This window comes from Kribbella orskensis (assembly GCF_004342085.1).
GTDB classification, from domain to species: domain Bacteria; phylum Actinomycetota; class Actinomycetes; order Propionibacteriales; family Kribbellaceae; genus Kribbella; species Kribbella orskensis.
On sequence record NZ_SLWM01000006.1, the window covers coordinates 395,590 to 451,169 of the forward strand.

The window sequence follows — 55,580 nt, forward strand, 5'->3', positions numbered from 1 at the left end:
TACAGATGCTGACCTGCGTGCCGTGATCGGATGGTGCCCGCATGACATCCGTCAGGGGCAGATCGGTACGGACGGCACCGTCGCGCAGGCGTTGCTCCCCGACGCTGGGAGGAGACATCCGGAGGAGAGGGAGCATGAAGCAGAAGCGGCGGTACTGGCCGGCGGCCGGGTTGTTCTTCCTGGCGCCGTTGGTGGCGGAGTTCCTGCTCGGGAACCTCCCGGTCACCAAGTTGTTCGCGCTCTTCGCCCTGGCGCCCCTGTACGGCGGTGGGGCGGTCGTGATCCGTGAGGTGGCCCGCCGGCGCGGCTGGGGTTACCCGAGCATCATGCTGCTGGCGCTCGCGTTCGGCGTGCTGGAGGAAGGGGTGACCACCCAGTCGCTGTTCAACCCGAACTACGCGGATCTGCGACTGCTGGATCCGGGACACATCTCCGCGCTCGGCATGGGTGCTCCGTGGACCGTCTTCGTGCTGTCGATCCACACGCTCTGGAGCATCACGGTGCCGATCGTGCTGGTGGAGTCGGTGTCACGCCGGCCTCGAGAGCCCTGGCTGGGCACGAAGGGGTTCGTCGTCATCTGCGTGCTGTTCGCTTTCGGCATCTTCGCGACCACCGCGTTCCAATTGCAGAGCGACTCCTTCCTCGCATCCGCCGGGCAGTTCATCGGGGTGGGCATCGCGCTGGTGGTGCTGATCGCGCTCGCGGTTTGGGTAGGGCGCCGGGAACCAGTCCACGAGCACGGCTCGGCCTTGTCGGTCTGGCTGGTCGGTGCTGCCGGGCTGGCCGGCGCCTCGCTCTATATGGTTGTGGACGATCTTGACCTGAACGGCTGGCTCCAGGCCGTGCTTCTGCTGGCCCTGATCGCGGTCGCGATCCTGGTCGTACTCCGCTGGTCCCGCCGCGACGGCTGGACCCGGCTGCACACGCTGGCGCCGGCCGGGGGAGCCCTACTGACCTATGCGTGGCACGCGTTCCCGGAGAAGTCGCTGGGTGGCGGGTCGAAGGCGGTCGACCTGGCGGGGAACGCGGCGTTCGCGGTACTGGCGGTGGCACTGCTCGTGATCGCCTGGCGGCGGACTGCGGTGGCAGTCGTCACACCCGCGGCTGAGACGACCGTCGGTGACGTAATGGCTGATGTGACAATCAGGCGTGACAAGTTCGATGACTCCTGACAACAACCCGACTTCCCGGCACATCGGCCTGGCTCTGCTGGCGCTGGCGACCGGCGGGTTCGCGATCGGGACCACCGAGTTCGTCACGATGGGCCTGCTGCCGCAGATCGCGGAGGGCGTCGACATCTCGATCCCGACCGCCGGGCACATCGTCTCGGCGTACGCGATCGGCGTCGTCGTCGGCGCTCCGGTGATCGCGGCGCTGGGCGCCCGGACCGGACGCAAGCGGCTGCTGCTCGGCCTGATGGCGGTGTTCGTGGTCGGCAACGTGCTCTCGGCCGTTGCCAACAGCTACGAACTGCTGATGGGGGCGCGGTTCCTGACCGGCCTGCCGCACGGCGCGTTCTTCGGCATCGGCGCCGTCGTCGGCGCTTCGATGGTGCCGGTGAACCGGCGCGCCTGGGCCGTCTCGATGATGATGGTCGGGCTGCCGGTGGCGAACATCATCGGCGTCCCGCTGACCACGTTGCTCGGGCAGTGGCTGGGCTGGCAGTTCCCGTTTCTGGCGGTCGGGGTGCTCGGGCTGCTGACTTTGGTGGCGGTCTGGTTCTGGGTCGCGCCCCAGCCGGTCGGGAACGACGTGAACATCCGGAGCGAGCTGAGCGCGCTGGCCAAGCCGCAGGTCTGGATGGCCTTGCTGATCGGCATGGTCGGCTTCGGCGGCATGTTCGCGACCTACTCGTACATCGCGCCGACGATGACCGAACTGGCCGGCTTCAGCGCAGCCGCGGTGACGATCGTGCTGGCTGTCTATGGCGTGGGGATGACCGGCGGGACGCTCGTCGGCGGACGGCTGGCCGACCGCGCGCTGATGCCCAGCCTGTACGGCGGGTTGGTGGCGGTGACGGTCGTTCTCGGGACCTTCGGGTGGTTGGCGCAGAGCAAGGCGGGGGCGCTCGTCGGGGTGTTCGCGATGGGGTTCAGTGCGAGCATCCTGATTCCGGCGCTGCAGACCCGGCTGATGGATGTGGCGCACGAGGGGCAGTCGCTGGCGGCGTCCTTGAACCACTCGACCTTGAACGTGGCGAACGCGCTGGGCGCGTGGCTCGGGAGCGTCGTACTGGCTGCTGGGTACGGGTACGAGTGGCCGAGCCGGGTGGGTGCTGCGCTGGCTGTGGCGGGGCTCGGGTTGGCGCTGGTGTCCGGGTTGATGGACCGGCGCTCGGTCAGGATTCCTGAGCGGGTCACTGTCTGAGCGGATCACGGCCTGAGCGGCTACTGCCTGAGCTTGCGGACGATGAGGCGGAGTTGCTCCTCGTAGTTCGCCGGCGGTGTGCCGCCGGAGTACAGCAGGGGAGCGGACACCATGCCGGTGATCGCGAGCATCACGGCCTGTGGATCGAGGTCCTCGGCCAACTCCCCGGCTTGCTGCGTGGTCTTCAGAACCTCTGGATCTTGTCCGGGCTTCACCTCGTCGTCATCGGCCTTCGTGGTGCCGCCGTCGAGCATGGTGCGGGCGGCGAGCTTGGCCCAGCGCGGATCGTCCAGCGCTTCGCGGAGGTAGCGGACCGCCAGGTCTTCCAGTGACTCCGCCTCCTCGCGGAAACCCTGCTCGCGGTGTTCCCAGAGCCGGAAGATCGCGTCGTACAGGCCTTGCTTGCCGCCGAAGTGGTAGCTGATCAGCTGCTTGTTCACCCCGGCGCGGCTCGCGATGTCCGCCACCCGTGCGCCAGCCAGGCCCCGCTCCGCGAACTCCGTCAGCGCCGCGTCCAGCAAGGCTGCCTTGGTGCGCCCGGCGTTCACCGTGCGTCCGTCGGTGGGAGGGCTTCCAGTCGTCACGGCGGCGAGGTTATCAGCCGAATGGTTGAAAAGGCGCCGGTGGCGTGGGCCGTCGCGATCACCAGCTACTTGGTTAGATCGGGGTATGGCGACATTGACGTTGAGTGGGCCCGATCTGGCCCGGCGGCGGGGACTGCGGCAGATGCGCCTGGTCGCGCTGTCGCTGCTGGTGCTGGCGGCGATCGTGTACGTCGTGACGCTGCACCGCGACGGTGGCTGGGGCTACGTGAACGCCGCCTCCGAGGCCGCGATGGTCGGCGCGCTGGCAGACTGGTTCGCGGTCACCGCGTTGTTCCGGCGGCCGCTCGGACTGCCGATCCCACACACCGCGATCGTGCCGACCCGCAAGGACAGCCTGGCCGAGAGCCTGGAGCAGTTCGTCACCGAGAACTTCCTCTCCGAAGAGGTGGTCGCGGAGAAGATGCGCACCGCCGAGGTCAGCCGCCGGGCCGGCGAATGGCTTGCCGCGGGCAACCATGCCGAGCGGATCGTGGAGGAGGGCGCCCGGACGATCGGCGCCGCGCTGCCCAAGCTCGCCGACGAGGACGTGACCGCCTTCGTCCGGGGCTCCTTGCTGCCGCGGTTCGCCGAGGAGCCGTTGAGCCCGATCGCCGGGCATTTCCTGCAGTCGGTGGTCGAAGACGGCGCCCACCACGCGCTTTTCGACCTGCTGGTGGTCGAGGCGTACGACTGGCTCCGCGACAACCGCGACACCTTGACCGAGGTGGTCGGTCCCCGGGCGCCGCGCTGGTCTCCCCGGTGGGTCGACACGCTGGTGATCGACCGGATCCACAAGGAGGCGCTGACCTGGCTGGCCGGAGTACGGGACGACCCCCAGCACGCGGCCCGCAAGGCGATCGACCGCCTGCTCGGCCAACTCGCGGACGACCTGCAGAACGACCCCGACATGATGGACCGCTTCGAGGCGTTCAAGCGCCGCATGCTGAGCCACCCCGACATGGGCACCAGCCTCACCGCCGTCTGGGACGCAGTACGCACGGCCCTCATCGGCGCCATCAACGACCCCGAAGGCCCATTCCGTTCCCGCGTCGCTCAAGCGATCAAGGACCTCGGCAAACGCCTCCAAACCGACGAGGCACTCCGTGCTCGCGTGGACACCCGCGCCGCCGAGGCAGTCGGCTACGTAGTACGCACCTACGGCACAGAGATCGTCTCGGTAATCTCCGACACCATCGAACGCTGGGACGGCCAAGAAGCCTCAGCCCGGATAGAACTCCACGTAGGCCGAGACCTCCAATTCATCCGAATCAACGGCACCGTAGTCGGCGCCCTGGTCGGCCTGGTCATCCACACCATCAGCCAGTTGTTGTAACCCATCCGGCTCCTCCGTCGCCGCTCCTACCGTTTCTGTCGGTTGGGCTGCTTAGGGTGCTGTTTGTCCTTCGTAGCAAGGGAGATTCGGGTGTTCAGTGGGGCGATCATCGTCGAGAGCCTTCGGGTCGGTAGCTCGTTGGGAGACGTGCCGCTGCACGTTCGGAAGGTGGCCAGGGTCGAGGTCACCGGAGCTACCGCGGATCAACCGGCAGTGTGGACGATTCTGGAGTTCGAGGTGGAGGACCGCTACGCCGAGCCGCTGGCCGAGAACCTGCAGGCGGTGCTGGACCGGCCCGGCTGGTACGCCGATTTCCACGACGAGCGGGAGGTCTTCGTCGTGTTCCCGGGCAGGTGCTTCCGCTATCCCCGCGGCGATGAGCACGGCCGCGCGGAAGCGCAGGCCCACGGCCGGGAGCTGGGCATTCCCGAACCGCAACTGGACTGGACGGACTGAGAAGACCGCGCCGGGTGGAGCAGCTGGCCAGGCAAAACGCTCGACCGGGCAGTCCATTCGCAACTTTTGGCGTTCGGCGCGCATCATCTCAGTAGGTGCCTTTCCGGCGATGGTGGGTGGGGGAACGGTTATGAAGCTTCAGTTGCGGTGTTTTGGCGCGCCGATGGTCAGCGGGGGGCGGAAGGTGGTGACGGCTCTTCTGGTTGTGCCTCTACTGATCGCCGGCGCTGTGGTCACCCTTCCCCCGGCGGACGCTGCCGAGACCGCGGTGGTGATTCCGGCGGGTTTCACGCCGGTGCCGATCGCGACCGGGCAGCCGGCCGCGAACCTGACGAACTTCGAGTTCCTGCCGGGCGAGCGGGTGCTGACGCTCGGGCGGGACGGCCGCCTGACCGTCGTGTCGGACGATGCGCCGCCGCGGACGCTCCTGACGATTCCGGCCGTCGCGCACACGGGTGATCTCGGTGCGCTCGGTCTCACGCTGGCTCCGAATTACGCCACGACGGGGCAGCTCTACCTGCAGTACGCCCAGACCACCGCGACCGGGAGCCGCGTGATGCGCGTCTCGCGCTGGACGGCTGCGCCGGTCGACAACCCGACCACGCTCGGGGGCGAACAGGTCCTGCTGGAGGCGCCGCTCACCAGCGTCTACCACGGCGGTGGGACGGTTCTGGTCGCGCCGGACGGCAAGCTGCTGATCAGCATCGGCGACAGCGCCGCACCGCTCGCCTCCCCGAACCCCGATGCCTTGCGGGCGCAGAACCTGGACGGCCCCTACGGCAAGATCTTCAGGATCGATCCGGTCACCGGCGCCGGAGTACCTGGCAACCCCTACTACAACGCGGCCTCTGCGTCGTCGTGGCGAAGCAGGGTCTACGCGTACGGCCTACGCAACCCGTTCCGGATGTCGGTGGATCCGCGGAACGGGCAGGTACTCGTCGGCGACGTCGGCTGGACGGCGTACGAGGAGATCAATCGGCTGACCGCTGGTAAGAACTACGGCTGGCCTTGCTACGAGGGACCGGGCCGGCAGCCGGGATACGCCAACACCGCGCAGTGCCAGCAGGTCTACACGCAGTCGGTGCAGGGACCGCTGTGGAACTACGCGTCGCCCAACGTCCAGGCGGCGGTCACCGGCGGTACGTGGTACACGGGCACGTCCTACCCGGCTGCGTACCGGGACGCGTACTTCTTCGCGGACTACGCGCAGCAGAAGATCTGGACCATGATGATCGACGCGCAGGGCAAGATCACCAGGCCCCCCGAGGCCGCGGCCTTCGCCACCGGTATCGGCGGGCCGGTCGCGCTGAAGACCGGTCCGAACGGAGACGTGTACTACGCGGACATCCTCTCGTCCGACCTGGTCCGGCTGCGCTACTCGGCCGGGAACCGGACGCCTGTTCCGCGCGCGGGCACCACCGTGGACCCGGACCTCTTGAAGGTCACCTTCGACGGCTCGGCGTCGTACGACCTGGACGGCGATGATCTGACGTACACCTGGGACTTCGGCGACGGCAGCCAGGGAGCGGGCGCGGTCGTATCTCACACCTACGCGGCCGCGGGGAAGGTCAGCGCGACGCTCACCGTCGAGGATCCTCTCGGTGCCGCGGCGACCATTACCGTCACCGTCGTGCCGGACAACCACTCACCGGAGCTCACGCTGACCGGGCCCGACAAGAAGTACGCCGTCGGGGACACCGTCTCCTTGAGCGCCTCCGCGAATGACATCGAGGATGGCGCACTCCCGGTGTCCTGGCGGACCGACCTGATCCATTGCGACACCGGCGGCGGGTGCCATCTCCATCCCGGCCAGACCAGCACGGGGCCGACCTACTCGGATCTGTTCGACGACCATGGCGACGAGACACGCATGCAGATCACCGCTTCGGTGGTGGACCAGGCCGGCGTGCGGACCGAGAAGGTGTACGCCGCTGAGCCGGATCTGCGCACGCTGACTGTGCTGGCCCCGGCACCGGTGCTCATCAACGGCGCCCAGCGGGTGAGCGTCAAGGTGGCGGTGAACTCGAGCAACGAGGTGTCCGCTCCCAGCGTGGCCGGCAGCAACGTGTTCACGAGTTGGTCCGACAGCGGGCTGCAGACGCACACGCTGACCATGCCCGCGAGCGACCGGACCCTGACGGCGCACTATGCCAAGTTCGTCCCCGGTCGGTATGGCGACTACAACGGTGACGGGCGCACCGATCGGACGGTCTTCCGGCCGTCCACGGCGACCTGGTTCAACCCTGGGTTGTTCAGCACCCAGTACGGCGGTTCCACCGACCTGCCGGTCCCCGCGGACGTCAACTCCGACGGGCGGACCGACGTGGTGAGCTGGCGTCCGTCGGACGGGATGTGGCAGGCGCGCGGACTCTTCGAAATTCGTTGGGGCGGGAACGGGGACGTGCCCGTCCCGGGCGACTACAGCGTCAACGGCCGTACCGACATCGCGATCTGGCGACCCAGTACGGGTATCTGGTACGTGCGTAACGTCCTGCAGATTGAATGGGGTGGGCCAAGCGACGTGCCGGTACCGGGCGACTACAACGGTGACGGCAAGATGGAAGTTGCGATCTGGCGCCCGTCGACCGGCATGTGGTGGATTCGTGGGCGAGCAGCCATCCATTGGGGTCAGGCCGGCGACATCCCGGTCCAGGCCGACTACAACGGCGACGGCCGAACCGACCTGGCCGTCTGGCGGCCCTCGACCGGCGGCTGGTGGATCAACGGCCGCACGAGCCAGAACTGGGGAGTCAACGGCGACATCCCCCTCACCGGCGACTTCAACGGCGACGCCCGAACCGACCTGGCCGTCTGGCGCCCCTCGACCGGCGTCTGGTGGATCAACGGCACCCCCGCATACCGCTGGGGCGAACCCGGCGACCGCCCACTACCCCGCCCCCTAGGCGCCAGGTAACCCCCTCCGCCCCGCCGGAACTGCTTCCGGCGGGGCGTCCCTCTCGCCATCGAACCCGAGCAAACACGTGCCATCGCGTCGGCAAACGGTCGCTGACCGGGGGTGTGGAGGTCGCCGATCCCCTGGGGCCGAGTAGCTGAACCGCCGTACCGACGAACCGCCGTATCTGGGAGTGCCGAGTTGTCAGGGGGCTCAGGCTCTCTCTAGACTGAATCACGATGAGGGGAAGTGATTCAGTTGGTCCACGCGGACACGTCTTCGGGCCGGATCATCGAGGCGCGCGAGGCGGCCAGGCTCACGCAGCGCCAGCTCGCAAGTCGATCCGGCATCGCCCAAGCCACCCTTTCGCGCATCGAGCAAGGCACCCGACCGCCCAAGTTGAACGAGATCCTCGCCCTCGCCTGGGCGCTGGGCTGCACGGTCTCGGAGTTGACCGGGATCTCGGGGGTCAAGACCCGGCTCGAGTGCGTCGCGCGCGCCACTGATCAGTCGAGCATGGAGACGATGCAGCGCGAGCTGAGCCACTACCTGGAGCTGGACGCCTACCTCGAGGACCAAGGGATCCGGTCGCAGCTATGAGCGCAGAGGACCAGGGCCGGGCCCGAGCAGCAAGCTTCCGCGAGCAGCACAACCTCGGGCACGCCCCGCTGCCTGATCTGGTCAGCCTGATCGAGCTGACCCAACGTATCGACGTCGCGGTCATCGAGGCCGAGCAGGACGAGCACGGGATGACGATGCGCGATCCGGTTCGCCAGGTGGTGATGGTGGCTGTCGCGCTCACCCGCCATCCGATGCGCCAGCGCAGCACTCTTGCCCACGAGCTGGGCCATGTCCTGTTCGGCGACTTCGCCGCACCGAAGGCCGGTGGCTGGGACCGCCGAAGTTCTGAAGAGATCCGCGCGGACGCCTTCGCCCGGCATCTTCTCGTACCGATCGCCGGCATCAAGTCGGTCTTGGCGGACCGTGACGCAGGCCGGCCGGAGGATGTTCGGTCTGGCGCTGCGGTCGGCGATGTACGAGCGGTTGGTGCCAAGGGACGGCGTGGACCGGAGAAGGTCTCGCTGCCGGAGTTGTCCATGCTCGTGCAGCGGTTCAAGGCGTCACCGAGCCTGGTGGCGATCCAACTCTTTGCGGCACGTTTGATCAGTACCGCGCAGAAGAACGAGTGGATGACGCTGTCTACCCCGGTACTTGCGTCACGCTTCGGTTGGTCCGATCTGTACCAGGGGTGGCAGCACGAATCCCAGACCAGGCGGGCACCTCAGCGCTTGTTGGCCAGGGCAATCGAGGGCTACATGGCGAACGTCGTGTCACTCCAGGCGGTGGCGCGGCTGCGAGGCCTGCCCGAGGAGCAGATCGCGGCGGAGCTCGAGGAGGCCGGCATCGTCCCGGCCGAAGTGGAGCCTGTTCCGGTACCTACCGCCGTCGAGTGTCGTCCGGACACAGACTTCAGCGAGCTTGATGCTTTGGAAGGGTCGAGCGGGTCCGCGGGTGACATGTCTGCTCCCAAGGCTCGCAGAGGAGCGCACGGCGAATGACCGACCCCGTCATCGTCGACGCCGGACCTGCCCTGAACTTCTTCTCGATCAACAAGGAACGCCTGCTGCTGGATGCCATCGGCAGGATCGCCGCACCCGAAACCGTCGCCGGCGAGATCCGGCGCAAGGCGCTCCGAGACGTTCGATTCAGAGCGGCGGCCGACGTGTGGACGAAGCTCGAGCAGACAGCTTGGCTGGACGTGCTCTCGGACGCCGTCACCCCGGAACTCGCGTCCGCGGTCCAGCGCATCACGAGGATTCCGATGGCCGAGCGACTCAGACAGGGCAAGGACCTCGGTGAGGTCATGGTGCTGGCCCACGCCGCCGTACAAGCGGAAACCGGGCGAGACGTGGTGGTACTGATCGACGATGCAGGCGGTGCCAGGCTGGCCGCGATCGAAGTCGCCCGGCTGCAACGCCTACGTGCTCAAGGCCGCTGTGTGGGAACTCTGGGTCTCATGAACAGCCAGATCGTTCTCGAACGCGGTGCCGGCCGAAGGTACCTGCCCGACCGCAAGGCGATGCGACGGACCTACGCCCAGCTGCGCGAATGCGACGACGGACTGGTCGACATCACCAAGACAGACCTGCTCTCGAAACGCGTGTGGGCCAACGCCTGACACCCGCGGTCACTGAGCCGGGACGGAGGAGCGGCGACCGGGGTGGTGGGAGCGACGACGTAGGAGTTGCGTGGGTTAGTTGACCGTCCAGGTGTCGGAGCCGGTTACCAGGGCCTGGAGGTCGCCGATCCCCTGGGATTCCTTGGAGGTTGCTACCTGTTGGCGGACCATGTCGTCGTAGGCCGGGTGGTCTACCGAGCGGAAGATGCCGATGGGGGCCTGGTGCAGGACTCCTGCGTCGGTCAGGCGGGAGAGGGCGAAGGCGTACGCCGGGTCTTCGGTGTGGGCGTCGTGGATGACCAGGTCGGCCTCGCCGTTCGGCAACGAGTCGATTTCGCGAACCGCGAGGGAGGCGAAGCCGTCGCGGACCACGCCGAGGCGGCCGTCGGTGCCGAAGCGGATCGGTTCGCCGTGGACGAGCGGGATGATCGCGTCGTCGCGGGTCTCCGGGTTCTTGAAGGCGTCGAAGGCGTTGTCGTTGAAGATCGGGCAGTTCTGGTAGATCTCGACGAAGGCCGTACCGCGGTGTTCGGCCGCGGCCCGCAGTACCGAGGTGAGGTGCTTGCGGTCCGAGTCGACCGTCCGGGCCACGAAGGTCGCCTCGGCGCCGAGCGCCAGGGAGACCGGGTTGAACGGGTTGTCCACCGAGCCCATCGGGGTCGACTTGGTCACCTTGCCGGGCTCCGAGGTGGGGGAGTACTGCCCCTTCGTCAGGCCGTAGATCCGGTTGTTGAACAGCAGGATCTTGAGGTTCACGTTGCGCCGCAGCGTGTGGATCAGGTGGTTGCCGCCGATCGACAGCGCGTCGCCGTCACCGGTGACGACCCAGACGCTGAGGTCGGGTCGGGCCACTGCGAGCCCAGTCGCGATCGCCGGCGCGCGGCCGTGGATGGAGTGCATGCCGTACGTCGAGAGGTAGTACGGGAAGCGCGAGGAGCATCCGATCCCGGACACCATCGCCACGTTCTCCCGCTTGATCCCGAGCTCGGGCAGGAACCCCTGGAAAGCCGCCAGTACGGCGTAGTCGCCACAACCGGGGCACCACCGGACCTCCTGGTCCGACACGTACTCCTTGCGGTTCTGCGGCTCGGTCGCGGCCGGTACGCCGCGTAGTCCGCCGGGCAGACTCGGCAGGCCGAGGTCGACGGTGCTCATCGTGCTCCCTCCGGGTGGTGCAGGCCGTTCGGTTCGATGTGCAGCGCCTCGCCGTGGGTCAGGTTGGCGGCGGCCTCACCGAGGTGGCGGGCGTCGTCGTCGATGCCCGCGGTCTCCTCGACCAGGTTGCCGATCACCTCGGCCAGTTCGGCGGCGCCGAGCGGCATCCCCCGGACCTGCGCATAGGAGACGACGTCGACCAGGTACTTCGCCCGGAGCAGCATCGCCATTTGGCCCAGGTTCATCTCGGGCACGAGCACCTTGTCGTACGACTTCAGCACCTCGCCGAGGTTCGGCGGGAACGGGTTCAGGTGCCGCAGGTGGGCCTGCGCGATCTTGCCGCCGACCTTGCGGACCCGGCGGCAACCCGCGCCGATCGGGCCGTAGGTGCTGCCCCAGCCGAGCACGAGCACCTTCGCCGTACCGTCGGGGTCGTCGACCTCGAGCGGCGGGACGGTGATGCCGTCCACCTTGGCCTGACGGGTGCGGATCATCAGGTCGTGGTTGGCCGGGTCGTACGAGATGTTGCCGGTCTTGTCCTCCTTCTCCAGACCGCCGATGCGGTGGTCCAGACCCGCCGTACCGGGGATCGCCCAAGCGCGGGCGAGGGTCTCCGGGTCGCGCAGGTAGGGGAGGTAGACCGGCTCGCCCTTGTCATTGGTCGAGTTCGGCTCCGTGGTGAAGTTCGGGTCGATCTTCGGCAGGGTCTCGATCACCGGGATCTGCCAGGGCTCGGACCCGTTCGCCAGGTAGCCGTCGGACAGCACGATCACCGGAGTGCGATAGGTGACCGCGATCCGGGTCGCCTCAACGGCGATCGCGAAGCAGTCCGCGGGGGACTGGGCGGCGATCACCGGCAGCGGCGCCTCGCCGTTGCGGCCGAACATCACCTGCAGCAGGTCGGCCTGCTCGGTCTTGGTCGGCATACCGGTCGAGGGGCCGGCCCGCTGGATGTCACAGACGACCAGCGGCAGTTCGAGCATCACGCCGAGACCTATCGTCTCGGACTTCAGGCTGATGCCCGGACCGGACGACGTGGTCACGCCGAGGGCGCCCGCGAACGACGCGCCCAGGGCGGCGCCGACACCGGCGATCTCGTCCTCGGCCTGGATCGTCGTCACGTCGAAGCGCTTCAGCTTGGACAGCTCGTGCAGTACGTCGGACGCCGGGGTGATCGGGTACGCGCCGAGCACCAGGGGCAGCCCCGCCCGCTGGGCGCCCGCCACCAGGCCGTACGCCAGCGCGAGGTTGCCGGAGATGTTGCGGTAGGTGCCGGTGGCCATCCTGGCCGGCTTGACCTCGTACCGGACCGAGAACTCCTCGGCCGTCTCGCCGAAGTTGTAGCCGGCCCGGAACGCCGCGATGTTCGCGTCGCGGATCGCGGGCTTGCCGGCGAACTTCGACTGGAGGAAATCGATCGTCGACTCCACCGGCCGCTGGAACAGCCAGGAGACCAGGCCGAGCGCGTACATGTTCTTCGCCCGGGACGCGTCCTTGCGGGTCAGGCCGAACTCCTTGACCGACTCCACCGTCATCCCGGTCAGGTTCAGCGGGACCACGTGGTAGGCGTCGAGCTCACCCGTCTCCAGGGGGTTCTCGTCGTACCCGATCCGCTTGAGGTTCCGGGCGGTGAAGTCGGCGGTGTCCACGATCAGCGTGGCGCCCCGCGGTACGTCGCGCAGGTTGGCCTTGAGCGCGGCCGGGTTCATCGCGATCAGCACATCGGGCGCATCACCCGGCGTGAGGATGTCGTGGTCGGCGAAATGGAGCTGGAACGACGACACTCCCGGCAGGGTTCCGGCTGGTGCCCGGATCTCGGCCGGAAAGTTGGGCAGGGTCGACAGGTCATTGCCGAACGATGCCGTTTCCGCTGTGAACCTGTCCCCCGTGAGCTGCATCCCGTCGCCGGAGTCGCCGGCGAAGCGGATCACCACGCGGTCGAGCTGCTTGACCTCGATGGTCACTGTTCTGTTCATCTCCAAGTCGAAGCTTGGGTCGGTGAACCATGTGCCGGCGCACCGATCCCCCCGTTAGGGCGATACAACCATGTTAGTTCGGCCTTAGTACGTCGGCGTGCACAATCAGGTGTGTTCCACAGCCTGGGATCGACGTCCGGAACCGCGAAATCGTGCTCTGACCAGCCCAGACGGGTGGTCAGCCCCCTGGTCCGCTCCCAGATGCCTCAAAAGGAGAGTGGTCAACCGCACAGTGTCACTCGAAGCAGTCGTTCGCTTGCCGTCCGCAGCCATTACCAGCAGGGTGCCGTCATCGATCTGTGATCTACCCCGGGATCCATCCGGGGGAAGCAGGAGACCGAGATCTGGCTGAGCCGCGACATCCTCGGCGTCAAGCGGCTGCGGTTGCAGATCGCCGACGTGAAATCCGAGTACGGCAGGTCGCGGTGGACGCCTTGCCGCTCTGCACCAACTAAGGTTGGGCAGGTGTCAGAGAGCTACGGGGTCATCGCCGCGATCGTCGTGCTCGGCCTCCTCGGCCTGGTCGGCGCCTTCGCGCTGAACAAGGCGCTGACGATCACCTACCCGACGGCCGACAAGCTCAAGACGTACGAGTCCGGCGTCGACCCGGTCGGCGAGGGCTGGGCCCAGGTCCACATCAGGTACTACCTGTTCGCGTACCTGTACGTGATCTTCGCCGTGGACGCCGTCTACCTCTTCCCCTGGGCGACCATCTTCGCCGAGCTCGGCGTGGCCACGCTGATCGAGATGTTCGTCTTCCTCGCCTTCGTAGCCGTAGGCCTCCTCTACGCCTACCGCAAGGGCATCCTCAGCTGGACCTGACCACCCTCCGGTGAGGTATGTAGGCACGTCCACGCCACGGGACCGTCGGCGAGGCGTGTCCAGGATCAGTCGAGGAGCCCGTCCCGGCGGGCTACGGCGGCGGCTTCGGTGCGGCTGCGGACGCCCAGCTTGGCCAGGATGTTGGAGACGTGGACGCTGACCGTCTTCTCGCTGATGTAGAGCTCGCGTGCCAACTGCCGGTTGGTCCGCCCCTCAGCAAGCAACGCCAGTACTTCGGTCTCGCGCGCCGTCAGTGCCGCGGGCCCAACACCGGCTTCAGCGCCACCAAGCTCATCGAGCAGCGGCTTCGCACCCAACGCCCGCGCGGTCTCAGTAGCCAACTGGGCCTGCTCATTCGCGTCGGCCACTCGTCCAACAGCCCGCATCGCAGCCGACAGATGCACCCGCGACCACGCCTGCTCGAACACATATCCATAGCCGAAGGCGTCGACCGTCCGCTGCCAGGTCGCGACGTGCTCCTCCGGAGTCGGCGGATCCACATTGGCCAGCCAGCGCAGCCGCTCCCACTCAGCCTCGAGCCGAGCCAGCCAAGCGATCCCCTCGACACCGAGCACTCGCCCTGGCGGCATGCCCTTCTCCGCGGTCGCCTGCCCGGACGCGACCAGTTCCGCGCCCCGTGAGACCAGCTCGGCAGCGGCGGTCGGCTCATGCACGACCCGGTGGCTCAGCAGCTGCAGCCCCACCGCGGAGAACCGGATCCGCGCCATGAACCACTCGGTCTGGAACACGTCGGCGCACAGCGCGGACACGTCCGCGATCAGCTTCTCCGCCTCGGCGACCTGGTTGAGCGAGCGATAGGCATCCACCGCCGGCTGCATCGCGATGATCGGCAGCATTATGTCGAGCGTCCACCACTTGCGCAGCCGCTCCATGTCCTCGGCCACCGAGGTATCGCCACGCCCGCCGCGAACCGCCAGCCCGACTCCCCGCAGAGCAGCCTCGGCCGCCGCAGGTGTCATCGGGTCCGTCCGCGTGGTCGCCGCGGCGTCATCCCACTCGCCCAGCACGAACTGCGTCAGCGCGAGCATCCGCCGCGCGTCGAACCCGTACGCCGCCCATTGGCGACCCAACTCGCCCGCCCGCTGCGCGGCGTACATGAGGGCTGTCTTGGCGCTGGTGAGGTCGCCTTGCTCGTAGTGGTTCGAGCCGAGCAGGAAGCGGCTGCGGACCTCGGCCGCGGGATCCCCGGCCAGCTGAGCCCGTACTGCGGCCTCCTCCAGCTGTTTCGCCGCAGCTACAGGGTCTCCGGCGCGGCGGCGGAGCTGGGCCAAGGTGATGCCGGCGTCGCCCGCGGCTGATTCCTGGCCGACCTCTCGCGCGATCTGCAGGGCTTCGTGGGCCCAACGCTCGGCCTCCATCGGGCGGCCGAGCGCATCGGACACCCGCGCATAGAGCGAGGCGATCTGGGCCTTGAACACGCTCGGTGGCTCGTCCGAGGTGAGTCGCAGCGCTTGCGAGATCGCCTCGTGGGCCTCCTGGTCCTGGTCGATCACCAGCGCGATGTCGGCCAACGGCATCAGCAGTTGGGCCCGCTGGAGGCGCGGCGCATCGGCCGGGAGCTCGGCAAGAGCCTTGCGGAGCAGCTTCAGCGCACGGAGTTGCTGCGCGGACAAGGCAGCGGCGGTCGCCGTCTCGACGATCAGCCAGGTCTTGTCGATGCTCGCGTCCGCCGAGGCGTTCGGATAGAGCTCCAGCGCCATTTCGTAGTGCTTCAGCGCCTCCTGCGGCGCGGCCACGGAGATCGCCTCCTGGCCCGCCCGGACCCGCGCCTCGAAGGCGGTCGCCAGGTCATGAGACCTGGTCGCGTGCCCGGCGAGCTCGGCCGCTGTGCCCGCGACCGTCTGATCCTTCAAAGCCTTCGCGTACGCCGCGTGCTGCCGCACCCGCTCGCCCGGGAGCAGGTCGTCGTACACAGCCTCGGCCAGTAGCGCATGGCGGAAGTAGTAGCTCGCGTTGCCCGGGTGCTCGATGATGTGCGCGTCGATCAACTCCCGCAGAGCAGCGTCGAGTTCACGATCGGGCAGTCCGGCGACCGCGGTCAGCAGCGTGTGCGGAACTCGCCGGCCGGCGACGGCGATCACTCGCGCGACCTGGCGGGCGTCGTCCGACAGCGGGTCGAGCCGCACCAGCAGGAGATCCGCCAGATCAGGTGGCACGGCATCCGCGTCGCCCATCGAGGCCGCGGCGACCAGTTCCTCTGTGAAGAAGGCGTTGCCGCCCGCGCGCTCGAGGATCCGGCGCACCTCGGCCTCGGGGAGCGGCTGGGTGAGCAGGGCGGTCAGCAGCTTGCGGGAGTCGTCGGCGTCCAGCGGGAGCAGGCTGACCCGGCGGACTCGCGGGTTCCGGGACCACTCGGCGATCGGCCGGCGCAACGGGTGGCGCCGGTGCAGGTCGTCGCTGCGGTAGGACACCACCAGCGCGAGCCGCTGAGAGGTCAGCCGGGTGAGGAGGAACCCGATCAGGTCGCGGCTTGAGTCATCGGCCCAGTGCGCGTCCTCCACGATCACCAGCAGCGGTTCACTGGTGGACAGGGCGGTCAGCGCGCCCAGCACCGCGTCGAACAGCGCGGCCCGGTCCAGCTGCCCGTCCTGGGGCGCGGGCTGGGCACCGATCAGGCGATGCGTCGGCAGCAACCGGCCGATCGCGGGGAAGTTGGTGAGCACGCTCTCGACCAGGTCGGGGCGCTCCCCGGCCAGCCGGCCGAAGATCTCGGTGAACGGCAGGTACGGCAGTCCGGCGTCGCCGAAGTCGGTGCAGTGCCCGACCAGGACGCCGAAACCGCGCTCGTGCGCGCCGGTGGCGACCTCGTCCAGCATCCGGGTCTTGCCCACGCCGGCGTCGCCCGACAGCAGGATCGCGCCCGCACGACGGGTTTTCGCCTCGTCCACGGCGCTGAGCAGGGCGGCGAGCTCGGTCGAGCGGCCGACGAGAGGTGTCGAGGTCCAGGGCACATCGTCCATCTTCGCCCCTGGCGCCGACACAATTCGACGGCATCCCGTCCGATCGGCCTTTTCGGCCGAAGAAAAGCCGTCCCCGACCGGGAGTAGCTGGTCGGGGACGGCGATTCCGGCGCTCATGCGGCCGGAGTGGGACGGAGAGCCCGGCGCGCGGGCCGGGTCTCAGACTGTGAAGCCCGCTCCCGGCGCTCCCGGCGGGCGGTGGCCCGGCCGAACTCGCGCTTGATCCGCTCCTGCCGGTAGGCGGTCTCCGCCCGGGCTGTGTCGATGTTCATATACATGGTGTGCCTCCCTTCAGACGTTCCGGGTGAACAGGTGGACGAGGTGCCGACGGGTCCCGGACTTGCGGGAGAAGCGGCGGTAGTCGCGGGTGAGGCGCTCCTTGCGGTAGCTCACCTCTGCCTTGACCGAGTCGTTCGTGAACATCTGTGCCTCCTGGCTGGTGGTGCCTCGACTCCTTGTCGATGCCCCTAATCTGCTCGTCTGAGGAGGACCGCCACATCGGCACAAGTCCCTATCCACACCGCCTGGGCAGTCCCTAGTGCCGCCGGTACGCCGTACGCCGGGTCTAGGTAGTCCCGAATCGCCCTAGGTGGTCCGACAAACGGCAGCGCGGCCGGGTTCCGGGAGGAACCTCGGCCGCGCTGGGCGAAAGGGGACGGGCGGTGACCTTGCCTTCACATCGCGTGCCTGGCCAGGACCACCGGGGCGCAGGGCGTCTGCGCCACCGGCTTGGCAGGCTTGCGCTGGAACCACCACGGACGCTGGAAGTCCCGCCTGATCCGCTCATGGCGGTACGCCATCTCTGCCTGAAGCGATTGCGGGGAGTAGAAGTACATCGTGTCCTCCGGGAGCTGGTCGATGCCCACAATCTGCTCGCCTGAGGAGGACCACCGCATCGGCACAACTCCCTACACGCGGCTCAACGGCCCCTTAGGTAGGAATCCAGCTCGTCCCGAGTGGGCGAAGTGGCCGGCCCACGCCGGGTGACGCCAAGGGCCGCCGCCGCATTCGCCCGGCGGGCAGCCTCGGCCGGTTCCTTGCCGTCGGCGATCCCCGCGAGGAACGTCCCCGAGTGCGTGTCACCGGCACCGTTGAGGTCCACCGCCTCGACCGCGAACCCCTCGATGGGCTGGACCTCGGCACCTCGTACTGCGAGGAAGCAGCCGGCCGCTCCCGTCCGGACGAGCACATCGGCACGCCCGGTACGCCGGACCAGGGATCGGGCCGCCTCGACAGGTTCGGCGAGACCCGTCACCGCGGTGGCTTCGCCGGCGTTGCAGCTCCACCAGTGGGCCCGGGCGAACACTGCTTCCAGCGCGGCTTCGGGGATCTCGGCAACCAACGGTCCCGGGTCGAAGAACACCGGCACATCAGGAGAAATCGCGCCAAGCCAAGGGATCAGGGCTGCCCGGTTGGAGTCGTGCAACAGGCTGTACCCGGACAGATACACCAGGTCCCGGCCGACGGCCGGATCGGGCAGATCCTCGCTCGTCAGCGTGGCCTCCGCGCCACGACTGGTGACGAAGGTGCGCTCCCCGGACGCGTCGACCAGTGTCACCACGAACCCGGTGTCCAGGTCCTCTCTTGCCGGGTGCAACAACTCCACCCCGGCCTCTTCCAGCGCCTCCCGCGCCTGGCTGCCGAAGGGCCCGGTGCCATGCGCCCCGGCGTACAGGGTGGGGAGTCCCTGGCGGACGGCCGCGGCCATCACGTTGAAGCCGCCGCCGGCCGCGGTCGTCGTACTGGAGGCGAGCACGTCACCGCCGCGGTCCGGCAGGTCGCCGACGGTGAGCACCAGGTCGATCACGACGTTGCCGAGGTGCAGCAGCCTCATCCGGCCCGAACCTTCAGCAACTCTTCGGCGAGGTCGTCGAGCTCGAGATCGTTGACTCCGGCAACGGTGATCCTGGCCTGCGCGGGGAACCCCTCTTCGCCGTGACAGGCGCCGGCCACGGCCCCCGCGATCGCCGCGATGGTGTCGGTGTCCCCGCCGAGCGAGGCGGCCAGCCGTACTGCGAGCCAGGGGTCGTCCGGGTAGGCGGCGAGCACGGCGAAGGCGGCCGGTACGGATTCCTGGCTCGCCAGGCTGGTGCCGACCAGATCGTACAGGAGTGCAGACACGGCGCCCGGCCTAGGAGGGGTGTCGCCAGGCGCCGTGTCGATCAGGGAGGTGGCCCACTCGATCCGGACGGCGACGTCCGCACCTGCCACCCAGTGGCCGCGCGGGGCGGCCTTGGTCGCGGCTCGGATCGCGAGGTCGGTCGCCTCGGGGACGGTCGCGCCGTCGATCCCGGCACTCACCGCCGCGGCGACGGCGGCTGCGGCAGCCAGCGCCAGGCCGGTGTTGTGGGTCGCGGCACTGGCGGCGACGACCCGGTCGACCAGGAGCTCGAGATCGGTGGACGGCGTGGCGATACCGACCGGGGTGATCCGCATCGCGGCACCGTTGGTGGTGCCGTAGCGGCCGGTCTCGTCGATGTCCTTGCCCTGCAGCAGTTCGTCGATGGCGCGCTTGGTCGACGGGCCGAGGAGGTCGAGCGAGCCCCGGGCACGCATCGAGTCCTCCCACTCCAACAGCTTCTGCGCCAGTTCCCGGCCGTCGACCAAGCCGCCGGAGGAGACGACGAGATGGGCCAGCAAGACGGCCTGTTCGGTGTCGTCGGTGATCGCGCCGGCGGGCATGCCGGCGGCGAGCGGCTGGTCGGGCGGCGCCGGATGGAAGCCGTCGAGCATCTCGCCGTACCGCTCGAGGATGAATGCCCTGGGCAACGATTGCGTCGGCATCCCGAGCGCGTCGCCGATCGCCAGGCCGTAGAGAGCACCGGCGGCGCGGGAGGTAGCTGTCACCGGCCGGCCTCGCTGTAGTTCAGGCTCAGCTCGAAGTGCCGCGGGTCGAGCAGGCTGTCGACCTGCTCGGCGAACCGGTTGTCGGCGGTCCAGCTGGTCCGCTGGGTGTGCAGGAACCAGGTGCCTTCGGGCCGGTCGAGCAGAGCGGCCTCGTCGCGATCGAGCGGGCGCCCGCGCAGCCGCTGCTCGCCGTGGTCCAGGTGTAGTCCAGCCCGGCTCAGCGTGGCGGTGATGGAGTCGTTGTCCAGACCGCGCTCGGGCAGGTCGCGGAGTTCCTCGATGGCCGGCACCCGACTGTGCTCGATCGAGATCGCGTCGCCGCCGAGGATCACCCGCACCCGCTGGATCACGATCACGTCGGGGGAGTCGAGGTCGAGCCGGCCGGCCAGCTCTTCGTCCCGCTCCCGCGCCAGCTTCAACACCCGGACCTGGGTCTCGATGCCCTGCTCGGCCAGCGCGTGGGTCCACCCGAGCCGGTCGTCCAGCGGCCGCCCGTCGAACAGCACGAACGACCCCTTACCCGTGCGAGTGGTGATCAGCCCGTCCTCGTTCAGTACTGCGAGCGCGGAGCGGACGGTGTTCCGGCTGACGGAGAACCGCTTCGCCAGTTCGAGCTCCCCGGGCAACTGGGTGCCGCGCTCCACCCGGCCCGAGCGGATCTCCCGGGCCAGGATGGAGGCGATCCGTTCGTGCTTGAGGTTCACTCCACGGATCACTGGCGCTCCGGGGTGAGCTGGGCACGGATCTCGTCGACCGTCACGACCTCCAGCATCGGCGCGTAGAGCCGCAGGATGTCGAGCGTCTTCTGGTGGCTCGCCTCGTCCACTCCGGCGCAGGCGTCCGCGACGACCCGGACGTGGACACCGGCATCCAGCGCCGCGAGAGCAGTGGTCAACACGCAGCAGTCGGTGGTCACACCGGACAGGACGAGCTCCCCACCCGGTCCGACCGCCTCGGCGAGCTCCGGTCCCCACTTGCCGAAGGTGGGCTTGTCGAGCGTCGGCGAACCGGCGAACTCGTCCACGAGTTGATAGGCGTACGACGTGGGTGGCTGCAGGGCGAACGGCCACTGCTCGTAGTACGGGATCCAGGAGCCGGTGGGCTCGCCGGGCGCGACGAACCGGGTGAAGATCACGTGCGGCGAGAAGAGCCCGATCAGGTCCTGGGTCGGCTTGATGACCCGCTGGAAGTCCGGCGTGGCCCAGCCGCTGTCGGGCTCCGCGAAGATCTTCTGCAGATCGATCAGGACCAGCACCGGGGCCATTCAGACCTCCTGGCTGCTCAGCTGCTCACGCGACGGTCCCTGCTCCTGCAGGCGCACCTGGGAGCGGCCGGCGAAAAGCTGGACCAGGAACGCGACGACCAGGGCGAACAGCACGCCGAGGTTGGCGAACGCCCAGTTGCCTTCCTTGCCGCCGAGGCCGAGCGGCTCGAGCAGGTAGCCCTGCCAGGTCAGCCAGTCCGCGGCGCTGTTGGTGACCAGGCCCCAGCCGATCACGGTGACGACCAGCATGGTTGCTACGGGCAACCACCGGATGTCGCCGTACCGGCCGGTGCGGTCGAAGAGGGCGGCCTCGTCGTAGTCCCGCCGGCGGCTGGCGAGGTCGGCCAGCATGATGCCGCACCAGGCCGCGACCGGGACGCCGAGCGTGATCAGGAAGCCCTGGAACTGACCGAGGAACTCGTCCCCGAAGAACACCACGTAGACGGTTCCGGCGATCATCACGATGCCGTCGATGAAGGCCGCCACGTACCGCGGCACGGGCAACCCGAGCGAGAGCAGGGCGAGGCCGGACGAGTAGATGTCCAGTACGGCGCCGCCGACCAGGCCGAGCACCGCCACGATCACGAACGGCACCAGGAACCAGGTGGGCAGGGCCTCGGCCAGCGCGCCGATCGGGTCGGCCGCGATCGCGGCACTGAGGTCGGTCGAGGAACCCGCCAGCAGCAGGCCGAAGATCAGCAGTACGAGCGGTGCGATCGAGGAGCCGAAGGTGGTCCAGCCGACCACGCCGCGGCTGGAGGCCGAGCGGGGCAGGTAGCGGGAGTAGTCGGCGGCCGCGTTCACCCAGCCGAGGCCGAAGCCGGTCATCAGGAACACCAGCGCCCCGATCACCTCCTGGCTCGAACCGCTCGGCAGCGAGGAGACGGTGCTCCAGTCGACCTGGTCCGCGACGAGCGCGATGTAGACCACGGTGAGCACGCCGGTGACGATCGTGATGATGGTCTGCGCGCGCATGATCAGGTCGAAGCCGAGCACGCCGCAGGCGACGATCAGGGTCCCGACCACGACCAGCGCGATCACCTTGGTGATGTCGCCGCCGCCCCAGCCGAGCCGCTCGAACACGGTCGCGGTGGCCAGCGTCGCGAGGATCGTCAGCACGGTCTCCCAGCCGACGGTGAGCAGCCAGGACACCAGCGAGGGGAGTTTGTTGCCCCGGACCCCGAACGCGGCCCGGCTCAGCACCATCGTCGGCGCCGAGCCGCGCTTGCCGGCCAGCGCGACCAGGCCGCAGAGCAGGAAAGAGAAGACGATTCCGATCACGCCGGCGACCGCCGCCTGCCAGAACGAGATCCCGAAGCTGAGCGCGAAGGCGCCGTAGCTCAGCCCGAGGACGGAAACGTTGGCGCCGAACCAGGGCCAGAACAGCTGGCTCGGCGTGCCCTTGCGGTCGGCGTCATCGATGACGTTGAGACCGTTGCTCTCCACCGCGAACGTTCGCGGCTCGACTGCGTCCGACTGCACTCGATCGGCCATCCGCTCTCCAACCCGAAATGGACCTGTTCAGTCCTGTCCAATCACGCTATTCGCGGATCCGGGCAGGGTCAAGGACGTTGCCGGGGCCGGATCGAGGACGATGATGGGAGCCCCGACGGAGAGGACGAACATGCCGGTCAGTGCTGCTGTGGACGGGTTCTCGTTGACCTATGACAGAGACGGGGAGGGGCCTGCCGTCGTCCTGCTGCACGGCTGGCCCGGGGATCGGACGGACTACCGATTGCTCGCGCCGATGCTGGTCGAGCGTGGGTTCGAGGTGGTGGTGCCCGACCTGCGGGGATTCGGGGAGTCGGACAAGCACGTGGTCGACCCGACCGCGCAGTACGGCGTGGCGGCGCAGGGGCGGAGCGTGGTCGGGCTGGTCGAGGAGCTCGGGCTGGAGCGTCCGGTGCTCGCCGGGTACGACGTCGGCAGCCGCATCGCGCAGGGGATCGCCCGGAGCCGGCCCGACCTGATCGAGGGCCTGGTGGTCGCTCCGCCGTTGCCGGGGATCGGGAAGCGGGTGTTCTCCGAGCACGCGCAGGCGGAGTTCTGGTACCAGGCGTTCCACCGGCTGCCGGTGATCGAGGAACTGATCGACGGGAATCCCGACGCGGTCCGGTCGTACCTGCGGCACTTCTGGACGCACTGGTCGGGGCCTGGGTTCGAGCCGGAGCTGGATCACCTGGTGGACGTCTACTCGAAGCCGGGCGCGTTCACCGCGTCGATCAACTGGTACCGGGCGGGTGCCGGGTCCGTCGCCACCTCGGCCAAGGAGATGTCGCCCGCGTCGTACGACCGGATCGCCGTACCGACGGTGGTGCTGTGGCCGGAGTTCGACCCGCTGTTCCCGCGGGAGTGGTCGGATCACCTCGACGACTTCTTCAGCGACGAGCGGCTGCGGTTCGTCGACGGCGTCGGGCATTACGCGCCGCTGGAGTACCCGGAGATCCTCGCGGAGGAGATTGTCGGACTAGGCTGAGCTCATGCCTGACAGCCCTGTCCACCTGCCGACCCCGACGGTCCGGCCGGCCGTGGGCGCGCTGGCCAAACTTGCGCCCGAGCCGGTGCGGTACCTGCTGAACTGGGGCCGCAAGTACTCGCTGTGGGTGTTCAACTTCGGCCTGGCCTGCTGCGCGATCGAGTTCATCGCGGCGTCGATGGGGCGGCACGACTTCATCCGGCTCGGGGTGATCCCGTTCGCGCCCGGGCCGCGGCAGGCCGACCTGATGGTCGTCTCGGGCACGGTGACGGACAAGATGGCGCCCGCGATCAAGCGGCTCTACGACCAGATGCCGGAGCCGAAGTACGTGATCTCGTTCGGCTCCTGCTCGAACTCGGGCGGGCCCTACTGGGACTCGTACTGCGTGACGAAGGGCGTCGACCAGATCATCCCGGTGGACGTGTACGTGCCGGGCTGCCCGCCGCGGCCGGAGGCGTTGCTGCAGGGCATCCTCAAGCTGCAGGAGAAGATCGCCGGCGAGAACGTCACCAGCCGGTACGAGCCGTCCGCGCAGGCACTGACCCGCGGTCTGGTGTCGCCGCCGGCTCTAGGTACTTCGGCTGTCGCTCCTGATGCTTCGGCTGGTATTTCGGCGACGGTGGAGCCTCGGTGAGCGACGACGCGGTCGGGGCCCTGGTCCAGGCGGGGATTGCCGCGGTCAAGGCCGAGAGCTTCGGCCCGGCGGCGGTCGACGTACCGGCCGAGTCGTGGGTCGCGGCGCACGAAGTACTGCGGGACGAGGTCGGCCTGACCTTCTTCGACTTCCTGACCGCGAGCGACGAACTTAATGACGGGTTCCGGATCGTCACGCACCTCGCGGACTTCTGGGGTGGTGCGCACGTCGACCACCTGCTCGTGCGCACGCTGGTCCCCCGCGCGACGCCGCGACTCGCCTCGCTGAGCGGCCTGTACTCCGGGGCGAACTGGCACGAGCGGGAGACCTTCGAGATGTTCGGGATCACCTTCGACGACCATCCGAACCTGATCCCCTTGTTGCTGCCGGACGGGTTCGAGGGCAACCCGCTGCGCAAGGAGTTCGTCCTCGCCTCCCGCGTCGCCAAGCCCTGGCCGGGCGCGAAGGAGCCAGGCGAGTCCGACCACGCCCCGAAGGCCGGAGCTCCGAGTCGCCGTCGCACGTTGCCGCCGGGCGTCCCCGACCCGGAATCCTGGGGACCCCGCCCGCCAGGCAGCCCCGACCCCGATCCTCTGGCACCCGCGCTCTCCGCCGCCACCCCGGCCCGCCCCCGCCGCGGCGCAGGCGAACGCCGTACCGCAAAGCAGGCTGAGGCAGCGCCTGCCAAGCCGGAGGAGTCGCAGGGTGAGCAGGGCGATTCGTCGTCGTGATTCCGACTCCTCGTGAGCTGGCCGGGTACACGCTCGAGCGCCAGCATCCGTTGTCTCGTGCGTGGGCGGACGACGCGACGCGACTGGACGCTCTGGCCAAGCAGCATGAGGAAGTAGACATCCTGCTTGCCACGGACCGCGACATTGCCGCGGCCCGGGTCGCGAAGACGGCGCCAGGTACTCCGATCGAGAGCATGCTCAACTACTGGGTCCCGGTGTGCGACGACCTGTCGGCGATGGTCAGCATGCGGTTCGAGGGCATGGATCCGACCAAGCCGTTCGTCGACGCCTCACCCATGAGCCGTGCTCTTCGCACCGAAGACCTGCCGGCCCTGGCTGCGGCCGCGACGCAGTACTACGCGATCCACAACCCCACCTACCTGCGCCTGTGGAGCGCCGAGCCCGTCGGCGCGTTCCCCGGCACAGGACCCGACCGCCGCTTCCTCGCTGCCCCGATCGAGCAACTCCTGCCGCGCGACGTCCCACCCGGCCTGGACGTCACCCCGGTCCGCAACGTGGACCACTACGACGACGCCCGCCGCGCCTACGACGCCGTCGACCACGCCCACCCGGCGCACGTAGTACAGGCTCATCTGCAAGATCGCGAGGACCTGGAGGAGTCCGCCGAGGCAGGCCTGCTCCTCGATGTGACAGTCGACGGCGCCTGGGCCGGCTATGTCTCAGCCCTGGCGGACGGCGAGGACACCCTCGGCCTTCCGGCGTACATCGTCCAGGAAATCATCCTGGTCCCGGAGTACCGCGGCCGCGGCCTCGGCACCCACCTCTCCACCCTGATGGCCCAGGCCCTCCCCGACCCCTCCCGCATCCTCATCGGCTGCATCCACGCCGACAACACCGGCGCCATCCAAGCCGCCACCACCGCAGGCCGCCAAGACGTAGGCGGCTGGCTCCAAGTCCCCCTCACGAACTGAAGCAGTCAGGGCAGCGGGCTGAGGAATTCGTCTGCGTGTTCTTCGGACCAGTCTTGGTAGGTGAGGGCTGGGCGGTTGAGGAGGGTTGGGACGGTCGGGGTTACTGGTTCCGGGTTGGTGACGAGGGTGGACCAGTAGGTGATTGAGGAGTCGGCGAGGGTGGGGTCGGCGCCGAGGGCGAGCATCGCTTGGCGGGCCTCGGTGGGGGATAGTGCTTCGATCCGCATCGGTTTGCCGGTGACGGTGCTGAGGGTGGCGATCTGCTCGGCCTGGGTCAGGACCTCTGGGCCGGTCAGGAGGTATTTCTGGCCGATGTGTTGCGGGACCAGGAGAGCCAGTACTGCGACCGCGGCGAGGTCGCGTTCGTGGATCAGGGAGCGGCCGGCGCCTGGGAACGGGATCCGTACGACGTCGCTCGTGCGGAAGGCTTCGGCCCACGCCTGGGTGTTGACGGCGAACCCGCTGGGGCGGAGGAAGGTCCACTCGGAGTCGGCGAGGAGTTCCTCGAGTTCGCCCCAGACGCCGCTGGCGGCGAGGGGTTGGTCGTCGCGGACGTTCAGGGAGGACAGGTAGACGACCCGCGACACGTGCTTCGTCAGCGCCTTCACCGCGGCCTCGGCGCCCTCCGCGCTGAACGACGGCCACAGCAGGAAGACCGCATCGACGCCGACCGCAGCTCCTTCGACCGCGCCCGGATCGTAGAGATCACCCTGCACCACCTCGACCGGCGCGGGCAGTTCGGCGGCCGCCGGATTCCGCACCAGCGCGCGCACGGTCGCCCCGGCTTCCAGCAAGCCCTGTACTACGTGTCGCCCGACGCGCCCGGTGGCTCCGGTGACGAGGATCGTGCTCATCTCGGCTCTCTTTCCCGCGAGGTTTTCCACCACCCTCTGACCTCAACAGCGGTTCAGGTCAAGCCGGACTCGATAGGGTGCGGTCATGCTCGAGTTCGTGGTGCGGGTCCTGGGAGTGCTGGTCGCGTTCCTGGTGACGCCCTTGCTGGTCGGTCAGGCCGAGCACAAGGTGATGGCGCACATGCAGTCCCGGCTCGGCCCGATGTACGCCGGCGGCTTCCACGGCTGGGCGCAGTTGGTCGCGGACGGGGTGAAGTTCATCCAGAAGGAGAGCGTGACCCCGGCGGCCGCGGACAAGCGGGTGTTCGAGTGGGCCCCCATCGTGGCGATCCTGCCGTACATGGCGGCGATGGCGGCGATCCCGCTGGCCCCGGGCATCGTCGGCGCCGACCTCGACTCGGGCCTGTTCTACCTGCTCGCCGTGATGAGTGTCGGCGTGCTCGGCTCGCTGATGGCCGGCTGGGCCAGCGGCAACAAGTACAGCCTGCTCGGCGGTCTGCGGGTGGCCGCGCAGCTGATGAGCTACGAGTTGCCCTTCGTGTTGTCCGCCGCGAGCGTCGCGGTCGCGGCGGGCACCCTGAGCCTGACCGGGATCGTCGAGGCGTGGAACCCGTGGTGGTTGCTGTGGCAGCTGCCCGGGATGGTGGTGTTCTTCATCGCCGGACTGGCCGAGCTCCAACGGCCGCCGTTCGACATGCCGGTCGCCGACTCAGAGGTGATCTTCGGCCCGTACACGGAGTACACCGGTCTCCGCTTCGCGATGTTCCTCCTCGCGGAGTACGCCGGGATCGTCGTCCTGGCCGGCCTCACCACGGTCCTGTACCTCGGTGGCTGGAGCGGGCCGGGTCCGGACAGCATCGGCTGGATCTGGACCGTCCTGAAGATCGCGGTGGTGTCGGTCCTGGTCATCTGGGTCCGAGTGGCCTTCCCCCGGCTGCGCGCCGACCAGCTGCAGAAGCTCGCGTGGCAGGGCCTGGTGCCGGTGGCGCTCCTCCAGCTCGCGCTCACCGGCATCGGCGTCGTCATCTTCTACTGAAGATCGTGAGTCTGGCTGTCGATCGGGGCCGAGGCTGTTCGTGTAGAGGACAAACCGGAGGAGGAGACGATGAAGCAGTACCTGCTCAGCATCTATCAGCCTGACGGGCCCGCGCCCGAGCCCGAGGTCCTCGAGCCGATCCTGCGCGAGCTGGATGCCTTGAACAACGAGATCCGCGCGGCGGGCGCCTGGGTGTTCGCGGCCGGGCTGCAGCCGCCGGAGACCGCGACCGTCCTGCAGGCCAAGGGGGACGACCTGCTGGTCACCGACGGTCCTTTCACCGAGGGCAAGGAACACCTGGGCGGCTTCACCGTGATCCAGGTCGAGACCGAGGACGAGGCCCTCGAGTGGTCCCGCAGGCTGGCTCGCGTCCTCAGCCCGCTGCACGTCGAGGTGCGGCCCTTTGGCTGAGGTCGGACCTGTCGAGATCGCCGCTGTGTTCCGGGCCGAGCACGGGCGGGCGGTGGCCGTGCTGACCCGGGTGTTCGGGGATCTGGACGTCGCCGAGGACGCGGTCCAGGAGGCGTTCGCGGCGGCGACCGAGAAATGGCCGGCCGCCGGGCTGCCGCCGAGTCCGGCCGGGTGGATCATCACCACCGCCCGGAACCGCGCGATCGACCGGCTCCGGCGCGAGGCCTCGCGGGCGGACAAACAAGCCCAGGCGGCCCTGCTGCACGCCCAGGACGAACCGGTGGAGGAGGGTGCTGTGCGCGATGACCGGTTGCGGTTGATCTTCACCTGCTGCCACCCGGCGCTCGCCCTCAACGTGCGGGTCGCCCTCACCCTGCGGCTCCTCGGCGGCCTCACCACCACCGAGATCGCCCGGGCGTTCCTGGTACCCGAGCCGACGATGGCGCAGCGGATCGTCCGGGCGAAGGCGAAGATCCGCGCGGCCGGGATCCCGTACCGGGTGCCGTACGAGGCCGATCTACCCGAGCGGGTCCGCGGTGTGCTGGCCGTCGTCTACCTGATCTTCAACGAGGGGTACGCCGCGTCGTCGGGCGACGAGTTGATCCGGACCGAGCTGTGCCAGGAGGCGATCCGCCTCGGCCGGCTACTGGTGGACCTGATGCCCGACGAGCCCGAGGCGGTCGGTCTGCTCGCGCTGATGCTGCTGCAGGAGTCCCGGCGCCCCGCGCGGACCGCCGCGGATGGCACGCTCGTGCGGCTCCCTGACCAGGACCGTGCCTTGTGGGACCGCGCTTTGATCACGGAAGGCCAGGACCTGGTACGCCGGTGCCTGCGCCGCGGCCAGCCTGGTCCGTATCAGCTCCAGGCGGCGATCAACGCCGTACACAGCGATGCGGCGACCGCGGCGGAGACCGACTGGGGGCAGATCGTCCAGCTCTACGACCACCAGCTCGCCATCGCACCGAGCCCGGTGGTCGCCCTCAACCGCGCAGTCGCCGTGGCCGAGATCTCCGGCCCTGCGGAAGGACTCGCCCTGGTCGACGACCTGGACCTCGGTGGCTATTACCTCTTCCACGCGATCCGTGCCGACTTCCTCAAACGCCTGGACCGTGCCGCGGAAGCGGCCGCCGCCTATGAAGCAGCACTCGCGCTGACCACGAACACCACCGAGCAGACCTTCCTCCAGAACAGCCTCGACGCGCTCTGAACTCCTCAGCGCTCGAGCTCCTCACGACGCTTCCGCAAGGCGAGGCGGATCCTGGCCGCCCCTGCGCCGATGAACGCGCCGACGAGGGCGGCGAGCGGGCTCATGAAGACAGCCGGGTCGGTCCACTCGTAGTGGTCGGGGGCGGTGGCGAACCAGGCGAACGCGACGTTGGCGGCGACCAGTACCGCCGCGCCGATGGCGGCCCAGGCGAGCGGCTGGTAGCTGTCCATCTGGAGACGGTAGCGACAGCCTGTGGACAACGGGAAGGGCTGGAACCCCGCGTCGCTAAGGTCTGCGGGTATGGGCGAGGGATTCGAGCTGGTGTGTGAGGTGGAGCCGCCGACGCGGCCGGATCTGAAGAAGGTGCGGCACCAGATCGGGGTGCTGAGCCCGATCGCGGACGCGTTCCTGATCCCGGACAACCACATCGGCCGGGCCACCGTGTCGAGCGTCGCCGTCGCGAACGAGGTCCAGGCGATGGGCGCGCGCGGGATCGCCTGCCTGAACTCCCGCGACCGGAACCTGCTCGGCTTCCGGCGCGACCTGCTCACCGCCGCGGCGTACGGGGTGGAGCAGTTCCTCTTCGTCCGCGGGGACGAGCCGACCGCGGGTGGGCGGACCAGCGAGCTGACGGTCCGGACGATGATCGAGCAGGCCCGGGCGACGACCTTCCCCGGGATCATGCCGTTCCAGGTGGGCGCCGCGACCGGGCTGCGTGCGGTACCGGGGTGGAAGGCGGAGGCCGATTTCCTCTACGTGCAGGTCAGCTACTCGCTGGAGAACCTGCTCCGGTGGCGCGAGAGCGTCGAGCTGGACATCCCGGTCTACGCGGGCGTGATGGTGCTCGCGAGCGCGAAGATGGCCCATAACCTGACCGCCGCGCTGCCCCAGATCGCCATCCCGGACGACCTGGTCGCGGCCGTCGAGGCGGACCGGGACGCGGGTGTGGACGCCGCCTGCGAGCAGATCCTGGGCATCCGCGACAGCGGCGCGTTCGACGGCGTGCACCTCGTCCCGGTGAGCCGCTACCGCCAGGTCGCCGCCCGGCTGGAGCGTGACCTTTGACCGGTTAACGACGTTGCGGCTTCTGAGCGACTAGTGTCCTGGTGCAGGACACTAGTGTCAGCGTGCACAGCTATCTGACGGAGGAGGAGGAGGAGGCGTGGCCGTACCAGGCAAGGGTCTGATCGAGGGCCTGAAGGTCACCGCGAAGACGCTGTCCCGCCGCTCCGTCACCGAGCAGTATCCCGACGTCCAGCCCGAGTTGCCGCCGCGGAGCCGGGGCGTGATCGCCCTGATGGAGGAGAACTGCACCTCCTGCATGCTCTGCGCCCGGGAGTGCCCGAGCTGGTGCATCTACATCGACTCGCACACCGAGACCGCGCCGTCGGTCGGCGAGCAGGCCCGGGAGCGCAGCCGGAACGTGCTGGACCGGTTCGCGATCGACTTCTCGCTGTGCATGTACTGCGGGATCTGCATCGAGGCCTGCCCGTTCGACGCGTTGTTCTGGTCCCCTGAGTTCGAGTACGCCGAGACCGACCTGCGCAACCTGACCCACGAGAAGGACCGGCTGCGCGAGTGGATGTGGACCGTGCCGGCGCCCCAGCCGATCGACCCTGGACCGGTGGTCGTTCCTGACCCGCCGGCCATCGAGGGTGGGAGCGAGCAGTGACGACTGCGCTCTTCTCCATCGCGGGGGCGGTGGCGGTCGTGGCGGCCGTACTGGTGGTGACATCTCGGCGGATCGTGCACGCCGCGCTCTGGCTGGTGGTCGCGCTCGGCGCCGTGGCCGGCTGCTTCGGCGTGCTGCACGCGGAGTTCGTCGCGCTGGTGCAGATCCTGGTCTACGTGGGCGCGATCGTCGTCCTGGTGCTCTTCGCGTTGATGCTGACCAAGGCCCCGACGAATCCGCTGCCCGGGCTGACCACCGGCCGCAGCCCGTTCGCCGCGGTGGTCTCGCTGGTGCTCGCGCTGATCCTCGGCGCCGGCGTAGTCGTTGCCTTTGGCAATGAGAGGATCAAGCCGGTATCGGCGGGCTCGGCGGAGAGTGTCGGCAACGCGGTGTTCCGCAGCTGGGTGCTGCCCTTCGAGGTGCTGTCGGTGCTGTTGCTGGCGGCCCTGATCGGCGCGATCGTGCTCTCCCAGCGCAGCGGAAGACTGTCGGAACCCGCTCAAACGGTGTCCAGCGCGGACGGGGGAGACGACTGATGCCGCTGGTCCTGCCACTGCTGCTGGCGGTACTGCTGTTCTGCATCGGCGTGTACGGCATCCTCGCGCGCCGCAACGCGATCACCGTGCTGATGTCGTTCGAGCTGATGCTGAACGCGGTGAACCTCAACCTGGTCGCCTTCGACGCCTGGCGGCTCGACGGTCTCGCCACCGGGCAGACCCTGGCGGTGTTCGTGATCACGATCGCGGCGGCGGAGATCGGCCTCGGCCTGGCGATCGTGCTGCTGCTGTTCCGCGGCCACGGGCATGTCGACGTGGATGCCGCCCGCGACCTGGTCGAGGTCGACCGGGTCAGGACGAACGACCTCGCGGAGAAGGGCACCGACCGGTGATCGCGACCGCCTGGCGGGTGGTCGGCGTCGGCTTCTCCCTGCTGGTCGTGCTGACCGCTGCGGTGCTCTACGGCGTCGAGCCCCAGCAGACGGCGTTCACCCACGGGGCCAGAGTGGGAGGCGACGTCTTCATCAGCTTCGACCTGCGCACCGACGACCTGACCGTGCTGATGCTCGCCGTGGTCGGCGTCGTCTCGGCCTGCGTCCAGGTCTACTCGATCGGCTACGTGCGGGAGCGGATCGCGTCGTACACGGCGCTGGTGACGCTGTTCACCGCGGCGATGGTGACCGTCGTGGTCGCCGACAACCTCTTCCTGCTGCTGATCGGCTGGGAGGTGATGGGCGCCTGCTCGTACCTGCTGATCGGTCACTACTGGGAGCGGCGCGACGCCCGCTCCGGTGCGATGAAGGCGTTCCTGATGACCAGGCTCGGCGACGTCGGCTTCCTGTTCGGCATCTTCGTGCTCGGCCTCGGCTACGGCACCTTCAAGATCTCCGAGCTGGGCGACAGCCCGATCTCGTCGGGCACGCTCACCACCGGCACGCTGCTGTTGCTGGTCGGCGTGGTCGGCAAGTCGGCCCAGGTGCCACTGCAGACCTGGCTCCCGGACGCGATGCCCGGCCCGAGCCCCGTCAGCGCCCTGATCCACGCGGCCACCATGGTCGCCGCCGGTGTCTTCCTGATCGCCCGCCTGTACGACGTGTTCACCGCGGCCGCGACGACTCTCACCGTGCTGGCGATCGTCGCCTGCGTGACGATGATCTTCGCGGCGCTCTGCGCGATGGCGGCGGTGGACGTGAAGCGGGTGCTCGCCTGGTCGACCGTGAGCCAGTTGGCGATCATGTTCGCCGCGCTCTCGCTCGGCACCTCCGACGGACGCCACGCCGCGCTCTTCCACCTGACCACCCACGCCGCCTTCAAGGGCCTGCTCTTCCTCTGTGCGGGCGTGCTCCTGCACGAGGTCGGCAGCGCCGCCTTCGTCGTGCTCCGCCGGTACACCCGCCACGGCGCGTTGCGGACGGCGATGCCGGTCACCTTCGTGACCATGACGATCGGCCTCGCCTCGCTGGCCGGCGTACCGGGGTTCGCGGGGTTCTTCTCCAAGGACGCGGTGGTCGAGGCAGCCTGGCTCCACGCGCGGGACGGGTCGACCCTCGGCTGGGTCGTGCTGGTCTCGGTGTGCCTGACCGCCGCGCTGACCGCCTTCTACTGCGTCCGGTTGTGGTTGTGGGTGTTCTTCCGGACGCCGGCTCTCGCCGGTGCGCTCGGCGCGTTCGAGGACGACGACCCGATGGCGGATGCGGAGGAGCCGGACACCTCCAAGCTGCATGACCCCTCGTGGGTGATGCTCGCTCCGCTGGTGCTCCTTGCGGTCGGATCGATCGGCCTCGGGTACGCCGACGGGGTGCACCTCAACTGGGGGGTCGCCCTGGTGACGACGGTGCTCGCGTTGCTCGGAGCACTGCCGGCGTACTCGTTGTGGCAGCGCGGGGCGGACCCGCGCCCGGTGGTGCTGGAGCAGGAGTTCGGGGTGGACCAGGCCTACTACCGGGTCTTCGCCGTACCGGTGCGGTGGTTCGCGCAACTGGCGGTCACCGGTGACCGGGATGTCATCGGCGCCTACGTACGCGCCGCGGGACGGACCGGAACGCTGGCGTCGCAAGGCCTCCGCCGGCTGCAGACCGGGAACGCGCAGACCTACCTGACCGCCGCGGTGGTCGGGGTCGTCGCGCTCGCGATCCTGGCGGGGGTGATCGGCTCATGAGCGCCTTGCTGCTCGTCCTGCTGGGGTTGCCGTTCCTGGCCGCTGTGGTCCTCTGGGTCCTGCCGGTGCCGAAGGCCGACCGGCTCGCGGCGATCGTCGGAGCCGTGGTGTCGGGCCTGGTGCTGGTCGGATCGGCGGTGCTGTGGTGGGACCTGCTGAGGCCGCGCAGTGGATCGTCGACCATCGGCGAACAAGCCCGGACTCTGCCCGGCAGGATCCATCCGTACGCCGAGACGGACGTGTCCTGGATCCCTGCGCTGGGCGTGCGGTTCCATGTCGCCATCGACACGATCTCGATGCCGCTGATCGTGCTGACCGCGCTGCTGGTGTTCCTGTGCTGCCTGTACTCGCTGCGGATCACCCCGCGGATCGGCCGGACGCGCTCGCTGATCGCGCTGCTGCTGGTGATCGAGACCGGCGTGATCGGTACGTTCTCGGCGGTCGACCTGGTGCTGTTCTTCCTGTTCTTCGAGGCCGTGCTGATCCCGATGTGGCTGGTGATCGACATCTGGGGCGACGAGCACGACCCGGCCGGGCGGCGCCGCGCGGCGACCACCTTCGTGCTGATGACGGTGCTCGGATCGGCGCTGATGCTGCTCGGGTTCCTGCTCGTGTACCGCGTGACCGGCACCTTCGACCTCGAGGTGCTCGGCCAGGACCCGATCCGCAACGGGCATGGGGTCGCCCTGGCCGCCGCCGTGCTGATCGCGATCGGACTCGCGGTGAAGATGCCGCTCTGGCCGTTGCACATCTGGCTTCCCGATGCTCATGCCAAGGCCCCGACGGTCGGCTCGGTGCTACTCGCCGGGGTGCTCCTGAAGCTCGGCAGCTACGGCCTGATCCGGATCCTGCTCCCGGTGCTGCCCGGGGCCACGGCCACCATCGCGCCGTACCTGGCCGGCTTCTCGACCGTGGCGATCATCGCCGGGTCGCTGGCCTGTCTGGCGCAGACCGACCTCAAGCGGCTGATCGCGTACTCGAGCGTGGGCCACATGGGCTTCATCGGGCTCGGCATCGCGACGATGTCGCCGGAAGGGCTCAGCGGCGCCCTGTTCGCGAACATCGCGCACGGCGTCATCACCGGCCTGCTGTTCTTCCTGGCCGGCGCGATCAAGGACCGGCACGACACCAGCGACCTGCGGACCCTCGGCCGGGCGCTCTACGCGCGGCTGCCGAGAATCGGCGGGTTGCTCACGTTCGCCTGCCTGGCCTCGCTCGGACTGCCCGGGCTGGCCGGCTTCTGGGGCGAGATGCTGGTCCTGCTCGGCGCCTACCACCCGGCCAATTCGTTGCCGAGGACAACTTTCCAGGTGATGATGGTGATCGCCGGCCTCGGCACCGTGCTCACCGCCGCGTACTTCCTCCGGCTGGTGCGCACCCTGTGCCAGGGTGATCCGGCCGAGTACCCGGCGGCCGCCTTCGCCGTGGACCTGAGCCGGATCGAGCTGATCACCTGGGCGCCGCTGATCGCGCTGACCGTGGTCCTCGGGGTCTGGCCGCCGCTGCTGCTCAACCACTGGAACTTCCTATGACGATCACCTGGACCGACTGGCAGGCGACCGCCGTACCGCTGCTGCTCGCGCTCGGCGCGATCGCGGTGCTGCTGATCGACGCCTTCTGGAGCACCGGGACCAAGCAGCTCAAGCACACCGTGATCAGCCTGATCACCGGCGGCGTGATCCTGTTCTGCCTGGCGTTCGTGGTGGTGCAGCGCAACGGCTTCAAGCCCGCGTTCTGCCGGACCGTAGTGGAGGGCCCGGCCGAGTGCAGCCTGGTGCTCGAACCGCTGACGATCGGCCTGTGGGCGGTGCTCCTGGTCGGCGGACTGGGCGTCGTCGGCCTCTCGACGTACCGGCTGCTGTCGGCGGGCATCCCCGTCGGGGAGTACCACTTCCTCTTGCTGAGCGCCCTGGTCGGCGCGACCGTGCTGGCCGGCGCGCGGGACCTCGCCACGGTGGTGATCGCGCTCGAGCTGGTGTCGCTGCCCACCTTCGCGATGGTGGCGCTGAACCGCGACCGCCGCGGCTCCGAGGCGGCGATGAAGGCCTTCCTGGTCTCGGTGCTCTCGACCGCCGTGATGCTGTTCGGCATCTCCTACCTGTACGGCGTGACCGGGTCGCTGTACCTCCAGACGATCGCGACGCGGCTGCCGGGGATCGACCCGGACCTGCGCCGGGTGGCCTTCGGTGCCGGGTTGTTCGTCATCGTCGGGTTCGGCTTCAAGATCGCCGCCGTCCCGTTCCACGGCTGGCTGCCCGACACGTACGCCGGGGCGCCGATCGAGGTGACCGCCTTCCTCGCCGTGGTGTCGAAGTCCGCCGGCGTGGCCGGGTTGCTCGTACTGGTGACGTTCGGCGTCGCCCCGAGTGGTTCGGAGTTGCGCCTGGTCGTCGCGATCCTGGCTGCGCTGACGATGACGGTGGGCAACATCGCGGCGCTGCGGCAGCAGGAGGCCGTGCGGCTGCTCGCCTGGTCCTCGATCGGGCAGGTCGGGTTCCTGCTCGCACCTCTCGCCGTCGGTGACGCGCAGGCGGTCGTGGGCTACCTGGCGGCCTATGTCGTGGTGACGCTCGGCGCCTTCGGAGCGGTCGCGGTGGTCCAGCGGCACCGCCCGGGCGGGCTGCTGTCCGACTACCGCGGCATGATCCGCTCGGAGCCGGGCCTCGGAGCCGCTCTCGTGTTCTTCCTGGTGGTTCTGGCGGGTCTGCCGCCGGGGCTGGCCGGGCTGTTCACCAAGTTCGCGGCCTTCCAGGCGGTGATAGATGCGCACATGGGCTGGCTCGCCGTGGTGATGGCGGTCAACGTGATGATCGGCCTGGCCGTCTACCTGCGCTGGGTCGCCGAGATCTTCCGGCTCCCGGCCGACGACCCGTTCTCCGTCGACATCGAGACCCCGGCCGTCGCCGTCATCTCCGCCTGCGTCGGCTCCGCCGTGGTGATGTCCCTGCTCCCGAGCGCCCTTTTCGCCCTCGTCACCTGAGGTCAGTTGGCATTCTGGGTAGCCAGCCAGCCCTCGTACTGCGCGAGGGCGCGGGCGAAGACCTGGTCGCGCTCGGCGGGGGACAGGTGGCCGCAGGGCAGGCCGAAGATGTCGTTCAGAGCGGTGAGAAGTCGGCCGGGGTTTCGAGCAGGGTCGAGTCGATCCGGTCGTCGAATGTCTCGATCAGGCTGAGCGACCGGAGGATCACCACGCTGCCGGCCTTGCGCCGGTAGGCCGCGCACAACCGGAGGAACGGCGAGTCGGGCGCCACCGAGAGGTAGGCGTGCTGGCCCTCGAAGGCCGCGAGCGTCGCGGGCGCCGACTCGAAGTCCATCCCGGCCAGCGTGCTCCGCGGATCGTGGTCCAGCCGCCACCCGTCGACGATCTCCGACGGCCGCAGCCGCAGCTCGAACGGATCTTGTCTGGCCGTTCCTGCTTCGAGGGGCATCGGAGTGAACAGGCCGTCGCCCAGGCCGACGTCGACCAGCCAGGCCTTCTGCGGATCGTCGTCCAGGCCGTGGACGGTCAGCACCAGGTGGCTGGCATCCACCCGGGCCGGCCGCGTCATCGTCTGCACGCCGCCGCGATGCATCGTCACCTGGTAGCCGAGCTCGGTGAGGAACTGCGCGAACACCCCGTTCAGCTGGAAGCAGTACCCGCCGGCCTCCCGCGCGAGGATCCGTTCCGCGACCGCCGAGGGCTCCAGCGGTCCGCCCTTGCCGAGCTGGTACTGCACCGACTCGTACGGCACGGTGTCGGCAAAGGCCGCGTGCAGTTCGAAGAGCGCCTCGACACTCGGCCCGTCGTGCCTGGTCAGACCGATGCGGCGGAGGAAGGCGGCGGTATCCATGGGGAGGAGGGTAGGCCGCGCCGGGGCCGACCTGGCAGGGTAGGGGCATGACCTCGGAGCGGATCTACGTCGGCAGCTACACCAGTCAGGAAGGGGGCGGCGAAGGCATCGGCTTCGGCACCCCCGACGAGTTGCGGATCATTGCGGCGATCCCAGATCCGTCGTTCCTGACCCGGTCGGCAGACGGCCGGTTCCTCTACACGACGAACGAGCTGGAGGCCGGTCGCGTCAGCGCCTTCGCGATCGACGAGAACGGCTCGCTGGAGTTCCTCAACCACCGGCCGACCGGCGGTGCGCACCCCTGCCACCTCGAGATCGACCCGTCCGGCCGGTTCCTGCTGTCGGCGAACTACACCTCCGGCTCGGTCGCGATCCACCCGATCGGGGCGAACGGCTCACTCGGCGATCCCAGTCAGATCCTGCAGCGCGAGGGCAGCGGCCCGAACGCCGAGCGCCAGGAAGGCCCGCACTCGCACCAGGTTACGTTCGACCCGGCCGGCGCCTTCACCTTCGACGTGGATCTCGGCTCGGACTCCGTCTATGTGTCGATCCTGAGCGACAAGGGCCGGCTGGAGGAGGTGGACCGCCTCACCATCCACCCCGGCGCCGGACCACGGCACCTCGTCTTCCACCCGGGCGGCGGTGCGGCGTACCTGATCAACGAGCTGGACTCGACGCTGGCCGTGTGCAGCTACAGCGACGGCACGCTCGCGGTCGTGCAGACCGTGTCGACGCGGCCCGAGGACGCGACCGGGGAGAACTTCCCGGCCGAGGTGCTGGTCTCCACGGACGGCCGGTTCGTCTACGGCTCGAACCGCGGTGACAACACGATCGCCGTGTTCCGGACCGGTGCCGAGGGGCTGGGGGCCGAGCTGATCCAGACGATCGGTTCCGGTGGGACCTGGCCGCGACACCTTGCCTTCAGCAAGGATGGGACCCAGCTGTACGCCGCGAACGAGCAATCCGACGCGATCGCGGTCTTCACCGTCGACCAGAGCAGCGGCGCCCTCACCGCAACGGGGACGCCGCTGAGCTGGCCCAAGCCGGTCTGCATCCTGCCCGCGTAACCCATGACGCAGCCAGACTGGGCGGTCGTGACAGCAAGTCCCGTCGCCGGGGAGTACTTCCCCTACGTCGACACCGACTACCAGGAGGCCAACCGCGGCCAGTTCCACTTCAGCTCCCGGAGCGGGTGGATGAACGATCCCAACGGGTTGTTGTACTACCGCGGCACGTACCACCTCTACTACCAGCACAACCCGTACGGCCTGGCCTGGGACACGATGCACTGGGGGCACGCGACCAGCCCCGACCTCATCCACTGGCGGCAGCAGCCGATCGCGCTCGATCCGAGGATCCACCCCGGCGATCTGTGGTCCGGCGGGGGAGTGGTCGACACCCGCGACACGTCCGGGCTCAAGGACGGCTCGCACGACCCCATCGTGGTCTTCTCCGGCACCCAGGGCGTGCGGATGCTCTACAGCCTCGACGGCGGCAGCACCTTCACGGCGTACGACGATGGCCGCGTCGTGGCGCAGCCGAGCGGGACCGAGAGCCGGGACCCGAAGGTCTGCTGGCACGAGCAGAGCGGGCGCTGGGTGATGGTGGTCTGGTCCGATGCCGGCGGCAACGGTGTGGACTTCTTCGTGTCCGCCGATCTGCGCGACTGGGAGCGGGTGAGCAGGTTCGCCGCCGGCTGGCTGTTCGAGTGCCCGGACTTCACCCCGATGGCGCTGGACGGCGACGTCACCTACGTACTGCGGGACGCGCGCGGCTCGTACCTCGTTGGCGACTTCGACGGCCGGGAGTTCCGGACGTCCTGGTCAGAGCCGTGCACCATCACCCGGAACACCGGCGGCGCGGGGAGCGACTACTACGCCGCCCAGTCGTTCGAGAACCTGCCGGATGACCGGGTCGTCACCTTGGCCTGGCAGGGCGGCAACCGCGGCTCGATCTGGACCGGCAACGCCAGTTTCCCGGTGCAACAGCGGCTGGTGAGCACACCCGACGGCCCACGGCTCTTCAGCGAACCGATCGACGAGATCCGCCTCCTGCGCAGCTCGACAACGAAGTGGGGCCCGGTCGAGCTGTCGCCGGACACCGCCCGGGACCTGCTCTCGGCCGAGGCCGCTGATACCTACGAGCTCGAGGCCACCTTCGACCTCAGCGCCTCGCAGGCCACGGCGTTCAGCTTCCGGCTCGGGACCGCCACCGACGCGCGGTCCGTCCGCTACGACCTTGGGTCAGCTCAGCTGGACGGTTACGACCTGCCGGTCGCGCCGGACGGAACCCTGTCGCTGAGGCTGCTCGTCGACCGAGGTCAGCTCGACATCTTCGCCACGGACGGTGCGTTCTACGAGTGCCTCAACGTCGACTTCGAGGGTGCTGGTCACGGACTCCAGTTGGTCACCGACGGACCATTGATGCTGAAGTCGCTGACCTTGCACCAGCTCGGGTCGATCTGGGACGACGGCCTACCGGCCTAGTGCCGCGGCAGGTCTCGCTCTCGGCAAGCCTCGGGTGGCCAGGGCGAGGCCTGATCCGGCGACCAGGGCCGCGGCCAGGAATCCGGTACCGCGGTCGAGGCCGGCGGCAACGAGTCCGAAGGTCGCCGGGCCGAGACCGAGTGCCAGGTCGATGCTCATGCTGACCGTGCCCATCACCGCACCTCGTTCGGCGGCCGGCACGTCCTGCAGCGCCAGCATCATGATCGCGGGCGTCCCGAGCGCGACACCGACACCGAGCACGACCGTCCCGAGTGCCAACCCCGGCACAGCCCGCCAGCCCCCGATGATCGTCAGCCCGGCCACCGCACATGACAGTGCCAGCCGAACACTCCGCTCCGCGCCCAGCCGGTCCGGGATTCGCGCGCCAACACTGCGGATCAGGATCACGATCGCCGCGAACACGAACATCAAGAAACCTGCCCCGGGCAACCCCAGATCCAGCGCATAGAGCGGCACAAACGCCAGGAACCCGGCCATGCCCCACACCAACGCCAGGAGCAGCAAGGCGGGCACCACCGCGGCCGGATGCAGCAGCCGTACTCCGGACTCGGCCGGACCCGGCTCGCGGGTGTCCCCGACCTTCAGAGCGAGTACTACGGCCAGTGCCGCCGCGCCGCTCGAGATCGCCCAGACCGTGGCGAAGCCGATCGCCGCGACCACCGCCTCGCCGATCGGCGGGCCGACCGCGAGCCCGGCGTACAGGGAGAGGGAGAACAGGCTGATCGCCTCGCCACGACGTTCCGCGGGGGCCAGGTCGCTCATCGCGGTCACCGCGCCGACGAAGAAGAAGGCCTCGCCGATGCCGGTCAGCAGCCGCAGTACGACGAGCAGGACGAGGCTGTCCGCGAGGCTGTAGCAGGCGACGGACGCGGCGAAGACGAGCCCGCCGCCGATCATCGCAACCGACCTGCCGCGCCTGTCGGCCAGCCACCCGGCCCACGGGCGCAGTACCAGCGCTGACAGGCTGAACGCGCCGACTGCGATCCCCACCCCGACGTCGCCGCCGGCCAGCGGTCCGGTCACGTAGAGCGGCACAGCGGGCACCAGCAGTCCGTCCGCGAAGAAGTAGGCGAGCGCGGCCAGCCCGAGCAGCGCGAACTGCGGGGTGGCGAGTCGGGGTCTGGCGACTGCGGTCCGGAACATGAGCTGCCTCCGTCGGTCCGAAACGGGCGTTCGAGGCTCACAATGGCCGTACGGCGCCTGCCGGGGCATCGGCAGTTCTGCCCATCTCGCAGGGTCGCCGGGAGAGGGCTAGATGGCGCGCGACGACCTGCGGCTCGCAGACCTGCTCTGCGCGCTCTCGGTGACGCTGGACCTCGCCATGGCGCAGCCACCGGAGAAGTCGCTCCGCAGTTGCGTGGTGGCGATGCGGCTGGCGCAAAACCTCGGCATGCCGCTGGTCGACCAGCGGACCGTCTACTACGCGACCCTCCTCCGCCACCTCGGCTGCACCGCCACGACCCACGAGGAGGCCCGCATGATGGGCCCGAGCGTGGCCCGGCTCCGCCCACTGATGGAACGGACCGACCCGGTCAGCAAGCGCGAGTCACTGACGCTTCTGACGCACATAGGCCAGGGCAGCGGCATCCGCCGGCTCCAGTACGTCGCTCGCACGCTGTCGGCCGGGAAGTCCAGCGAGGCGCAGTTGCTGCTAGCGATCTGCGAGGTCGGGAGCATGCTCGCGGAGCGACTCCACCTCGGCTCGGCAGTCGCCGACGCGCTCTACCAGAACCTGGAACGCTGGGACGGCACCGGTGCGCCGAGACGTCTGGCGGGCGAGGCGATCGCCAGCGCGACCCGGATCGCCGAGGTCGCTACCCAGGCGGTGATCTTCACCGGTCTCGGTGGGTCGGAACTCGCCGAGAAGATGCTGCGCAGGAGGCAAGGAGGCTGGCTCGACCCGCACGTTGTCGCGGCCTTCAAGCCGGACCTCGCGGCGGATCTGGAGACCATCGACGTCTGGGAGGAAGCCCTCGCCGCGGAGCCGCGACCGTGCTGGACGATCCCGGCCGACCGGGTGGACGACATCGCTCGCGCGTTCGCGTACTTCGTGGACCTCAAGTCGCCGTATCTGTTCGGGCACTCGACCGGGGTTGCGGAGTTGGTGGATCAAGCCGGTCAGCGGCTCCTGGACGACGACGAACGGCCCCTGGTGAAACAGGCGGCGTACTTCCACGACCTGGGCCGGATCGCTGTGCCCACCGGTGTCTGGGAGAGGCCGGGTGAGCTGCGCCGGGGCGACTGGGAGCAGGTGCGCCTGCATCCCTACCACTCGGAGCGGATCCTGGCTCGCTCCGTCGCACTCGAGCCGGTAGCCACGCTGGCCGGGCTTCACCACGAGCGGCTCGACGGGAGCGGCTACCCCCGGCAGTCCAAGTCGAGCGATCTCCCGCCCGCGGCCCGCCTGCTTGCTGTGGCCGACGTGTTCCAGGCGCTGACCCAGGATCGCCCGCACCGGGCAGCGCTACCACCCGAGGCGGCGGCGGCCGCAGTACGGGCCGAGGTGGCTGCCGGGCGCCTCGACGGCGACTGTGCGCGGGCAGTACTCGAAGCGGCCGGGCAACGAGTGCCCGGCCGCCTGTCGAGTCGTCCTGCCGGCCTCAGCGAGCGCGAGGTCGAAGTACTGCGGTTGCTCGCCCGGGGCCGGTCCAACGCCGAGATCGCCCGCGAGTTGGTGATCTCACCCCGTACCGCGGAGCACCACGTGCAGCACATCTACGGCAAGATCGGGGTCTCCACCCGGGCTGCCGCCGCACTGTTCGCCATGCGCCACGGCCTGTTCACGCCGTGACGGGTCACGCCGTGACAGGGACCAGCTTCTCGAAGAAGAACTCGTGCTTGAGGAACGACACGTCGTACTCGTGACCCGGCTGCGGCGGGAGCAGCTGGGCGGCCTGGAAGAGCCGCCAGCCGTCCTTGAGCGCCTCCAGCCCGTTCGCGTACGGCGGGACGTCGGAGTCGCCGGTGGTCGGTGAGGTCTCGCCGGTCCCGTCGTACGTCGACCAGCCGACCGTCCGGGAGTCCAGCGCGGACGAGGCCAGGTAGAGCACCAGGACCTGCTGGCGGACGGTCTGCTGAACGGCAGCGGTGGTCATGCCATCTCCTTCTTCGCGGCGTGCGGGTTGAGGCTGCGCTGCGCGACCACGCGGCGCGGGCGGTTCGACACCCGGGTCACCCAGTAGTCCGGGTCGTAGGTGTCGTCGCCGGTGATGGCCTGCCACAGCTTGACCCGGTTGTAGATCTCCAGCCGGCCGGTGGCGTTCTCGTACCAGGGGAAGTACTGGCCGAGCTCCCTGGCCACCTGCTCGTCGTACAGGTCGTCGGTGTTCCACAGCCGGACCTGGCGGACGGTCGGGTTGAACCGGATCTTGAACATGTAGCGGTCGACGGCGCTGTCGTTCTTGCGGCCGCCGTGCCAGATGCCGTGGTGCAGCAGCACCACGGTGCCGGCCGGGCAGGTGAGCCGGGTCTGGCCGAGCAGATTCTGGTACCGGCCGGTGTCGGACTCGTTCGTCCGGCGCAGGTGGCTGCCGGGCACGCTGAGGGTGCCGCCCATCTCGAGCGTCACCTCCTGCGGGTAGTACATCAGCTGGACGTCGAAGGCGTCCTCGCGGACGTCGATGATCGCGTCGCCGTGCAGGTTCTGCGCCTCGCCCTCGTGCGCCTTGCGGATGTGGACCGCGTGGTGGTCGACGGTCGGCTCGGGGCCGACCAGGCTGTGGATGGCGCCGGCGACCTCGGGCAGTTGCACCAGCCGCTGGACGAACTCGCTGTCCTGGAACGCCTCGGACAGCGGGGTGCCGTACGGGACGCCGGGGATGCCGGCCTTCAGAACGTCGAGCGCCTGCTGGTTCATCTCGTCGGGGACGACGGCGTCCATCCGGAACGAACCGGTGGCGACGAAACCGGCCATCTGGACCGAGGTGAGGAGGTTCTTGCGATGCGGTTGGGTCATGTCTCTCCCTTTCGGGGCGACTGGGCCTTGGTGGTCACTACTCGTCCAGGTTAGGTTTCGATGCTCTTGTTTCGCGTGGGTTGAGTTCACCACTGGTGGTAATTTCTCACCATGATTCCGCTGCACCTGGCCGAGCCGCCGGAGGTCGTGAACGTCGGGGTCGGGGTGCACGGGGTGCGCGGGCCGCGGGACATCTTCCGGCTGCCCGACCTGTGGCAGTTCCACCTCTACGGGTACTCGGCCGACCTGACCGTGAGCGGCACGACGTACCCGGTCGCGCCGGGATCGGTCAGCCTGACGCCGGCCGGAGTACAGGTGCAGTTCGACTACCGGGGGCGGTCGGAGCACCTGTACGTCCACTTCAGGCCGCGCCCGGTCGGGGAGCCGTCGTACGTCCCGGTCGTGCAGGACGCCGGTACTGCGGCGCCGGCGCTGTCCGACATGCTTCGCTCGGCAATCGGGGCGTCGCCCAGCGGCTCGGCTCGGGTGGTCTCCGAGGTGTGGGCGGCGCTGTGGCGGGTGGCGCAGCTTTCGGCTCCACTCACCGAGGGTGGGGCGGTTGCCGGACACTCGGCAGTGTCGGCGGCGATCGCGTACATCGAGGCGAACCTGGCTCGGCCGTTGACGGTTCCCTCGCTGGCGGCCGCGGCCGGGGTGTCGCACAACCACCTGACGCGGTTGGTCAGGGCGGAGACCGGGATGACGGTGGTCGCGTACATCCGGCAGCGGCGGATGACCCGGGCTCGCCACCTGCTCGTCTCGTCGACCTTGTCGATCCCGGCGGTCGCCGCCTCGGTCGGCATCCCCGATCTGCAGGCATTCAACAAGGCGTGCCGCCGGGAGCTCGGCGGACCACCCCGCGTAGTACGGGCCGGAAACGCGGTGGCCGGTGGTGGGCGGGCCGTCTAGGGTTCGCCGCATGTATGAGCTGATCCCGGTGGCCACCGCGCCCGAACTGGACGAAGAAGCCGGCAAGCGGTTCGTGGAGGAGTGGCCGGAGTTCATCTTCCACGATCCCGGGGTGAAGGTTTATCGGGAGCGGCGGCGGTCGTACTTCCTCGACTGGGAGTTCTACCTGGTCTCGGTCGAGGACCGGAGGTTGATCGGCGGGTGCTGGGGTGTGCCGATCGCCTGGGACGAGACGGTGTCGGACCTGCCCGGTGGGTTCACGGATGCGCTGGGGCGGGCTGTCGAGTCTCGGGAGGCCGGTGTGGTGGCGGACACGTTCGTGCTGATGGCCGCGGCGGTGCGTAACGACGAGCAGGGCAAGGGGCATGCCGGCCGGGTGATCACGGCGGTGAAGGAACAGGCGGCTCTGGCCGGACTGAGGCGGATGATCGCTCCGGTGCGGCCGACGTTGAAGGCGCGGTATCCGCTGACCGATATCGCCGAGTTCATGACTTGGACCCGAGCTGACGGGCTGCCGCTGGATCCTTGGCTGCGGACGCACGTTCGCCTCGGCGCTCGGTTGCTGGCGCCGGCTCCGGTGTCCCAGACGATGATCGGCACGGTCGAGGAGTGGGAGAAGTGGACCGGGCTCGCACTGCCGGCCAGCGGTACCTATGTGATCCCCGACGGGCTGACGACGCTGGAGATCGACCGCGAGGCCGACCAGGGCATCTACCGCGAGCCCAACATCTGGCTACGTCACGCCTGAATCAGCTTGCCCGAGAGCCCGGGCGGTGAGGCTGTCCGGGCCGAGGTTTCCCCGGAGGATGTGGAGGCAGGTTTCGCGGTCGGGACCGGTCACGGCCTGCTGGGCCCAGAGGGCGATGTCTTCCAGGGCTCGGGCGGCGCGGTAGTAGGTCAGGCGGGTGTGATCGAGCGTGACCGGGCCGTAGCCCTTGAAGAACGCGTCCTCCTCGGCCTGAGTGGTCGGGCCGAGGGAGCGCATTCCGCCGAGCATGAACAGCAGGTCCTGCTCGACCGGCGCGAGCACTACGTCGTCCCAGTCGATCAGGTGCAGTTGCTCGGGAGCGACCAGGACATTGCCCAGGTGCGGGTCGGCGTGGCAGATGACCGGAGTACCGCCCAGATCCCGGCGTGCGAACTCCTGGGTCAGCTCGACGACCCGCGCGATGGTCTGCTGGTGCTCCAGCCAGGTCGCGGCGACTTCGGCCTCCAGGGCGTCCTGCGGTACTCCGGCGCTGAACCTCTCTCCCAGGGACTTCGTGAGAGCCGGCATACGGGCGTTGATGGGGTTCAGCCGGGACATTGCGGCTGCCAGGACCGCCGGTGGCTCGATGGCGTGCACCTCAGCCAGCAGAGCGCCGTACGAGGTCCACTGGTCCGTGGTGAGGCCTGTGTCGGCTGCACGGTCTCCGGTGATCCAAGGGGCCAGGGAGAGGCGCTTGCCGTCCCGGACACTCCAGAGCTCACCGGTGCGGGTTCTCACCGGTCCGGGGATCCCCTGCACTCCGGAATCCGCCAGGAACGCCGTGACCTTCGGCGCCACGTCAGTGCCGCCGCCGCTCCACTTCACTGCGTACTGCTCGCCTGTGGGCGTCGAGGCCTGCCACACCTCAGCAGCCACATCCGCCCCGTGGTCTACCGGCTTCAGGTCGGCCAGCTCCACGCCGAAGTCGTCGGCCACCCAGCGCACGAAGTCCGTCACCCGCCCCAGGATGCCGCCTTCCGCGTCACCCGGCGACCGAGTTAACCGCGGACGCCTGAGAGCCGCGCGGGGCCGGGGCTTCCTGGGCGGAGGTTGCCCTGGCCGCGTTCGCAGTACGGGCGGTGCGCAGTACGGGCGGGTCAGCGGTAGTTGACGAACTGGACCGCGAAGTCGAGGTCCTCTCCCTTGATGAGCGCCTGGACCGCCTGCAGGTCGTCCCGGCTCTTGCTGGACACCCGGAGCTCGTCACCCTGGATCTGCGCCTTGACGCCCTTCGGGCCCTCGTCGCGGATCAGCTTGGAGAGCTTCTTGGCGTTCTCCTGGGTGATGCCGGCGCTGATCGTGGCGTTGATCTTGTAGATCTTGCCGGACAGCTTCGGCTCGTCGGCCTCCAGGCCCTTGAGCGAGATCTGCCGCTTGACCAGCTTGTCCTTGAGCACGTCGAGGACGGCGTTGACCCGCTCCTCGGTGTTCGCCTGCATGTCGATCGAATCACCGGACCACTTGACGCCCGCGTCCACGTTCTTGAAGTCGAACCGCTGGCTGATCTCCTTCGCCGCCTGGTTGACGGCGTTGTCCACCTCCTGGTGATCGACCTTGTTCACAATGTCGAAGGAGGACTCCGAAGCCATGGGCAGTTCCTTTCCGATTTGCTGTCAGGGGCACTGTCTGTTGTATCGTCTCTCACGCCGCTCCTCGGAGCAGCATCACCCTGGCAGGTTGCCCGAGCGGCCAAAGGGAGCAGACTGTAAATCTGTCGGCTTATGCCTACGCAGGTTCGAACCCTGCACCTGCCACAGGGCCTGAAACAGCCCCTGACCTGCGAGAACGTGGGTCAGGGGCTGATCTCATGTGTCCGGCTGTATCCGGCCGTCGTCGGTGATCTACGGGTGCCCTTGTCGAATGCTTGTCGAAGTTCGCGGCCAGCACGGATCGTGCTCGTAGCCTCTTGACGTCAGTCTGTGATGCCGGACACTAAGGGGACACCGCGTTGGGCGTTCGACGCCCCGAGGTCGGGCCAGGCGGGAGACATAGGGCCGTGCCCCAGTTGGAGGCGAGACCGCTTTGGCCGCCGCCGACAGGGACAGCGGTGGGGCGTTGGGACACAGGTTGGACAGTCTTTGGATCGCCAAGTTGTACGTGAGTGAGCGCACTGCACTGAAGGTCGAAGGGCGGCATAAGCTGAGCGTCCAAGCGCTATATGACCACCTGGTGGGTCAGGCAGGCCTCAGGTACGTCTGGGACGATGATCCCGAGCGTGGCAGGAGAGCGATCCTTGAGATCTATCTTGGAGACCAGCGTGTGTTGGTCGTCCTGTACCCGGCGGACGATCCGTTTGGTGACGCTTGGAACCTTGGCAGCGCCTACCCACTCGATAGCTAGCAAGTCTTGGCGCTGCCAGGCATGATGGCGCTATGGACATCACCAGGGGAGACGACTTCTACGAGGACGACGAGCCAGTAGAGAACGTGAAGGCCGCCTTCGAGCGGGGAACCAAAGGTGTCACCGCACCACAGAGGGGTTTTAACCTCTTTGTGGCGGTTCCTTCGTCGGACGTAGTTGTGGTGCCCGACTCCATGGCCAACGCACCGGTGCACGCCTCAGCCTGATGGCATCCCCTGTCGAGGTACAGCTGTTGCTGTGCGACGCGGCTGTGAGCGACCCGAGCGGCAAGATCCATATGCTTGGCGCTGGCTGGTCGATGACTGGCACACCGACTGCCCCCCAAGCCGTCGCGATCCTGATAAAGATTCCCTGGGACCGGAGCAATCAAAAACTTCCTATGCACCTGCAGTTGCTCGACTCCGATGGGCACCCAGTGAACCTAGGAACCCCGGATAATCCTCAGTACGTTACGAGCGAAGGCGAAATTGAGGTCGGCCGGCCTCCAGGTGTCGCGCCTGGCAGCATGCTGGATGCGTCGATTGCGGTGAATGTGCAGTCGATGCCGCTCCCCATTGGACGTTATGAATGGCGACTAGACTTTGCCGGGCAGCTGTTCACCACGGCCTTTCAAGTCATCCAGCGCTGACTCTTCTGAATCGATGCGAATAGCAACGCCCCGGCTGCCTGTGCTCAAGGACAGCCTGGGCGTTCCTATTCGGGCTCTTCACAGTTGAGGGTGAAACGGGCGGCGGTGCTACACCCTCAACTGTGAAGTGCCGGGTAACGGTCGTACCTCATCTTCCCTGAAAGAAGTTCTCACGTCTAAGAACTCCTCGTTTGACGCCTTCAACGACCAATACGGCCGCGAAGGCAATGAAGGCCGCCGAGAGGCTACTGCTGACCCAGAGCAGAACGTCGTCTAATCCGAAAGTGTTGAACAGTTTCGTATACCACCACAACTCTAAAAGGAGGGGTGTCAATACCGTTCCCGCCCGAAGGACAACGTTGAAAGCCGCCACAATGGGGAACATGGAGCTTTTAGATTGATACCAAGCAAGAGGGCCGAATAAGGATGGCGCGATAGGATAACTGATTCGAGTGAGTCTATGTGCGCTGAGTTGGCTGCTATAGATGCGATCTATCTCGCTGACCACGGCGCGGGTGTAGTAGAACCGGAATCCGTGGACAACGAGGTCGTAGATGAAGTACGCGGCTACCATCGGCAATATCTTGCGGACGACCGACAGGTCACTGACCTCGAAACCTCCGATTGCGACGTTCGAGATCGCCGCGCGGTTCAGGAGTTCCACCGCAGTCGTGACGAGGAGCAGACCTAAAATCGACTTACGACTTGCATCATTTATCTCCTTGAGTCGGTCAAGCAACCTGTCGTATAGACTGGCAATTTGACCCGCAGGGAGTGAACTCATGGATCCCTGATCCAAGGCGGGGGGCCAAGGATCGTCCACCGTGATCATTCTCATCTCCCTGGCTCCATGCGATCGGGATTTGTCTTGCTTAAGCGTTGGTCTGAGCGTCGCTTCCCGCGCAGGCAGCGTGGTCGGAATGCAATTACAAAGCGATGCTGTCGACGTCACCACGACCCTCGCGGTCGTCCCCTGATCTCATCGTGCCACCGGTGGGCCTGATGCGGCGCGGGCGAGGGCTGAGGCGGTGTCGGCCAACAGTCGTCTGCGGAACTGGTGCGGAAGTGTGGCCACCGGGTGGCATCTCCGCTGGCCAGAGCGCTCCAGACACCCCCCTGTAAATCTGCTCGCATGAGGCCCTACCAGGGCAAGCTGAGATCGCTTCATGTCTAGTTGGCGCGCGTGCAGAGCGGGTGAGGGACGAGAAGGTCTGCGGTGGCGAGCCGAGGCTGCTGGTTCAGCCAGTCAGTGAGTTCGTTCGCTGTGCGTGGCAGGAAAGTACCGAAGACACGGAGTTCCTTGGAGTTCGCGAGCGCGGACCGGGCGGCTTTGTCGGTGAAGACGGCGTCACAGTAGGCGTACGCCACCGCCATGGCATCGATATCGACGATGTCGTTGGTCGTCCAGCGGTGCGCAGGGTCGCGGTGGTAGTGCGTCTTCATGCTGATCGCTACCTGCGTGTGCGGCATCGCGGCCATGAACCGGCGCATGTCGTCGTCGGGAGGGTCAAACAGCGGACGACCGGCCCGGACGCGTTGTCCTTTGACATCGTTGATTGCGTCGAGCCACTCGTGGGAGATTTCGCGCGCCGAGACGATGTCTCGAAGCCTCCCGCGCCGCCACTTCGGATCGTCGGCGAGGTACGCCGACAAGTCGAGCTCGAAGGCGAGGCGGCTCACTTGCCCGTTTCTGGACGATTCTGGATTGTACCCATTCTCGCGGAGAGCCGGGAGTTCCGTGTCGGGCGGACCATCCAGCATCGCTCTCTCGATGGTGTAGTTCGCGAACCGCATGAACGCTTCGTACTTGTCTACGCCCATCTCGCGGCGGGCGCTGATGGAGGCGTCGTCGCCGTCTGCGTCGACGATCTTCATACCGCCGACCATCCCGAAGGCCCAGCCGAATCCGCGCCCGATCAGGGGCAACGGCAGTCGCTGTGGGTTCTCGCTGAGGATGTCTTCGATCCCGGCTTCGATCTCGAGTCGGGCAATCTCAGGTCGGCCGATGAGGTAGCCGAACCCACTGAGAGCCTCCATGACTTCGGCGATGTGCTCGCGCTGCTTGGGGTCCTTGATGGCGGTGAGCTCCAAGAGGTGCTCCCCGGAGAGCGGAAACACCGCGCTTCTCCCGGACTGCGGCGGTTGCAGCCGTCAGGAGTTCTGCGTAGCCCTTGGGCGAGGTGTCGGTCGCAACGTTTGCCCTGGCGAGGTAGATGAAGTGGTTGATGTCGAGGTAGACGAGCGGGATGGGAGGGCGCATGACGTGCGCCCAGACCAGTCTGTCGGCGACGGGTACCCAGTTCACTGCACTGCTGCCTCTTCTGCCTGCTCGGTGAGCCAGCCGGTCTTGTTGTGCTTTGCGATGGATTCAAAGACGGCGCGGGGTGCACCGCCCGAACGTGTGACCTCGCGCCCGCGACTCCAGACGGTCTCATAGGGCACCGACAGGTTGGCTCCGTCGTGCCGGCCAAGCGGAGTCACTGAGCGGCGGTGGTGGCGTCGGTTCGGCTGAGAAGCTCGACTAGCGCGGATTCCAACGCCGGTGTTGTCCGGACAGTGAGCGACTCCAGCCACCTTGCGCCCGCTACATCGCTGGATCAACTCGCGCCGTTACTGCGCGAGAGCCAGAAGTCATGCGCGCACTGCATAGCCGGTCAAACACCTCGTTTGCGCGACACTAGACCTCAGGTACACCCGCCGCGCGAGCAATCGCGTTCCACTCGTCGATCCGGGCAACCAGTCGGTTGCTTAGCTCGCGCGCGGTCGTCGAGTGCAGGTAGTGCTTGACGCCGTGGATCGTAATCTCGATGCACTCGCCTACCTCGTCATCGGTCAGCGCTACGCCAACATGGCCCTCGGGCCAGTCCTGTGGAACAGCTGGCTCGTGCGTCTCCTTGACCAGCAAATGCGGCGCTGGCTTGCGCTTGTCACCCACTGCACTCCCTCCCGATCGTTCTATGACTCAGGTCAGCCAGTTCGCCACGGAACATGTAGCGAGTAGCGACGAGTAGTAACGGAACCGTCAACGCGCGATCATATGCACACGGCAGGAGACCAGGACGATGAACACCCGGAGGCGCCGGCGCGCGCCAAGCGGCGCGGCGATCATTCGCGGCCCCGCAAACCTGGCTGGCAGCGTGCACCGATCGCTGCGACCCGGCCTCGCGTTCACGTACGACGTGCCCGGCAACTACCTGCGTCCCAGTCGGACCGTGCGTCACCTCTCCAAGACCAACTTTGCAAGAGCGCTGGAGGCGATGCCGGCGGTTGGCCCTGGGGCGATACCAGCGCGTCAAGGATCGTCCTATACGTGGGCGATCCTTATGGACGACCGCATCCGATCCGGAGACTGGTAGTCCAGGGCGCGGAGAAGGTCGCTCGTCGAGGACGTGTCTAAGTCGTCGCCCCTGTGGGCCTGTTTCCTGGTCAGGGCCAACCAACGCGGATTCTGTAAATCTGTCGGCTTATGCCTACGCAGGTTCGAACCCTGCACCTGCCACCGGGACGAAAACCGCCCCTGACCTGCGGAAGCGCGGGTCAGGGGCGGTTTCACGTGTCCGACTGTGTTCGGCTGGCAACGGGATCTACGGGCATCCTTGTCCAGGGCTTGTCCACGTCAGGCGATGTCGCTCAGGTGCTCGTCCCTCACAGCCGGCTCGACTCGCCGTTGGGCATCCGCACACACGATCGACACACCACGCCGCGTGGTCGGCCGAGCCGTGGTAGTTGCCGTGATGAAACCGTTGTACGGCGACTCACGTGGGCGTAACGTCAAGAACGGAATTCTGGCGACGCGGCCGGCTGGGGGGCCTGGTGTGCGACCTCGCCTGGGGGCATGGGGGAACACCGGCTGCGTAGGGAGGGACTACGCGCGCGCCTCGCCGTGAGGAGACCGCCCGGCCCGAGACACGGGCCGAGATTTTGATCTCCTAGGGGGAGACAATGACGTCTTCGTTGGGGGCCGGCTCGCATGCCGGCACATCACGTAAGATGCGGCGGCCGTTGATCGGGGCCGCGGGGCTGTTGCTGGTAGCAAGCGCCCTGATCGCGTCTCCAGCGCTGGCCTCGCATCCCGAGGTCAGTCTGCCGGGCAGCAACTTCGAGATCGACACCGACGCGAACCTGAGGGTGGACGACGCAGGATCGCTCGACTGGGCGAACGTCGCCGAGACCCGAAAGGCAGACCCGTTCACCGGTGCCGCGGACGATTCGTTCGGCCAGGGCACCAAGGAAGACACGGCTGTACCGACTGTGGTCGACGGCAGCATCCCGCCGAACAAGAGCGACCTGCTCACCTTCGGTGTCTACCTGGAGGACACAGCCACCACCGACTTCCTGCACCTGTTCTGGCACCGCGTGCAGGAGCCGTCCGGAACCACCAACATGGACTTCGAGTTCAACAAGTCCCTCGTTACCAGTTCCAACGGAGTCACCCCGGTCCGGACCGCGGGCGACGTCCTGATCCAGTACGACCTGTCACAGGGCGGTACCAACCCGGTGCTGTTCCTGTCCCGGTGGCTCACCACCGGCCCGACCTCAGCGTGCGAGGCATCGAACTCGCTGCCGTGCTGGAGCGACAAGGTCAACCTGTCGGGTGCGGGTGACGCGACGGGCTCGATCAACACCTCGCCGATCCCGGCGGCGGAGTCCGACGGTCTCGGCCCCATTTCGGCGCGGACCTTCGGTGAAGCGTCGGTCGACTTCTCGGCGCTCGGCGGCGGCACAGACCCCTGCGTCTCGTTCGGTAGCGCGTACCTGAAGAGCCGGTCGTCCGACTCGTTCACCGCGGCGCTGAAGGACTTCATCGCACCTACGCCGCTCAACCTCGCGACCTGCGGCGCGATCAAGGTCACCAAGACGAGGAAGCACGCGGCTGACGGGCCTGGACCGCATCCGCATGCAGGTGTCGCGTTCACCGTGAACGGGGTTACCCAGACCACCGACGCCAACGGTCAGACGTGCTTCGACAACCTGCAGTTCGGCAGCTACTCGGTGACCGAGACACTGCCGGCAGGTTACGTGGCCGACGGGCCTCTCACGAAGACGGTTCTGGTCGACAACGTGGCGAGTTGCGCCGGCGATCCGTACCTGGGTGAGTCCGTCAGCTTCAGCAACACTCCGTTGACCGACCTGTCTGTCTCGGTCAACTCGCAGATCGATGGCGGTACCGCGTCGACGATCGTCTGCACCGGACCTGGCGGTGGGACCGTGGCTAGCGGCAGCACCGGTGCGAACGGTGACGGGTCGGCCTCGGCGACCAACCTCCAGCCGGGTACCTACACCTGCACGATCGTGATCGACCCGTAGCAGGAAGCTCTGCCCGGACGTCCCTCCAGACGGGTGGAGCCCAAGGAGCCCGGGGTGCGTGAGCGCTCCGGGCTCCCTCACAGTAGGGGGCATGGTTCAGCTGTTCTTGAACGGCGAAGGCATGCGCGGCGGCAATCCGGTGCTCTGCTTGGAGTCAGTGGCTCTCGATTCGCGACGGCATCCCGAAGTAGCTGAGCGCACAGCCCCCGACCTGCGGAAACGTGGGTCGGGGGCTGCTTCGTCGGTGGGGAATACGGGCGAGGAGACTGGGGGTTGGTCTGTACGTCGAGTTGGCTGAGTGAGCTAGGAGAGAGCGGGCGATGAAACCCACCGAGTTCGTCAAGGTGAACAGTCAGTTCTGGGGGGATCATCTGCGGAGTGTGAGTGAGCATCTGCCCACCAGCCACTCACGCGAGCTGCCCGGGCCGCTGGTCTATCCGCGGCTGATGGTGCTGACCGAGACTCCGGACTGGAACATCCTGGAGCTGGTCGGGGTGAGCCGCGAGTACCGCTCCCTCGAGGTGAAGCGGCAGAAGGCCGACAGCATCGACCAGTACTTCGGGGGCGCATCCTCCGCATCCGATGCGGTTGTGGTCCTGCAGGACGAGAGGATCTTCAAGGACGCGACGATCGCCACTGAGGCTGCGCGCAGCGCTCTCGCGGCCAGGTTCGCGGGTGCCGAGAGCCTGATCGGCGCCGAGGTGGTGGGTAGCGGCACCAAGCTCCTCCAGTTCGCCCCGGGGAACTACTCGACCTTCGAGCGTGTCCTGCTCGCCTCGACGGCCGACTCCTCGGTCCGCCTCCACTGGACGTTCCTGGCGATCGCGATTCATCGGTCGGAGCCGGCGGACAAGTACCGGGACTACCTGCAGCGACTGGAGTCCGCGTCCAACCATCTCGATCCGGTCGGCACCTTCAGCGTGCCGCGCGGCGAGGTGGAGCAGCGCCTCAAGAGCGACGCGTTCGCGAGCACGTACCTGATGCACGGTCTCCCCGACGCGACTGCCGGTGAGTTCCTGGAGCAGCACGAGGACATCCTGTTGTCCGCGTTCGACGCGACGAAGCTGATCCGTGAGCCGTACCTCGAGTGGCGCGACGGCACACCCGGTGACGAGACTGCGCTGACCCCGGACTTCATCCTCGAACGTGCGGACGGCAGCCACATCATCGGCGACCTGAAGTTGCCGCTGCTCGAGACCGGGACCAAGGGCGGCAAGAAGCGGCACCGCTCGTACGGCGCACCCGTGCGTGACGGGTCGGCCAAGCTCACGCAGTACGAGCAGTACTTCCAGAGCCCCGAGAACCGCGCATTCGCCCAGGCGAAGTACGGCATCGAGGTCACCGACCCGCGCAAGCTCCTGGTGATCGGGAGCCAGGAAACCGTCGACCCCACCGAGTTCGAGGGCGCGGCCCAGGCCAACTCCTTCGAGATCGTCGACTACGACACGATCCTCCGCCTCCACCTCGCAGCCAGGTTCTAGCTGCAGCCGGCCAGGAGCGTTGGCGACGCTCCTGGCCTAGCGGTGGCGGTGGCGGCGCGCTTCGAAGGCGTGAGTCAGCGGACGCCGGACCACACGATCCGCTCGGCGAAACCCCCGCGGGCCGCTGCTTTGTCCTCGCGGACCTTCTCCAGTTGGGCTTTGCTGATCCCGAGCTCGGCGGCCAAGGCGTAGACGACCTCCAGTACGTCGGCCAGTTCCTCCGGGGCATGCTCGTCGTCGGCTTTCAGGAACTCGTCGACTTCCTCGGCGAGCTTGTCCCGCAGTCGCCGGCGGTACTCGGCGGCGTCTGCCCGGTAGGTGATCGGCTCCTCACCCTTGGCTCGAATGATGTCGGGGATCAGATCCCGCACCAGTTTCCCGTCAGCCGT

56 protein-coding genes, 1 tRNA gene and 1 pseudogene (2 of these 58 only partly in view) are annotated in these 55,580 nt (G+C 68.1%); 33 read left to right on the forward strand and 25 right to left on the reverse strand.

Translation table 11 applies throughout. The annotated features are described in order from the left end of the window. The first annotated feature begins 134 nt into the window (after window positions 1-134). Window positions 135-1,172 carry an AF_0692 family protein gene (locus EV644_RS19745; protein ID WP_132189752.1) on the forward strand — a complete coding sequence of 346 codons (1,038 nt, stop codon included), beginning with the start codon at window positions 135-137 and terminating at the stop codon, window positions 1,170-1,172. After that, on the forward strand, window positions 1,150-2,367 hold the full coding sequence (locus tag EV644_RS19750) for an MFS transporter (RefSeq protein ID WP_242001024.1): 1,218 nt from the start codon (window positions 1,150-1,152) through the stop codon (window positions 2,365-2,367). The genes EV644_RS19745 and EV644_RS19750 overlap by 23 nt, the downstream gene beginning before the upstream one ends. 20 nt (window positions 2,368-2,387) lie before the next feature. Here the strand turns inward: EV644_RS19750 and EV644_RS19755 are convergent, their stop codons facing one another. Beyond that, window positions 2,388-2,951: a TetR/AcrR family transcriptional regulator gene (locus EV644_RS19755; protein WP_132189754.1), complete on the reverse strand. Its 564-nt coding sequence runs from the start codon at window positions 2,949-2,951 to the stop codon at window positions 2,388-2,390. A gap of 85 nt (window positions 2,952-3,036) precedes the next feature. Here EV644_RS19755 and EV644_RS19760 point away from each other — a divergent pair, with 85 nt between their 5' ends. From EV644_RS19760 to EV644_RS19785, 6 genes are all read left to right on the forward strand, one after another. Then, a complete protein-coding gene (locus EV644_RS19760) occupies window positions 3,037-4,284 on the forward strand; it encodes a DUF445 domain-containing protein (protein ID WP_132189755.1) in 1,248 nt (415 codons plus the stop codon). 90 nt (window positions 4,285-4,374) lie between these two features. After that, complete coding sequence (locus EV644_RS19765) at window positions 4,375-4,740, forward strand: hypothetical protein (protein WP_132189756.1); 366 nt, start codon at window positions 4,375-4,377, stop codon at window positions 4,738-4,740. Window positions 4,741-4,927: 187 nt separating this feature from the next. Continuing rightward, entirely contained in the window at window positions 4,928-7,654 is a 2,727-nt protein-coding gene (locus tag EV644_RS19770) for a PQQ-dependent sugar dehydrogenase (protein WP_158292878.1), read from the forward strand. Window positions 7,655-7,882: 228 nt separating this feature from the next. Continuing rightward, window positions 7,883-8,233, forward strand: coding sequence for a helix-turn-helix domain-containing protein (locus tag EV644_RS19775; protein ID WP_199239898.1), 351 nt, complete (start codon window positions 7,883-7,885; stop codon window positions 8,231-8,233). Next, window positions 8,230-9,192 carry an ImmA/IrrE family metallo-endopeptidase gene (locus tag EV644_RS19780; RefSeq protein ID WP_132189758.1) on the forward strand — a complete coding sequence of 321 codons (963 nt, stop codon included), beginning with the start codon at window positions 8,230-8,232 and terminating at the stop codon, window positions 9,190-9,192. Before EV644_RS19775 ends, EV644_RS19780 begins: the two co-directional genes overlap by 4 nt. Then, complete coding sequence (locus EV644_RS19785; protein WP_132189759.1) at window positions 9,189-9,812, forward strand: PIN domain-containing protein; 624 nt, start codon at window positions 9,189-9,191, stop codon at window positions 9,810-9,812. The genes EV644_RS19780 and EV644_RS19785 overlap by 4 nt, the downstream gene beginning before the upstream one ends. A 75-nt stretch (window positions 9,813-9,887) precedes the next feature. On the opposite strand, the gene EV644_RS19790 is transcribed toward EV644_RS19785, so the two are convergent. Beyond that, window positions 9,888-10,967, reverse strand: a complete 1,080-nt coding sequence (locus EV644_RS19790; RefSeq protein ID WP_132189760.1) for a 2-oxoacid:ferredoxin oxidoreductase subunit beta — start codon at window positions 10,965-10,967, stop codon at window positions 9,888-9,890. Then, complete coding sequence (locus EV644_RS19795) at window positions 10,964-12,943, reverse strand: 2-oxoacid:acceptor oxidoreductase subunit alpha (RefSeq protein WP_241998389.1); 1,980 nt, start codon at window positions 12,941-12,943, stop codon at window positions 10,964-10,966. The genes EV644_RS19790 and EV644_RS19795 overlap by 4 nt, the downstream gene beginning before the upstream one ends. A 465-nt stretch (window positions 12,944-13,408) precedes the next feature. Between EV644_RS19795 and EV644_RS19800 the strand changes: the two genes are divergently transcribed. Next, complete coding sequence (locus EV644_RS19800; protein WP_132189761.1) at window positions 13,409-13,765, forward strand: NADH-quinone oxidoreductase subunit A; 357 nt, start codon at window positions 13,409-13,411, stop codon at window positions 13,763-13,765. A gap of 65 nt (window positions 13,766-13,830) precedes the next feature. On the opposite strand, the gene EV644_RS47535 is transcribed toward EV644_RS19800, so the two are convergent. The 9 genes from EV644_RS47535 to EV644_RS19835 form a co-directional block, all read right to left on the reverse strand. After that, window positions 13,831-16,746: a helix-turn-helix transcriptional regulator gene (locus tag EV644_RS47535; RefSeq protein ID WP_132189762.1), complete on the reverse strand. Its 2,916-nt coding sequence runs from the start codon at window positions 16,744-16,746 to the stop codon at window positions 13,831-13,833. A 113-nt stretch (window positions 16,747-16,859) separates the two neighbouring features. Continuing rightward, window positions 16,860-17,024, reverse strand: coding sequence for a hypothetical protein (locus EV644_RS44640; RefSeq protein WP_158292879.1), 165 nt, complete (start codon window positions 17,022-17,024; stop codon window positions 16,860-16,862). A gap of 13 nt (window positions 17,025-17,037) precedes the next feature. Further along, entirely contained in the window at window positions 17,038-17,169 is a 132-nt protein-coding gene (locus tag EV644_RS47220) for a hypothetical protein (RefSeq protein WP_255511328.1), read from the reverse strand. Window positions 17,170-17,420: 251 nt separating this feature from the next. Then, window positions 17,421-17,642, reverse strand: coding sequence for a hypothetical protein (locus EV644_RS19810; RefSeq protein ID WP_132189763.1), 222 nt, complete (start codon window positions 17,640-17,642; stop codon window positions 17,421-17,423). A 23-nt stretch (window positions 17,643-17,665) separates the two neighbouring features. Continuing rightward, window positions 17,666-18,580, reverse strand: coding sequence for a PfkB family carbohydrate kinase (locus tag EV644_RS19815; protein ID WP_132189764.1), 915 nt, complete (start codon window positions 18,578-18,580; stop codon window positions 17,666-17,668). Next, window positions 18,577-19,593 (reverse strand): ADP-ribosylglycohydrolase family protein, encoded by a 1,017-nt coding sequence (locus tag EV644_RS19820; RefSeq protein WP_132189765.1) that lies wholly within the window; start codon window positions 19,591-19,593, stop codon window positions 18,577-18,579. The genes EV644_RS19815 and EV644_RS19820 overlap by 4 nt, the downstream gene beginning before the upstream one ends. Then, the gene (locus tag EV644_RS19825; RefSeq protein WP_241998391.1) at window positions 19,590-20,309 is read right to left on the reverse strand and encodes a GntR family transcriptional regulator; all 720 of its coding nucleotides are present in this window, start codon (window positions 20,307-20,309) and stop codon (window positions 19,590-19,592) included. The genes EV644_RS19820 and EV644_RS19825 overlap by 4 nt, the downstream gene beginning before the upstream one ends. Continuing rightward, window positions 20,306-20,857: a cysteine hydrolase family protein gene (locus EV644_RS19830; protein WP_132189766.1), complete on the reverse strand. Its 552-nt coding sequence runs from the start codon at window positions 20,855-20,857 to the stop codon at window positions 20,306-20,308. The genes EV644_RS19825 and EV644_RS19830 overlap by 4 nt, the downstream gene beginning before the upstream one ends. After that, window positions 20,858-22,351 (reverse strand): purine-cytosine permease family protein, encoded by a 1,494-nt coding sequence (locus tag EV644_RS19835; protein WP_132189767.1) that lies wholly within the window; start codon window positions 22,349-22,351, stop codon window positions 20,858-20,860. 130 nt (window positions 22,352-22,481) lie between these two features. On the opposite strand from EV644_RS19835, the gene EV644_RS19840 reads away from it, so the two are divergent. From EV644_RS19840 to EV644_RS19855, 4 genes are read left to right on the forward strand one after another with little or no spacing between them, the layout of a single operon-like run. Next, window positions 22,482-23,333: an alpha/beta fold hydrolase gene (locus tag EV644_RS19840; protein WP_132189768.1), complete on the forward strand. Its 852-nt coding sequence runs from the start codon at window positions 22,482-22,484 to the stop codon at window positions 23,331-23,333. A gap of 4 nt (window positions 23,334-23,337) precedes the next feature. Beyond that, window positions 23,338-23,967, forward strand: a complete 630-nt coding sequence (locus EV644_RS19845) for an NADH-quinone oxidoreductase subunit B (protein WP_132189769.1) — start codon at window positions 23,338-23,340, stop codon at window positions 23,965-23,967. After that, complete coding sequence (locus EV644_RS19850; RefSeq protein ID WP_132189770.1) at window positions 23,964-24,698, forward strand: NADH-quinone oxidoreductase subunit C; 735 nt, start codon at window positions 23,964-23,966, stop codon at window positions 24,696-24,698. Before EV644_RS19845 ends, EV644_RS19850 begins: the two co-directional genes overlap by 4 nt. After that, window positions 24,695-25,630, forward strand: a complete 936-nt coding sequence (locus tag EV644_RS19855) for a GNAT family N-acetyltransferase (RefSeq protein ID WP_241998393.1) — start codon at window positions 24,695-24,697, stop codon at window positions 25,628-25,630. The genes EV644_RS19850 and EV644_RS19855 overlap by 4 nt, the downstream gene beginning before the upstream one ends. A gap of 5 nt (window positions 25,631-25,635) precedes the next feature. Here EV644_RS19855 and EV644_RS19860 read toward each other — a convergent pair whose 3' ends face one another. Next, a complete protein-coding gene (locus EV644_RS19860) occupies window positions 25,636-26,484 on the reverse strand; it encodes an SDR family oxidoreductase (RefSeq protein WP_132189771.1) in 849 nt (282 codons plus the stop codon). Window positions 26,485-26,569: 85 nt separating this feature from the next. Between EV644_RS19860 and EV644_RS19865 the strand changes: the two genes are divergently transcribed. The 3 genes from EV644_RS19865 (at window position 26,570) to EV644_RS19875 (ending at window position 29,138) form a co-directional block, all read left to right on the forward strand. Continuing rightward, on the forward strand, window positions 26,570-27,520 hold the full coding sequence (locus EV644_RS19865; RefSeq protein ID WP_132189772.1) for a complex I subunit 1/NuoH family protein: 951 nt from the start codon (window positions 26,570-26,572) through the stop codon (window positions 27,518-27,520). Window positions 27,521-27,589: 69 nt separating this feature from the next. Beyond that, window positions 27,590-27,931, forward strand: coding sequence for a YciI family protein (locus tag EV644_RS19870; RefSeq protein ID WP_132189773.1), 342 nt, complete (start codon window positions 27,590-27,592; stop codon window positions 27,929-27,931). Next, entirely contained in the window at window positions 27,924-29,138 is a 1,215-nt protein-coding gene (locus EV644_RS19875; protein WP_132189774.1) for an RNA polymerase sigma factor, read from the forward strand. Before EV644_RS19870 ends, EV644_RS19875 begins: the two co-directional genes overlap by 8 nt. 5 nt (window positions 29,139-29,143) lie before the next feature. Here EV644_RS19875 and EV644_RS19880 read toward each other — a convergent pair whose 3' ends face one another. After that, entirely contained in the window at window positions 29,144-29,368 is a 225-nt protein-coding gene (locus tag EV644_RS19880; RefSeq protein WP_132189775.1) for a hypothetical protein, read from the reverse strand. A gap of 70 nt (window positions 29,369-29,438) precedes the next feature. Between EV644_RS19880 and EV644_RS19885 the strand changes: the two genes are divergently transcribed. The 7 genes and pseudogenes from EV644_RS19885 (at window position 29,439) to EV644_RS19915 (ending at window position 36,445) form a co-directional block, all read left to right on the forward strand. Beyond that, window positions 29,439-30,203, forward strand: coding sequence for a methylenetetrahydrofolate reductase (locus tag EV644_RS19885; RefSeq protein WP_132189776.1), 765 nt, complete (start codon window positions 29,439-29,441; stop codon window positions 30,201-30,203). A 232-nt stretch (window positions 30,204-30,435) separates the two neighbouring features. Then, a pseudogene (locus tag EV644_RS46430) lies at window positions 30,436-30,651 on the forward strand (4Fe-4S binding protein); the annotation flags it as partial. Between the two features lie 155 nt (window positions 30,652-30,806). Continuing rightward, window positions 30,807-31,346, forward strand: coding sequence for an NADH-quinone oxidoreductase subunit J family protein (locus EV644_RS19895; RefSeq protein WP_132189778.1), 540 nt, complete (start codon window positions 30,807-30,809; stop codon window positions 31,344-31,346). After that, entirely contained in the window at window positions 31,346-31,699 is a 354-nt protein-coding gene (gene nuoK / locus EV644_RS19900; RefSeq protein WP_132189779.1) for an NADH-quinone oxidoreductase subunit NuoK, read from the forward strand. Before EV644_RS19895 ends, nuoK begins: the two co-directional genes overlap by 1 nt. Continuing rightward, complete coding sequence (locus tag EV644_RS19905) at window positions 31,696-33,465, forward strand: NADH-quinone oxidoreductase subunit 5 family protein (protein ID WP_132189780.1); 1,770 nt, start codon at window positions 31,696-31,698, stop codon at window positions 33,463-33,465. The genes nuoK and EV644_RS19905 overlap by 4 nt, the downstream gene beginning before the upstream one ends. After that, window positions 33,462-34,997 carry a complex I subunit 4 family protein gene (locus EV644_RS19910; protein WP_132189781.1) on the forward strand — a complete coding sequence of 512 codons (1,536 nt, stop codon included), beginning with the start codon at window positions 33,462-33,464 and terminating at the stop codon, window positions 34,995-34,997. The genes EV644_RS19905 and EV644_RS19910 overlap by 4 nt, the downstream gene beginning before the upstream one ends. Then, window positions 34,994-36,445 (forward strand): NADH-quinone oxidoreductase subunit N, encoded by a 1,452-nt coding sequence (locus EV644_RS19915; RefSeq protein ID WP_132189782.1) that lies wholly within the window; start codon window positions 34,994-34,996, stop codon window positions 36,443-36,445. The genes EV644_RS19910 and EV644_RS19915 overlap by 4 nt, the downstream gene beginning before the upstream one ends. A gap of 115 nt (window positions 36,446-36,560) precedes the next feature. On the opposite strand, the gene EV644_RS19920 is transcribed toward EV644_RS19915, so the two are convergent. Then, a complete protein-coding gene (locus EV644_RS19920; protein ID WP_132189783.1) occupies window positions 36,561-37,295 on the reverse strand; it encodes an arylamine N-acetyltransferase family protein in 735 nt (244 codons plus the stop codon). A gap of 47 nt (window positions 37,296-37,342) precedes the next feature. Here EV644_RS19920 and EV644_RS19925 point away from each other — a divergent pair, with 47 nt between their 5' ends. Further along, window positions 37,343-38,362 (forward strand): lactonase family protein, encoded by a 1,020-nt coding sequence (locus EV644_RS19925; protein ID WP_132189784.1) that lies wholly within the window; start codon window positions 37,343-37,345, stop codon window positions 38,360-38,362. 27 nt (window positions 38,363-38,389) lie between these two features. After that, complete coding sequence (locus tag EV644_RS19930; protein WP_158292880.1) at window positions 38,390-39,781, forward strand: glycoside hydrolase family 32 protein; 1,392 nt, start codon at window positions 38,390-38,392, stop codon at window positions 39,779-39,781. Here the strand turns inward: EV644_RS19930 and EV644_RS19935 are convergent. Next, entirely contained in the window at window positions 39,770-40,945 is a 1,176-nt protein-coding gene (locus EV644_RS19935) for an MFS transporter (RefSeq protein ID WP_158292881.1), read from the reverse strand. The genes EV644_RS19930 and EV644_RS19935 overlap by 12 nt on opposite strands. Before the next feature lie 112 nt (window positions 40,946-41,057). Between EV644_RS19935 and EV644_RS19940 the strand changes: the two genes are divergently transcribed. Then, entirely contained in the window at window positions 41,058-42,593 is a 1,536-nt protein-coding gene (locus EV644_RS19940; RefSeq protein ID WP_132189787.1) for an HD domain-containing phosphohydrolase, read from the forward strand. Window positions 42,594-42,597: 4 nt separating this feature from the next. On the opposite strand, the gene EV644_RS19945 is transcribed toward EV644_RS19940, so the two are convergent. Both EV644_RS19945 and EV644_RS19950 read right to left on the reverse strand, forming a co-directional pair. Further along, window positions 42,598-42,897 carry a hypothetical protein gene (locus EV644_RS19945; RefSeq protein ID WP_132189788.1) on the reverse strand — a complete coding sequence of 100 codons (300 nt, stop codon included), beginning with the start codon at window positions 42,895-42,897 and terminating at the stop codon, window positions 42,598-42,600. Continuing rightward, complete coding sequence (locus EV644_RS19950) at window positions 42,894-43,757, reverse strand: phytanoyl-CoA dioxygenase family protein (RefSeq protein WP_132189789.1); 864 nt, start codon at window positions 43,755-43,757, stop codon at window positions 42,894-42,896. Before EV644_RS19950 ends, EV644_RS19945 begins: the two co-directional genes overlap by 4 nt. Window positions 43,758-43,868: 111 nt before the next feature. Here EV644_RS19950 and EV644_RS19955 point away from each other — a divergent pair, with 111 nt between their 5' ends. Together EV644_RS19955 and EV644_RS19960 are read left to right on the forward strand one after the other, a co-directional pair. Then, complete coding sequence (locus EV644_RS19955) at window positions 43,869-44,666, forward strand: AraC family transcriptional regulator (protein WP_132189790.1); 798 nt, start codon at window positions 43,869-43,871, stop codon at window positions 44,664-44,666. 10 nt (window positions 44,667-44,676) lie between these two features. Then, window positions 44,677-45,414, forward strand: a complete 738-nt coding sequence (locus EV644_RS19960; protein WP_132189791.1) for a hypothetical protein — start codon at window positions 44,677-44,679, stop codon at window positions 45,412-45,414. On the opposite strand, the gene EV644_RS19965 is transcribed toward EV644_RS19960, so the two are convergent. Next, the gene (locus tag EV644_RS19965) at window positions 45,400-46,371 is read right to left on the reverse strand and encodes a phosphotransferase enzyme family protein (RefSeq protein ID WP_158292882.1); all 972 of its coding nucleotides are present in this window, start codon (window positions 46,369-46,371) and stop codon (window positions 45,400-45,402) included. The two genes, EV644_RS19960 and EV644_RS19965, sit on opposite strands and share 15 nt — an antisense overlap. Window positions 46,372-46,511: 140 nt before the next feature. After that, window positions 46,512-47,003: a YajQ family cyclic di-GMP-binding protein gene (locus tag EV644_RS19970; RefSeq protein ID WP_132189793.1), complete on the reverse strand. Its 492-nt coding sequence runs from the start codon at window positions 47,001-47,003 to the stop codon at window positions 46,512-46,514. Between the two features lie 82 nt (window positions 47,004-47,085). Between EV644_RS19970 and EV644_RS19975 the strand changes: the two genes are divergently transcribed. The 3 genes from EV644_RS19975 to EV644_RS19990 all read left to right on the forward strand — a co-directional run bounded on the left by EV644_RS19975 (window position 47,086) and on the right by EV644_RS19990 (window position 48,403). Next, window positions 47,086-47,168 (forward strand) — tRNA-Tyr (locus tag EV644_RS19975). A 618-nt stretch (window positions 47,169-47,786) separates the two neighbouring features. Then, window positions 47,787-47,981, forward strand: coding sequence for a hypothetical protein (locus EV644_RS19985; RefSeq protein WP_132189795.1), 195 nt, complete (start codon window positions 47,787-47,789; stop codon window positions 47,979-47,981). Then, window positions 47,981-48,403, forward strand: a complete 423-nt coding sequence (locus tag EV644_RS19990; protein WP_132189796.1) for a DUF6941 family protein — start codon at window positions 47,981-47,983, stop codon at window positions 48,401-48,403. Before EV644_RS19985 ends, EV644_RS19990 begins: the two co-directional genes overlap by 1 nt. A 148-nt stretch (window positions 48,404-48,551) precedes the next feature. Here EV644_RS19990 and EV644_RS19995 read toward each other — a convergent pair whose 3' ends face one another. The 3 genes from EV644_RS19995 to EV644_RS20005 all read right to left on the reverse strand — a co-directional run bounded on the left by EV644_RS19995 (window position 48,552) and on the right by EV644_RS20005 (window position 51,338). Then, window positions 48,552-49,235: a hypothetical protein gene (locus EV644_RS19995; protein WP_132189797.1), complete on the reverse strand. Its 684-nt coding sequence runs from the start codon at window positions 49,233-49,235 to the stop codon at window positions 48,552-48,554. Window positions 49,236-49,573: 338 nt separating this feature from the next. Then, window positions 49,574-50,521 carry a hypothetical protein gene (locus tag EV644_RS20000; protein WP_132189798.1) on the reverse strand — a complete coding sequence of 316 codons (948 nt, stop codon included), beginning with the start codon at window positions 50,519-50,521 and terminating at the stop codon, window positions 49,574-49,576. Window positions 50,522-51,080: 559 nt separating this feature from the next. After that, on the reverse strand, window positions 51,081-51,338 hold the full coding sequence (locus EV644_RS20005; protein ID WP_132189799.1) for a hypothetical protein: 258 nt from the start codon (window positions 51,336-51,338) through the stop codon (window positions 51,081-51,083). Between the two features lie 1,055 nt (window positions 51,339-52,393). On the opposite strand from EV644_RS20005, the gene EV644_RS20010 reads away from it, so the two are divergent. Both EV644_RS20010 and EV644_RS20015 read left to right on the forward strand, forming a co-directional pair. Next, complete coding sequence (locus EV644_RS20010) at window positions 52,394-53,710, forward strand: prealbumin-like fold domain-containing protein (RefSeq protein ID WP_132189800.1); 1,317 nt, start codon at window positions 52,394-52,396, stop codon at window positions 53,708-53,710. A gap of 320 nt (window positions 53,711-54,030) precedes the next feature. Further along, window positions 54,031-55,191, forward strand: coding sequence for a hypothetical protein (locus EV644_RS20015; protein ID WP_132189801.1), 1,161 nt, complete (start codon window positions 54,031-54,033; stop codon window positions 55,189-55,191). A gap of 74 nt (window positions 55,192-55,265) precedes the next feature. On the opposite strand, the gene EV644_RS20020 is transcribed toward EV644_RS20015, so the two are convergent. After that, on the reverse strand, window positions 55,266-55,580 hold the 3' portion of the coding sequence (locus EV644_RS20020; RefSeq protein ID WP_132189802.1) for a nucleoside triphosphate pyrophosphohydrolase. It continues 3 nt past the right edge of the window; only the last 315 of its 318 coding nucleotides appear in the window; its start codon lies beyond the right edge, outside the window — the gene reads right to left on this strand; it ends in the stop codon at window positions 55,266-55,268. Further along, window position 55,580 carries a 1-nt sliver of a MarR family winged helix-turn-helix transcriptional regulator gene (locus tag EV644_RS20025; RefSeq protein ID WP_241998395.1) on the reverse strand. Its footprint extends 434 nt past the window's final position, so just 1 of its 435 coding nucleotides falls inside the window; the start codon falls outside the window, past its right edge; its stop codon straddles the right edge of the window (only 1 of its three bases is visible, at window position 55,580). The genes EV644_RS20020 and EV644_RS20025 overlap by 4 nt, the downstream gene beginning before the upstream one ends.

What these genes read in the sequence shown, in the direction of transcription:
- EV644_RS19745 (WP_132189752.1), top strand. Translation starts at nt 135, where the DNA reads ATGAAGCAGAAGCGGCGGTACTGGCCGGCGGCCGGGTTGTTCTTCCTG.
- EV644_RS19760 (WP_132189755.1), top strand. Translation starts at nt 3,037, where the DNA reads ATGGCGACATTGACGTTGAGTGGGCCCGATCTGGCCCGGCGGCGGGGA.
- EV644_RS19780 (WP_132189758.1), top strand. Translation starts at nt 8,230, where the DNA reads ATGAGCGCAGAGGACCAGGGCCGGGCCCGAGCAGCAAGCTTCCGCGAG.
- EV644_RS19785 (WP_132189759.1), top strand. Translation starts at nt 9,189, where the DNA reads ATGACCGACCCCGTCATCGTCGACGCCGGACCTGCCCTGAACTTCTTC.
- EV644_RS19790 (WP_132189760.1), bottom strand. Translation starts at nt 10,967, where the DNA reads ATGAGCACCGTCGACCTCGGCCTGCCGAGTCTGCCCGGCGGACTACGC.
- EV644_RS19795 (WP_241998389.1), bottom strand. Translation starts at nt 12,943, where the DNA reads ATGAACAGAACAGTGACCATCGAGGTCAAGCAGCTCGACCGCGTGGTG.
- EV644_RS47535 (WP_132189762.1), bottom strand. Translation starts at nt 16,746, where the DNA reads ATGGACGATGTGCCCTGGACCTCGACACCTCTCGTCGGCCGCTCGACC.
- EV644_RS44640 (WP_158292879.1), bottom strand. Translation starts at nt 17,024, where the DNA reads ATGTATATGAACATCGACACAGCCCGGGCGGAGACCGCCTACCGGCAG.
- EV644_RS47220 (WP_255511328.1), bottom strand. Translation starts at nt 17,169, where the DNA reads ATGTTCACGAACGACTCGGTCAAGGCAGAGGTGAGCTACCGCAAGGAG.
- EV644_RS19810 (WP_132189763.1), bottom strand. Translation starts at nt 17,642, where the DNA reads ATGCGGTGGTCCTCCTCAGGCGAGCAGATTGTGGGCATCGACCAGCTC.
- EV644_RS19815 (WP_132189764.1), bottom strand. Translation starts at nt 18,580, where the DNA reads ATGAGGCTGCTGCACCTCGGCAACGTCGTGATCGACCTGGTGCTCACC.
- EV644_RS19830 (WP_132189766.1), bottom strand. Translation starts at nt 20,857, where the DNA reads ATGGCCCCGGTGCTGGTCCTGATCGATCTGCAGAAGATCTTCGCGGAG.
- EV644_RS19835 (WP_132189767.1), bottom strand. Translation starts at nt 22,351, where the DNA reads ATGGCCGATCGAGTGCAGTCGGACGCAGTCGAGCCGCGAACGTTCGCG.
- EV644_RS19840 (WP_132189768.1), top strand. Translation starts at nt 22,482, where the DNA reads ATGCCGGTCAGTGCTGCTGTGGACGGGTTCTCGTTGACCTATGACAGA.
- EV644_RS19845 (WP_132189769.1), top strand. Translation starts at nt 23,338, where the DNA reads ATGCCTGACAGCCCTGTCCACCTGCCGACCCCGACGGTCCGGCCGGCC.
- EV644_RS19860 (WP_132189771.1), bottom strand. Translation starts at nt 26,484, where the DNA reads ATGAGCACGATCCTCGTCACCGGAGCCACCGGGCGCGTCGGGCGACAC.
- EV644_RS19865 (WP_132189772.1), top strand. Translation starts at nt 26,570, where the DNA reads ATGCTCGAGTTCGTGGTGCGGGTCCTGGGAGTGCTGGTCGCGTTCCTG.
- EV644_RS19870 (WP_132189773.1), top strand. Translation starts at nt 27,590, where the DNA reads ATGAAGCAGTACCTGCTCAGCATCTATCAGCCTGACGGGCCCGCGCCC.
- EV644_RS19880 (WP_132189775.1), bottom strand. Translation starts at nt 29,368, where the DNA reads ATGGACAGCTACCAGCCGCTCGCCTGGGCCGCCATCGGCGCGGCGGTA.
- EV644_RS19885 (WP_132189776.1), top strand. Translation starts at nt 29,439, where the DNA reads ATGGGCGAGGGATTCGAGCTGGTGTGTGAGGTGGAGCCGCCGACGCGG.
- nuoK (WP_132189779.1), top strand. Translation starts at nt 31,346, where the DNA reads ATGCCGCTGGTCCTGCCACTGCTGCTGGCGGTACTGCTGTTCTGCATC.
- EV644_RS19910 (WP_132189781.1), top strand. Translation starts at nt 33,462, where the DNA reads ATGAGCGCCTTGCTGCTCGTCCTGCTGGGGTTGCCGTTCCTGGCCGCT.
- EV644_RS19915 (WP_132189782.1), top strand. Translation starts at nt 34,994, where the DNA reads ATGACGATCACCTGGACCGACTGGCAGGCGACCGCCGTACCGCTGCTG.
- EV644_RS19920 (WP_132189783.1), bottom strand. Translation starts at nt 37,295, where the DNA reads ATGGATACCGCCGCCTTCCTCCGCCGCATCGGTCTGACCAGGCACGAC.
- EV644_RS19925 (WP_132189784.1), top strand. Translation starts at nt 37,343, where the DNA reads ATGACCTCGGAGCGGATCTACGTCGGCAGCTACACCAGTCAGGAAGGG.
- EV644_RS19935 (WP_158292881.1), bottom strand. Translation starts at nt 40,945, where the DNA reads ATGTTCCGGACCGCAGTCGCCAGACCCCGACTCGCCACCCCGCAGTTC.
- EV644_RS19940 (WP_132189787.1), top strand. Translation starts at nt 41,058, where the DNA reads ATGGCGCGCGACGACCTGCGGCTCGCAGACCTGCTCTGCGCGCTCTCG.
- EV644_RS19945 (WP_132189788.1), bottom strand. Translation starts at nt 42,897, where the DNA reads ATGACCACCGCTGCCGTTCAGCAGACCGTCCGCCAGCAGGTCCTGGTG.
- EV644_RS19950 (WP_132189789.1), bottom strand. Translation starts at nt 43,757, where the DNA reads ATGACCCAACCGCATCGCAAGAACCTCCTCACCTCGGTCCAGATGGCC.
- EV644_RS19955 (WP_132189790.1), top strand. Translation starts at nt 43,869, where the DNA reads ATGATTCCGCTGCACCTGGCCGAGCCGCCGGAGGTCGTGAACGTCGGG.
- EV644_RS19960 (WP_132189791.1), top strand. Translation starts at nt 44,677, where the DNA reads ATGTATGAGCTGATCCCGGTGGCCACCGCGCCCGAACTGGACGAAGAA.
- EV644_RS19970 (WP_132189793.1), bottom strand. Translation starts at nt 47,003, where the DNA reads ATGGCTTCGGAGTCCTCCTTCGACATTGTGAACAAGGTCGATCACCAG.
- EV644_RS19985 (WP_132189795.1), top strand. Translation starts at nt 47,787, where the DNA reads ATGGACATCACCAGGGGAGACGACTTCTACGAGGACGACGAGCCAGTA.
- EV644_RS19990 (WP_132189796.1), top strand. Translation starts at nt 47,981, where the DNA reads ATGGCATCCCCTGTCGAGGTACAGCTGTTGCTGTGCGACGCGGCTGTG.
- EV644_RS19995 (WP_132189797.1), bottom strand. Translation starts at nt 49,235, where the DNA reads ATGATCACGGTGGACGATCCTTGGCCCCCCGCCTTGGATCAGGGATCC.
- EV644_RS20010 (WP_132189800.1), top strand. Translation starts at nt 52,394, where the DNA reads ATGCGGCGGCCGTTGATCGGGGCCGCGGGGCTGTTGCTGGTAGCAAGC.
- EV644_RS20015 (WP_132189801.1), top strand. Translation starts at nt 54,031, where the DNA reads ATGAAACCCACCGAGTTCGTCAAGGTGAACAGTCAGTTCTGGGGGGAT.